Origin of the sequence: Actinokineospora sp. NBRC 105648, assembly GCF_030269645.1 — a bacterium.
Taxonomy (GTDB): Bacteria; Actinomycetota; Actinomycetes; order Mycobacteriales; family Pseudonocardiaceae; genus Actinokineospora.
The window spans coordinates 1-57,671 of sequence record NZ_BSTR01000019.1; the positions used below are offsets into that span (position 1 = coordinate 1).

Annotated in this window: 53 protein-coding genes (1 of these 53 running past the window's edge); 36 read left to right on the plus strand and 17 right to left on the minus strand. The window is 71.9% G+C overall.

The window, feature by feature from the left end:
• Positions 1-195: 195 nt before the first annotated feature.
• Genes QSK30_RS18095 through pnuC form a run of 3 tightly spaced genes read right to left on the minus strand, consistent with a single transcriptional unit; the run spans position 196 to position 3,178 of the window.
• Positions 196-1,413 (minus strand): YibE/F family protein, encoded by a 1,218-nt coding sequence (locus QSK30_RS18095; RefSeq protein ID WP_285504410.1) that lies wholly within the window; start codon positions 1,411-1,413, stop codon positions 196-198.
• 50 nt (positions 1,414-1,463) lie between these two features.
• Positions 1,464-2,549 (minus strand): AAA family ATPase, encoded by a 1,086-nt coding sequence (locus tag QSK30_RS18100; RefSeq protein WP_285504237.1) that lies wholly within the window; start codon positions 2,547-2,549, stop codon positions 1,464-1,466.
• Complete coding sequence (pnuC, locus tag QSK30_RS18105) at positions 2,546-3,178, minus strand: nicotinamide riboside transporter PnuC (RefSeq protein WP_285504239.1); 633 nt, start codon at positions 3,176-3,178, stop codon at positions 2,546-2,548. The genes QSK30_RS18100 and pnuC overlap by 4 nt, the downstream gene beginning before the upstream one ends.
• A 112-nt stretch (positions 3,179-3,290) precedes the next feature.
• Between pnuC and QSK30_RS18110 the strand changes: the two genes are divergently transcribed.
• Positions 3,291-5,207 (plus strand): intein-containing Rv2578c family radical SAM protein, encoded by a 1,917-nt coding sequence (locus QSK30_RS18110; RefSeq protein WP_285504241.1) that lies wholly within the window; start codon positions 3,291-3,293, stop codon positions 5,205-5,207.
• Positions 5,208-5,212: 5 nt separating this feature from the next.
• Here the strand turns inward: QSK30_RS18110 and QSK30_RS18115 are convergent, their stop codons facing one another.
• Both QSK30_RS18115 and QSK30_RS18120 read right to left on the minus strand, forming a co-directional pair.
• The gene (locus tag QSK30_RS18115; protein ID WP_285504433.1) at positions 5,213-5,503 is read right to left on the minus strand and encodes a hypothetical protein; all 291 of its coding nucleotides are present in this window, start codon (positions 5,501-5,503) and stop codon (positions 5,213-5,215) included.
• A 522-nt stretch (positions 5,504-6,025) separates the two neighbouring features.
• Positions 6,026-6,622 (minus strand): hypothetical protein, encoded by a 597-nt coding sequence (locus QSK30_RS18120; protein WP_285504243.1) that lies wholly within the window; start codon positions 6,620-6,622, stop codon positions 6,026-6,028.
• Between the two features lie 123 nt (positions 6,623-6,745).
• Between QSK30_RS18120 and QSK30_RS18125 the strand changes: the two genes are divergently transcribed.
• Positions 6,746-7,333 carry a TetR/AcrR family transcriptional regulator gene (locus QSK30_RS18125; protein ID WP_285504245.1) on the plus strand — a complete coding sequence of 196 codons (588 nt, stop codon included), beginning with the start codon at positions 6,746-6,748 and terminating at the stop codon, positions 7,331-7,333.
• 57 nt (positions 7,334-7,390) lie between these two features.
• Here QSK30_RS18125 and QSK30_RS18130 read toward each other — a convergent pair whose 3' ends face one another.
• The 3 genes from QSK30_RS18130 to yaaA all read right to left on the minus strand — a co-directional run bounded on the left by QSK30_RS18130 (position 7,391) and on the right by yaaA (position 11,437).
• Positions 7,391-9,127: a DEAD/DEAH box helicase gene (locus QSK30_RS18130; RefSeq protein WP_502871850.1), complete on the minus strand. Its 1,737-nt coding sequence runs from the start codon at positions 9,125-9,127 to the stop codon at positions 7,391-7,393.
• A gap of 413 nt (positions 9,128-9,540) precedes the next feature.
• A complete protein-coding gene (locus QSK30_RS18135; protein ID WP_285504247.1) occupies positions 9,541-10,503 on the minus strand; it encodes a serine protein kinase RIO in 963 nt (320 codons plus the stop codon).
• A gap of 190 nt (positions 10,504-10,693) precedes the next feature.
• Positions 10,694-11,437: a peroxide stress protein YaaA gene (gene yaaA / locus QSK30_RS18140; protein WP_285504249.1), complete on the minus strand. Its 744-nt coding sequence runs from the start codon at positions 11,435-11,437 to the stop codon at positions 10,694-10,696.
• A gap of 61 nt (positions 11,438-11,498) precedes the next feature.
• On the opposite strand from yaaA, the gene QSK30_RS18145 reads away from it, so the two are divergent.
• A complete protein-coding gene (locus QSK30_RS18145) occupies positions 11,499-12,461 on the plus strand; it encodes a GNAT family N-acetyltransferase (RefSeq protein ID WP_285504251.1) in 963 nt (320 codons plus the stop codon).
• 21 nt (positions 12,462-12,482) lie between these two features.
• On the opposite strand, the gene QSK30_RS18150 is transcribed toward QSK30_RS18145, so the two are convergent.
• Positions 12,483-12,848 (minus strand): VOC family protein, encoded by a 366-nt coding sequence (locus QSK30_RS18150; protein WP_285504253.1) that lies wholly within the window; start codon positions 12,846-12,848, stop codon positions 12,483-12,485.
• A gap of 155 nt (positions 12,849-13,003) precedes the next feature.
• On the opposite strand from QSK30_RS18150, the gene mtnA reads away from it, so the two are divergent.
• On the plus strand, positions 13,004-13,972 hold the full coding sequence (gene mtnA, locus QSK30_RS18155; RefSeq protein ID WP_285504256.1) for an S-methyl-5-thioribose-1-phosphate isomerase: 969 nt from the start codon (positions 13,004-13,006) through the stop codon (positions 13,970-13,972).
• A 75-nt stretch (positions 13,973-14,047) separates the two neighbouring features.
• A complete protein-coding gene (locus QSK30_RS18160; protein ID WP_285504258.1) occupies positions 14,048-15,793 on the plus strand; it encodes a proline--tRNA ligase in 1,746 nt (581 codons plus the stop codon).
• A 696-nt stretch (positions 15,794-16,489) separates the two neighbouring features.
• On the opposite strand, the gene QSK30_RS18165 is transcribed toward QSK30_RS18160, so the two are convergent.
• From QSK30_RS18165 to QSK30_RS18180, 4 genes are read right to left on the minus strand one after another with little or no spacing between them, the layout of a single operon-like run.
• Positions 16,490-17,452 carry a DUF8017 domain-containing protein gene (locus tag QSK30_RS18165; RefSeq protein WP_285504259.1) on the minus strand — a complete coding sequence of 321 codons (963 nt, stop codon included), beginning with the start codon at positions 17,450-17,452 and terminating at the stop codon, positions 16,490-16,492.
• Positions 17,449-18,213, minus strand: a complete 765-nt coding sequence (locus QSK30_RS18170) for an HAD family hydrolase (RefSeq protein WP_285504260.1) — start codon at positions 18,211-18,213, stop codon at positions 17,449-17,451. The genes QSK30_RS18165 and QSK30_RS18170 overlap by 4 nt, the downstream gene beginning before the upstream one ends.
• Before the next feature lie 41 nt (positions 18,214-18,254).
• Positions 18,255-19,016 carry a DUF8017 domain-containing protein gene (locus QSK30_RS18175; protein ID WP_285504261.1) on the minus strand — a complete coding sequence of 254 codons (762 nt, stop codon included), beginning with the start codon at positions 19,014-19,016 and terminating at the stop codon, positions 18,255-18,257.
• A gap of 19 nt (positions 19,017-19,035) precedes the next feature.
• Complete coding sequence (locus QSK30_RS18180; protein WP_285504262.1) at positions 19,036-19,746, minus strand: DUF8017 domain-containing protein; 711 nt, start codon at positions 19,744-19,746, stop codon at positions 19,036-19,038.
• Positions 19,747-19,882: 136 nt separating this feature from the next.
• Between QSK30_RS18180 and QSK30_RS18185 the strand changes: the two genes are divergently transcribed.
• The 3 genes from QSK30_RS18185 (at position 19,883) to QSK30_RS18195 (ending at position 24,253) form a co-directional block, all read left to right on the plus strand.
• Positions 19,883-20,869 carry a YhgE/Pip domain-containing protein gene (locus QSK30_RS18185; protein ID WP_285504264.1) on the plus strand — a complete coding sequence of 329 codons (987 nt, stop codon included), beginning with the start codon at positions 19,883-19,885 and terminating at the stop codon, positions 20,867-20,869.
• A gap of 104 nt (positions 20,870-20,973) precedes the next feature.
• Positions 20,974-21,888 carry an XRE family transcriptional regulator gene (locus QSK30_RS18190; RefSeq protein WP_285504265.1) on the plus strand — a complete coding sequence of 305 codons (915 nt, stop codon included), beginning with the start codon at positions 20,974-20,976 and terminating at the stop codon, positions 21,886-21,888.
• A 232-nt stretch (positions 21,889-22,120) separates the two neighbouring features.
• The gene (locus tag QSK30_RS18195; protein WP_285504267.1) at positions 22,121-24,253 is read left to right on the plus strand and encodes a hypothetical protein; all 2,133 of its coding nucleotides are present in this window, start codon (positions 22,121-22,123) and stop codon (positions 24,251-24,253) included.
• 48 nt (positions 24,254-24,301) lie between these two features.
• Here the strand turns inward: QSK30_RS18195 and QSK30_RS18200 are convergent, their stop codons facing one another.
• The gene (locus tag QSK30_RS18200) at positions 24,302-24,712 is read right to left on the minus strand and encodes a secondary thiamine-phosphate synthase enzyme YjbQ (RefSeq protein WP_285504413.1); all 411 of its coding nucleotides are present in this window, start codon (positions 24,710-24,712) and stop codon (positions 24,302-24,304) included.
• Positions 24,713-24,736: 24 nt separating this feature from the next.
• Between QSK30_RS18200 and QSK30_RS18205 the strand changes: the two genes are divergently transcribed.
• Complete coding sequence (locus tag QSK30_RS18205; RefSeq protein WP_285504269.1) at positions 24,737-25,753, plus strand: aminotransferase class V-fold PLP-dependent enzyme; 1,017 nt, start codon at positions 24,737-24,739, stop codon at positions 25,751-25,753.
• A gap of 39 nt (positions 25,754-25,792) precedes the next feature.
• Entirely contained in the window at positions 25,793-26,572 is a 780-nt protein-coding gene (locus QSK30_RS18210; protein WP_285504271.1) for a hypothetical protein, read from the plus strand.
• A 359-nt stretch (positions 26,573-26,931) separates the two neighbouring features.
• On the opposite strand, the gene QSK30_RS18215 is transcribed toward QSK30_RS18210, so the two are convergent.
• Positions 26,932-27,432, minus strand: coding sequence for a ferritin-like domain-containing protein (locus tag QSK30_RS18215; protein ID WP_285504273.1), 501 nt, complete (start codon positions 27,430-27,432; stop codon positions 26,932-26,934).
• Positions 27,429-27,908: a hypothetical protein gene (locus tag QSK30_RS18220; protein ID WP_285504274.1), complete on the minus strand. Its 480-nt coding sequence runs from the start codon at positions 27,906-27,908 to the stop codon at positions 27,429-27,431. Before QSK30_RS18220 ends, QSK30_RS18215 begins: the two co-directional genes overlap by 4 nt.
• A gap of 167 nt (positions 27,909-28,075) precedes the next feature.
• Between QSK30_RS18220 and rimP the strand changes: the two genes are divergently transcribed.
• The 15 genes from rimP (at position 28,076) to QSK30_RS18295 (ending at position 43,248) form a co-directional block, all read left to right on the plus strand.
• A complete protein-coding gene (rimP, locus tag QSK30_RS18225; RefSeq protein WP_285504275.1) occupies positions 28,076-28,609 on the plus strand; it encodes a ribosome maturation factor RimP in 534 nt (177 codons plus the stop codon).
• Positions 28,606-29,619, plus strand: coding sequence for a transcription termination factor NusA (gene nusA / locus QSK30_RS18230; protein WP_285504276.1), 1,014 nt, complete (start codon positions 28,606-28,608; stop codon positions 29,617-29,619). Before rimP ends, nusA begins: the two co-directional genes overlap by 4 nt.
• Before the next feature lie 22 nt (positions 29,620-29,641).
• On the plus strand, positions 29,642-30,022 hold the full coding sequence (locus QSK30_RS18235) for a YlxR family protein (RefSeq protein ID WP_285504278.1): 381 nt from the start codon (positions 29,642-29,644) through the stop codon (positions 30,020-30,022).
• A 75-nt stretch (positions 30,023-30,097) separates the two neighbouring features.
• Positions 30,098-33,181: a translation initiation factor IF-2 gene (gene infB, locus QSK30_RS18240; RefSeq protein ID WP_285504280.1), complete on the plus strand. Its 3,084-nt coding sequence runs from the start codon at positions 30,098-30,100 to the stop codon at positions 33,179-33,181.
• Positions 33,182-33,254: 73 nt separating this feature from the next.
• Positions 33,255-33,551: a DUF503 domain-containing protein gene (locus QSK30_RS18245; RefSeq protein ID WP_285504282.1), complete on the plus strand. Its 297-nt coding sequence runs from the start codon at positions 33,255-33,257 to the stop codon at positions 33,549-33,551.
• Positions 33,552-33,587: 36 nt separating this feature from the next.
• Entirely contained in the window at positions 33,588-34,040 is a 453-nt protein-coding gene (gene rbfA, locus QSK30_RS18250; protein ID WP_285504284.1) for a 30S ribosome-binding factor RbfA, read from the plus strand.
• Between the two features lie 65 nt (positions 34,041-34,105).
• Positions 34,106-34,822 carry a hypothetical protein gene (locus QSK30_RS18255; protein ID WP_285504286.1) on the plus strand — a complete coding sequence of 239 codons (717 nt, stop codon included), beginning with the start codon at positions 34,106-34,108 and terminating at the stop codon, positions 34,820-34,822.
• A gap of 91 nt (positions 34,823-34,913) precedes the next feature.
• Positions 34,914-35,780 carry an alpha/beta hydrolase gene (locus tag QSK30_RS18260; RefSeq protein ID WP_285504288.1) on the plus strand — a complete coding sequence of 289 codons (867 nt, stop codon included), beginning with the start codon at positions 34,914-34,916 and terminating at the stop codon, positions 35,778-35,780.
• A 153-nt stretch (positions 35,781-35,933) separates the two neighbouring features.
• Complete coding sequence (locus QSK30_RS18265) at positions 35,934-36,746, plus strand: alpha/beta hydrolase (protein ID WP_285504290.1); 813 nt, start codon at positions 35,934-35,936, stop codon at positions 36,744-36,746.
• Positions 36,747-36,825: 79 nt separating this feature from the next.
• Positions 36,826-37,800 carry a DHH family phosphoesterase gene (locus tag QSK30_RS18270; RefSeq protein WP_285504292.1) on the plus strand — a complete coding sequence of 325 codons (975 nt, stop codon included), beginning with the start codon at positions 36,826-36,828 and terminating at the stop codon, positions 37,798-37,800.
• A gap of 108 nt (positions 37,801-37,908) precedes the next feature.
• The gene (locus QSK30_RS18275; RefSeq protein ID WP_285504293.1) at positions 37,909-38,694 is read left to right on the plus strand and encodes a DeoR/GlpR family DNA-binding transcription regulator; all 786 of its coding nucleotides are present in this window, start codon (positions 37,909-37,911) and stop codon (positions 38,692-38,694) included.
• Positions 38,695-38,830: 136 nt separating this feature from the next.
• Complete coding sequence (locus tag QSK30_RS18280; protein ID WP_285504294.1) at positions 38,831-40,243, plus strand: ABC transporter substrate-binding protein; 1,413 nt, start codon at positions 38,831-38,833, stop codon at positions 40,241-40,243.
• Positions 40,243-41,196 carry a carbohydrate ABC transporter permease gene (locus QSK30_RS18285; RefSeq protein ID WP_285504295.1) on the plus strand — a complete coding sequence of 318 codons (954 nt, stop codon included), beginning with the start codon at positions 40,243-40,245 and terminating at the stop codon, positions 41,194-41,196. Before QSK30_RS18280 ends, QSK30_RS18285 begins: the two co-directional genes overlap by 1 nt.
• 8 nt (positions 41,197-41,204) lie before the next feature.
• Positions 41,205-42,134 carry a carbohydrate ABC transporter permease gene (locus tag QSK30_RS18290; protein WP_285504296.1) on the plus strand — a complete coding sequence of 310 codons (930 nt, stop codon included), beginning with the start codon at positions 41,205-41,207 and terminating at the stop codon, positions 42,132-42,134.
• Positions 42,135-42,156: 22 nt separating this feature from the next.
• A complete protein-coding gene (locus QSK30_RS18295; protein WP_285504297.1) occupies positions 42,157-43,248 on the plus strand; it encodes an ABC transporter ATP-binding protein in 1,092 nt (363 codons plus the stop codon).
• Positions 43,249-44,056: 808 nt separating this feature from the next.
• On the opposite strand, the gene QSK30_RS18300 is transcribed toward QSK30_RS18295, so the two are convergent.
• Complete coding sequence (locus QSK30_RS18300; protein ID WP_285504298.1) at positions 44,057-44,569, minus strand: CGNR zinc finger domain-containing protein; 513 nt, start codon at positions 44,567-44,569, stop codon at positions 44,057-44,059.
• A 62-nt stretch (positions 44,570-44,631) separates the two neighbouring features.
• Between QSK30_RS18300 and QSK30_RS18305 the strand changes: the two genes are divergently transcribed.
• The 11 genes from QSK30_RS18305 to QSK30_RS18355 all read left to right on the plus strand — a co-directional run.
• Positions 44,632-45,933, plus strand: a complete 1,302-nt coding sequence (locus tag QSK30_RS18305) for an MATE family efflux transporter (RefSeq protein WP_285504299.1) — start codon at positions 44,632-44,634, stop codon at positions 45,931-45,933.
• Between the two features lie 93 nt (positions 45,934-46,026).
• Entirely contained in the window at positions 46,027-47,355 is a 1,329-nt protein-coding gene (locus tag QSK30_RS18310) for an MFS transporter (protein WP_285504300.1), read from the plus strand.
• Entirely contained in the window at positions 47,316-48,254 is a 939-nt protein-coding gene (gene truB / locus QSK30_RS18315) for a tRNA pseudouridine(55) synthase TruB (RefSeq protein WP_502871848.1), read from the plus strand. The genes QSK30_RS18310 and truB overlap by 40 nt, the downstream gene beginning before the upstream one ends.
• A gap of 77 nt (positions 48,255-48,331) precedes the next feature.
• The gene (locus QSK30_RS18320; protein WP_285504302.1) at positions 48,332-50,284 is read left to right on the plus strand and encodes a SpoIIE family protein phosphatase; all 1,953 of its coding nucleotides are present in this window, start codon (positions 48,332-48,334) and stop codon (positions 50,282-50,284) included.
• A gap of 142 nt (positions 50,285-50,426) precedes the next feature.
• Complete coding sequence (locus QSK30_RS18325; protein ID WP_285504303.1) at positions 50,427-51,587, plus strand: ANTAR domain-containing protein; 1,161 nt, start codon at positions 50,427-50,429, stop codon at positions 51,585-51,587.
• Positions 51,588-51,671: 84 nt separating this feature from the next.
• Positions 51,672-52,613: a bifunctional riboflavin kinase/FAD synthetase gene (locus tag QSK30_RS18330; protein WP_285504304.1), complete on the plus strand. Its 942-nt coding sequence runs from the start codon at positions 51,672-51,674 to the stop codon at positions 52,611-52,613.
• Between the two features lie 78 nt (positions 52,614-52,691).
• On the plus strand, positions 52,692-53,162 hold the full coding sequence (locus QSK30_RS18335) for an XRE family transcriptional regulator (RefSeq protein ID WP_285504305.1): 471 nt from the start codon (positions 52,692-52,694) through the stop codon (positions 53,160-53,162).
• A complete protein-coding gene (locus QSK30_RS18340) occupies positions 53,159-53,659 on the plus strand; it encodes a 2'-5' RNA ligase family protein (protein WP_285504306.1) in 501 nt (166 codons plus the stop codon). Before QSK30_RS18335 ends, QSK30_RS18340 begins: the two co-directional genes overlap by 4 nt.
• 87 nt (positions 53,660-53,746) lie before the next feature.
• Positions 53,747-54,016 (plus strand): 30S ribosomal protein S15, encoded by a 270-nt coding sequence (rpsO, locus tag QSK30_RS18345; protein ID WP_285504307.1) that lies wholly within the window; start codon positions 53,747-53,749, stop codon positions 54,014-54,016.
• A gap of 240 nt (positions 54,017-54,256) precedes the next feature.
• Positions 54,257-56,512, plus strand: coding sequence for a polyribonucleotide nucleotidyltransferase (locus QSK30_RS18350; protein ID WP_285504308.1), 2,256 nt, complete (start codon positions 54,257-54,259; stop codon positions 56,510-56,512).
• Positions 56,509-57,671: the 5' portion of a M16 family metallopeptidase gene (locus QSK30_RS18355; protein WP_285504309.1), read on the plus strand. It continues 229 nt past the right edge of the window; 1,163 of the gene's 1,392 nt are visible here — the first part of the coding sequence; its start codon is at positions 56,509-56,511; its stop codon lies off the right edge, out of view. The genes QSK30_RS18350 and QSK30_RS18355 overlap by 4 nt, the downstream gene beginning before the upstream one ends.

Genomic DNA, 57,671 nt, shown 5'->3' on the forward strand with positions numbered 1-57,671 from the left:
CCCCTAGAGCACCGCGGTGGTGAAAAAAGGGCGGGTGAAGGGCATCCCCACCACACGGCAAGTTTAGCGGTGCTCTCCCCCCACACGAAGGCAGTCCACCCAATCGAGCACAAACGTAACGGGTCTTGCGTACCAGCGGGCTCGACATTTAGAGACTTCAAGATTTCAAGACTTAGAGATTGAGAAACGACGGATTTAAGGCCTTGCCGTGGGCTCTCGGACGGCCACCAATGCTGCCACTGCGGTAGTCACCGGTACAGCCGCGACCAGCCCGATGCTGCCCACCAACGTCCGCACGATCTCCTGCGCGATGGTCTGCGACTGCAAGATCGTTCCCAAGCCGACATCGGACAGCGACGAGTAGAGCAACACCGGCAGTGCCGCGCCCGCGTACGCCATGACCAGTGTGTTCACCGCTGAGGAGACGTGGTCGCGGCCGATGCGCAGGCCCGCTGCGTAGAGCTCCCGCCAACCCAGTGCCGGGTTGGCCGCGCGTAGTTCCCAGACCGCGCTGGTCTGGGTCACGGTGACGTCGTCGAGGACGCCCAGTGCGCCGATCACGATCCCGGCCAGCAGGAGGCCTCGGGTGTCCAGGCCGTGGCCGAGCGAGCCGAGCAATGTGGCTGTCTCGTCGTCCAGGCCGGTCAGGTTGGCGACGGCGCTGAACAGGGCACTGAGCAGGCCGATGAGGGTCAGGCTGACCATGGTGCCCAGCACGGCCGTGGACGTGCGCGCGGAGAGGCCGTGGGTCAGGTAGAGCACCACGAACATGATCACGCCGGCGCCCGCGACGGCTACCAGCAGCGGGTTCTCCCCGGCGAGGATCGCGGGGAGCACGAACAGGAGCAGTACGGCGAAGCTCAGGCCGAGCGCGACGATTGCCTTGAGGCCCTGCCAGCGGCCCAGGACCAGTACGGCCACGGCGAACAGCGCGGCCAGTACCGCCAAGGGGACGCCGCGTTGGAAGTCCACCAGTTGGTAGGAGCCGCCACTGAGCGGGTCGCCGCCGTTGTAGGCGAGTACTACGTCGTCCCCGACGGCGAAGCGCGGTGTGCTCGGCTCGATCGGTACGGCGGTGCGTACGTCGCTGCCGGAGGCGGCGCCGTCGGTCATCTGCACGGCGACGGTCAGGCACTGGTCCTTGGCCGCGTCGCCGGTACCGCAGGGGCCTACCTGGGCCATCGTGATCGTGCCGCGAACCGCCTGCTGGCCGGCGCTCAGCCCGGTCGGGGCGTCACCTGTCGGGTAGAGCAAGACCATGCCCACGACTGCCGCCAGTGCGAATGGCGCCAAGAGGGCGGTGAGCAGCTTGCGCACGCGCGGGGAGGCGGGCGTGGCCGGACTGTGCCCGTGGCCATGCCCGTGACCGGTAGGTTCGACGGGCTTGCGCGTCTCCTCGGTTATCCGGGGGATCGGCTGCGTTTCCCAGTCTTGCACCGGCCCATCTTGTCAAGGCTGTCTGGTCACAGTGGATCCGCGTAGTGGAAGTGCGCGCGCAGCACATCGTCGACCGCGCGGACGGCGCGGCGTAGACGGTGTTCGTGGTTGCCGGCCAGCAGGACCCAGGGCACGCCGCGTTCGCGCAGCCCCCGCGCGAACCGGGCGGTCATCCATGGTCGCAGGTGTTCGCCGTCGCGCCAGCCGTCCTGGTGGAAGTCCACGCCGACGTGGTCGGTGAGCAGGTAGAGCGCGGGGGAGCGGGGGACGGGCACGTCCGAGCCCTCCCGCCCCAGGTAGCGCTCACACCAGACGGTGGCCGCCCACGGGTCGTTGTCGCACACCACCACCGGGGTCTCGCCTGCTGCCGCGTCCTCCAGCTCGGCCTGCCGGACGGCGACGTCGACAAAGTCACCGACTGTCCACACCAGACCTTCCGGGCGGGGTGGGGGGTGACCGGTAGCCTCCGCCAGCGCGTGCGCGGCGGTCAGTTTCGCCTCGGTGTGCAGCCTGCCGTACTCCGGGACCCAAGAGGCTCCGTAGTGGCGCGCGAGTGCCTCCGACAGGGTGGTCGTACCGGTGGATTCCGCTCCCACCACTACGATTCGGGCGGCAAGGCCCCGTCTGGTGGCGCGTGCGAGGTAGTGCCAATTCGCGTAAGGGTCCGTCCTTACTGCCGTGCCAGAGACAGGAAACCGCTCGCGGTCTGGGTCTACCGCGACGTGTTTGGCACCGAGGCGAGCGGCTAGCTCAGCTCCGTAGTCCTCACTGGCGAAGACAGCGTCGACGACCGCTGCGCGTGGATCGCCGTCTTGGATCGCGCGGCGGGCTAGGACCGACCGTGCGACGCCCATGTGCAGTTCCCACACAGCGTCGTCGTGGTAGTCCATCGGGTGATCGTCGAGGTCGCCCAAGATGGCGACGCCGGGGTCGTCCCGATGCTCATCGTGCATCCAGGCGACCCGGTCGGTGATGGTCAAGGACTCCACGGAGGAGCCGAGAACCGCGACGGTGGTGCGCTCGGACGCCGCTGCGGCTGTGCGGATCAGGTGGTGGTGGCCCGCGTGCGGCGGGTAGAACTTGCCCAGCACCAAGGCGTGTCGGAACCTCACGCGGGCACCGGGACCGGTCGCTCGACGTCGGCGAGCCAGCTCCGCAGGCCGATCACGCACAGCACGAGGAAGACGACGTAGAGGATCGCGGTGAGCCAGAGGTCCTTGTACGCGTAGAGCGGCACGTAGACCACGTCGGCGGCGATCCAGAGCCACCAGCTCTCCACCTTCTTGCGCGCCTGGCCCCAGGTGGCGAGCAGCGACAGGACAGTGGTGGCCGCGTCGGGCAGGGGGACGCTGGAGTCGGTGACGTGGGCTAAGACCGCGGTGAGCGCGGCGGTCGCGCCGATCCCGACCGCCAAGAGGGTCCACCACTGCGCCCGTGTCGTGCGGGTGACGGCGAGCCTGCCGTGGTGTTCGCCGCCGCGCAGCCAAGCCCACCAGCCGTAGAGGGCCAGCGCCAGGTAGACGACCTGCAGCCACGCGTCGGCGTAGATGCCCGCGGTGATGAAGAGGGCGAAGAACGCCATGTTGTTGAGGACGCCGATCAGCCAGTTCCAGGCGTTCTGCCGGGCGACCAGCCACACGCACAGCGCCCCGGTGACGAACCCGACGACCTCCATGCGCGAGGTCGGCGCGCCGAACGCCGTGAACGCCGTCGCCCGCAGCGCGGCTAAGAGTTGGTCCACCGGGTGCTCCGTCTCGCCCAAGCCGATACCCCGCGCAGCCTAAGAGACGCCCACATCGCTCGGTCGAGTGGAACCGGTTGCGCCACCATCGAACATGTGTTCGACTATCCCCGTGCGATGGGACAGCCAGCGGGTGCGGAACGACCAGGCGGGCGAGCAGGCACTGCCTGGCTTGCCCGGCCTGGTGCGCAGTGTGCGGACGCCGGAGTTCGCCGGGGTGGTCTTCCACGAGGTCGTGGCCAAGTCGGTGCTCAACCGGGTGCCCGGTGGGTCACCCATGCCGTTCGGCTGGACGGTGAACCCCTACCGCGGCTGCACGCACGCGTGCAGCTACTGCCTGCACGGCGACACCCCGGTCCTGATGGCCGACGGCACCACCAAACCGCTGGCCGAGCTCAAGGTCGGCGACCGGGTGTACGGCACCGAGCGGCGCGGCAACTACCGGCACTACGTCCCCACCGAGGTGCTCGACCACTGGTCCACGGTCAAACCCGCCCACCGGGTCACCGTCGCCGACGGCACCCAGCTGATCGCCAGCGGCGACCACCGCTTCCTCACCGAGCGCGGCTGGAAGCACGTCACCGGTGAGGTCTCCGGCCCGGACCGCCGCCCGCACCTGACCGCGGGCAACAAGCTGATGGGCACCGGCCGCTTCGCCGCCCCGCCCAAGGACACCGCCGACTACCGCCGCGGCTACCTGTGCGGTGTGGCCCGCGGCGACGGTGGCGGCGCCCCCGGCTCGCGCGCGTCGGCCAGGGTCGCCGAGTACGTCACCGGCGACCTGCCGCTCGCCCTCCCCGTCGAGTGGCCCCGCACCCCCACCGACGAGTGGCGCAAGGGCCTGCTGGCGGGCGTCTTCGACGCCGACGGCACCTTCTCCCACCGCATCCTGCGCCTGCCCGGCCTCGGCCCGCGCGCGCTGGCCGCGGTCGTGGAGGCGTTGACGGCCTTCGGTTTCCAGCACGCCGTCGAGGCCCGCCGCGCCCCCGACGGCAAGGTCTGCGTCCGCGTCGACGGCGGCCTGCCCGAACACCTGCGCCTGTTCCACACCGTCGACCCGGCCGCCACCGACAAGCGCGCCATCGACGGCGCCGCCATCAAGTCCGGCGCCCGCCTCGGTGTGGTCGCGGTCGAGCCGCTCGGCCTGGACCTGCCCCTGTTCGACATCACCACCGGCACCGGCGACTTCATCGCCAACGGCGTGGTGAGCCACAACTGCTTCGCCCGCAACTCGCACACCTACCTCGACCTCGACGCAGGCCACGACTTCGACACCCAGATCGTGGTCAAGGTCAACGCGGCGCAGGTCCTCTCCCGGCAGCTGGCGGCACCGCGGTGGAACCGCGAGCACGTTGCCATGGGCACGAACACCGACCCGTACCAGCGCGCGGAGGGGCGCTACCGGCTGATGCCGGGGATCATCCGCGCGCTGGCGTCCTCGGGCACGCCGTTCTCGATCCTGACCAAGGGCACGATCCTGTCCCGCGACCTCCCAGACCTCGTGTCGGCCGCGGCGGATGTCCCGGTGGGGTTGGGCGTGTCGATCGCGTTGCTGGATCGAGCGGTGCAGCAAAGCCTCGAACCGGGAACGCCCAGCCCGCAAGCGCGGTTGGAACTGGTCCGACGGATCACTGACGCCGGACTCCCATGTGGAGTGTTCATCGCACCCGTCTTACCCGGGATCTCCGACTCGGTGGAGCAACTCGATCAGTTGCTCGGCGAGGTCGCCGCCGCCGGGGCAACCGGGGTCACGGTGCTGCCACTGCACCTGCGGCCCGGCGCGCGTGAGTGGTTCGCCCAGTGGCTTGCCCGCGAACACCCGACGCTGGTGCCGTTGTACCGGCGGATCTACGGCCGGTCGACCACGGCCGACGTGAACTACCGACGGGCGCTGGCCTCACGGATCGCGCCGCTGGTCCGGCGCCATGGGTTGGCCGCGGGTGGTTCCGAGCCGCGCTGGCCCGCGGGCAGCCTGCCGGCAGGGATACCGGAGGCCCGGGTATCCCAGGAACAGCTGACGTTGCTGTGAGCGTTTCACCCGACCTGCGCACTGCGGCCTACCGGTGATCTGAGCTTGTTCGGGGTGGCGGTGGTGGGTGCCGTTGCGGAGCATCGCGTAGGGACATCGCAGCGGCGGCAGGCCAGGCAGATGAGCGCGGCGTGTGGTGTCGTGCTCTCGGCTCGTTTGCCGTGCTCGGCGACCTGTTTGTGTTGCTGCAGAACAGTTTGCAGACTGTCGGCCAGCCTCGGGAGTACCACGTCGACGGCCGCTGAGTTTGGGACGATCACCGTCTGGCCGAGGAACGCCCCGAGATCGCTGTTCATCCACTGATCCGTTCGTTCGCAGTGACGTGGTCACCGGTTGGGCATCGATGGCCGGCATCCACGCCGCAATGGGACCTACCAAGCCCAGGGCGGCGCTGACGGCGGAGCCGATGGTGGTTGGGAACTGGTCCCGACCACCACCGCCACCTGGTTGATCAGGATGCCGCTCGTGGTTCGAGCCCGCCCGCGCGGAGGACACCTCGCTGACCGGGAGCCCGCGAGCTCTCCAGTCGAGGTTGGTGCCCGCGCGGGTCGCTTGGATCGCGGCGGGAACTCCTCGGTTGCTCCGGCTGTAGCGCCTCAGCTGGATCGGGAGTGCGGAGTCCGGAGCGCAGCACCACGAGCATGCCATTCACGGTGACCATTCCGCCGAACGCCGTCTCCGGGCACCACGTCGGGGGGATGGTGGCGGCGCTGGTCATCGAGGCCACCACCCGGTGCTCGGCGGGTCGCCTGGGCCGATATCAGTGAAGCCGAGTGCTTGGTGGCGCCCAAGATCGCCGCTGGCGGCTTTGTCCCGGCTCAGTCCACCTTGGACTTGAGGGACCGCTGCACGGCAGAGGGCGTAGCACCCTTGCGGAGAAGTTCCACGCCTAGCCACAAGACCGCCACCGCGCCGATGGCGACCGCTAGCGGCAGCACCCAGGTCGGGAGGATCACCCGTAGGGCCACGCAAGTGAAGCCGACCACGTAGAGGACAACTGGGAGCCGGGGGAGTCTGCCCGCGCTGAGCATGAGCGTCCCGAAGGCCAAGATTCCCACCAGGAACAGGATCGACGACACCTTCAGCGCCGCACCGGTGAAGCCCGCTTGGAGAACCGCCACCTGGGCCGTCGGTAGCTCCGGGTAAACGAGATTCAGGATGTATTCCACGCCCAGGACCGCGGTCAGACCGGTCAAGCCGGCGACGAAGGCCGGGACCAGCAGTCTGGGTGGGTGGTCGGCGTGGCGGGCGTAGAGGCCGAGGATCAGGAGTAGGCCGAACACCTGGCCCAACGGTGCCACCGCGTGGCCGAGGTGGGTGTCGGGGAGGATGCCCGCGCGCCTGCCCGCGTTGAGGAGCAGGACCAGGGCGCACAGCGGTCCAGCCCAGCCGCCGAGGCGGATCAGTGGGGTCATGGGTAGCCTCCTAGCTGCGATAACGACTGTTATAGCGTCTGTTATCGGGCTGTCCGGGGGCAAGGGGGCGGGGATGGGGTAAGACTTCGGTAACCGCTGGGGGAGCCGCTGATCGGGGAGGGCATGGGCGACGAGCGCCGGATCCAGTTCATCGAGGCCGCGGCGCGCGTGTTGCGCGACCGGGGGCCCGCCGAGCTGACCGTCCGCCGGGTCGCCGAGGCGGCGGGGGAGTCCACGATGGGCGTCTACACCGGATTCGGGAGCCGGGCAGGCGTGCTGGACGCGTTGTACCTGCACGGGTTCGAGCTCCTGCACGCCCGGCTGGACGGGCTGCCCCGGGCGGCCACGCCGATCGACGCGGTCGTGGCGGTCGCGTTGGGCTACCGGGACTTCGCGCTGGCCGAGCCGCACCTGTACGGCTTCCTGTTCGAGCGGCCGCTGCCGGACTTCGAGCCCGCCGTCGCCAGTCGGGCGGCCGCCCTGGAGTCCACCTTCGGCTACCTGCTCCGCCCGATCGGCGAGCTCACGCCCAACCCCGAGCGACCCGCTTACCAGGCCTGGGCGGCCATGCACGGGCTGGTCAGCATCGAACTGACCCATCAGGCCCGCGATCCGCTGCCCGGCTGGTTCCTCGAGACCCCGGACCAGTGGCGGGAGATCTACCTCGACGGCGTCCGCGCGAGCCTCACCGGGCTGGGTCTGCTCCGCTGAACGGAAAAGGCCACTCCCGCCAGGCGGGAGTGGCCTTTCGCTTCCTAGGGCCGAGGATCAGCCGTTGTTCTGCCTGCGGTCGCCGTCGCGCCAGCCGCGGGGGGCGTCCGCACGGCGGGCGGCGCGGTTGGCGCCACCGGTCGTCGGGCGGCCTGCGCGGTTGCCGCCGTCGAACGAGCGCTCGGCACGTGGTGCGGCGTCGCGGTCGTACGAGCGGGCGGGCTGGTCGCGCACCGGGCGGTCGCGGTCGTAGGACCGGGCCGGGCGCGCGGGCTGGTCGCCGTTGTAGGAGCGGGCGGGCCGCTCGAACGTGCGGGTGGACTCCCGGCTCTCGCCGGTGCGACCGCCCTCGCGGTTCTGGAAGTCACGACCCTGCAGGTCGCGCCCACGCGGCGCGTCCTCGCGGCTGCGGCGCGGGTGGCCGCCGTCGCGGGCGGGCCTGCCCTCGGTGCGGCGGCGGAACTCGCCACCACCGCCGCGGCGGGCGGTGTGGCCACCGGCGCCGCGGGACGGGCGGACCGGCGGGGCCTTCTCGATGAACGGCTCACCACTGGGCACGCGGGCACCGGTGATCCGGATCAGGTCGGCGTCGCCGGGGCGCACCTTGGTGTGCTCGGGCTTGACGCCCGCCTTGTCGGTGAGCCGGACCACGGTGCGCCGCTGGTCGTGGGTGACCACGGTGACCACGGTGCCCGCCTCACCGGCGCGCGCCGTGCGGCCCGCGCGGTGCAGGTAGTCCTTGGGGTCGGCGGGCGGGTCGACGTGCACGACCAGGCTGACACCGTCGACGTGGATGCCGCGGGCGGCGACGTCGGTGGCGACCAGCACGGGCATGTCGCCCTCGCGGAACTGGCTGAGCACCCGGTTGCGGGCGCCCTGGGTCTTGCCGCCGTGCAGTGCTCCGGCGCGCACCCCGACCGAGCGCAGCTTGTCGGCCAGGCGGTCGACGTGGTGCTTGGTTCGCACGAACATGATCGTGCGGCCGTCGCGGGCGGCCATCTCGGTGATGACGTCGGCCTTGTCCTGCTTGGACACCAGCAGCATGTGGTGGGCCATGGTCGACACGCTGGCGGTGGCGATGTCCACCGAGTGCGTGACCGGGTCGTGCAGGTAGCGCTTGACCAGCTGGTCGACGTCGCCGTCCAGGGTGGCCGAGAACAGCAGCACCTGGCCCTCGCGGTCGGTCAGGTCGAGGATCTCGCGCACCTGCGGCAGGAAGCCCATGTCGGCCATCTGGTCGGCCTCGTCGATGGCGCTGAAGCGCACCTCGCTGAGGATGCAGGTGCCCTGCCGGACGTGGTCGGAGAGCCGACCCGGGGTGGCGATCAGCAGGTCGACACCGCGCTTGAGCGCCTCGGCCTGGCGGGGGAAGGACATGCCGCCGACGGCGGTGCGGCACCACAGGCCCAGTGACCGGGCCAGCGGGGTGAGCGCGTCGCTCACCTGCAGGGCCAGCTCGCGGGTGGGCACCAGGATCAGCGCGCGGGGGCGCAGCGGGCGGGCCTCGCCGCCGTCGAGGCGGGCGAGCAGCGCCAGGCCGAAGGCCAGCGTCTTGCCGGACCCGGTCTGCGCGCGGCCGAGCACGTCGCGGCCGGCGAGCGCGTCGGGCAGCGTGGCGGACTGGATCGGGAACGGCTCGTCGATGCCCGCCTCGGACAGCGCGCGCAGCAGCGGCTTGGGCAGGCCCAGGTCGGCGAAGCTGACGCCGGTGCCGTCGTTGTCGTAGCGGCCCTTGCCGCTCTGGCGGTGCCGGGGCTTGCGGTCGTCGTCGCCGGTGGCGTCGTCGGCGGCCACCTCGGTGACGGCGGTGCCGCCGAGGGTGGGGACATCGAGGGTGGAGACATCGGAAACCACGGCGACATCACCGGCGATCGCGGTGATGTCAAGATCGTTCGTGGGCAGGGCAGAGTTCTGCACGGGGTCCTCTCCGGACGTTGGCACGTCTCGGGAGGCTCCGCCCTCTTCACAGGAGGTCGGCAGGCTTTCGCACGGACGAGCCCGGCGCGTGTAGTACGCCGTCGGGTGTGTTTGGCACCGCAGGCCTATCCGGAGCCATAGGGCCGACGCCGGGCGGGGAGCGGACGCAGGCGCCGCTCACGATGCCCCCTAACCCTACCCGACGATCGGTCAAGACCTCGCATCGCGGGACGAGGATCACGTTCCGGCCCTGGTGGGGCGAGGTTTTCGCCCCACCAGGAACCGGCTTCTCAGTCCATGCCCGCGACGTCGACCAGGTGCGCGGTGAGCGCGTCCGGGTCGGCCAAGTCCGCGGGCAGCCCGCGCGAGCGGAACCACCCGGAGATGTTCGCCACATCCCGTGCCAGGAACTCCCGGCCGCCCGGGTTGGCGATCAGGTCGACCACCTGGGGCAGGTCGATCAGCACCAGGTGCCCCTCGTGCAGCAGGATGTTGTAGGCGGACAGGTCGCCGTGGGTGAGGCCCTGACCGGCGAACAGCTCCAGGGCCGCGACCAGCTGCTCCCACAGCTCACGCAGCTCCTCGGGCCCCGGACGGGCCTGGGCGAGCCGGGGCGCGCCCTGGCGGTCGCCGTCGCAGAGGAACTCCAGCAGCAGCTCCGTGCCGTCGCGCTGGACCGGGTAGGGCACCGGGGCGCCCACCGACCACAGCCGCGACAGCGCCGCGAACTCGGCGACCGCCCACTGCTCGGCGATCAGGTTGCGGCCGAAGGACGTGCGGTTCTGCATGGCCCGCATCTCCCGGGACCGGCGCATCCGCCTGCCCTCGAGGTAGCCCGCGTCGCGGTGGAACAACCGGTGCTCACCGCTGCGGTAGCGCTTGGCGGCGAGCAGGCAGCTGTCGCCACCGGGAACGGCGCGCTCCAGGACGAACACGTCGGCTTCCTTGCCGGTCTTGAGCACGCCCAGCTCGTAGTCGGCGGCGGCCAGGTCGGTCACCAGCCAGTCGGGTCGGGGGTGCGGGCCCTGCTCGCAGTCGCCCCAGGTGGACCAGCGCTCGGCACCGTCGGGCAGTTCCTGCGCGGCGGTGTAGGCGTCGTCGCGGACGCGGGCCAGCCGCATCCGCTCGGCCTCGGTGAGCCTGCCGGAGCGCTGCGGCTGCGGGTCGTCGTCAAAGGAACGACGGCGCATCCGACCGGCGCTGGGCTGGTCGTCGGAGAGTTCGGTGAAACGGGAAAGATCGTGCTCGCGCACTGGGTGGGTCTCCTCGTGTGGAAGGGTGCCCCACCGCGAACGTCAGCCGAGTGGGGCGGGCGGACGGGTCGGTGCCACGTCCACAGCGACAGTCGTCACCACCACGGCACCTCCCTCGGGTCCACCGGCTCTTCCACCGGTACTCGCGCAGAGCTTGCACCACGGCCGCGACCGCGGGCAAGCGAATTAATCAGGGCTCGACGACCAGGTCCAACGAGCGCTTGCCGGTGGGCTCCAGCCGCATCCCGTTGGTCCGGGCGACCGACACCAGCGTGCGCACGGAACCGGGCTCGCGCGGGGCGGTGGCCAGCGCGGCGGCGAGCCTTCCCTTGTACGCCTTGTTGAAGTGGCTCACCGTCTTGCGCCGACCGCCACCGTCCTCGGTGACCACCCGCACGGTGACCGCGTCGGGTACCGCGGCCAGGTTCGCGTAGGCGCCCGAGCGCAGGTCGACCACCAAGTCGTCCACAGTGGACAGAGTCTTCTCCAGCGCGCCCCGCCACACCCCGCGCAGGCCGCCGAGCGCGGGCAGCACCGAGTCGCCGGAGAGCCGGTAGGCCGGGATCGGGTCGCCCGCGCGGACCACGCCGAACAGCGCCGAGGCCACGGCCAGCCGTTGGTCGGCCCGCCTGCGCTGGGCCCTGGTGAAGCCGCGGACGTCGAGGGCGTCGTAGAGCACCCCCGTGTAGCGCTCGATCGCGGGCCGGGTCGGGGCGGTGAACAGCTCGGCGTTGCGCTCGACCTCGTCGACCTGCCGGTCGGACAGGTCCAACGCGGTCAGGCTGGCGGCCAGGTCGCCGGCCAACTCGACCAAGGCCCCGGTGACGCGCTCGCGCACCGGGTTCAGCTCCGGGAAGGACAGGGCGGCGAGGTCGAGCGGGGCGCCGCCGCCGCCCTCGCTCTTGGTCTCCGACGGCGGAAGCAGCACGAGCACCAGCGCAGCGTAGAGAAAACCGGTCGAACCCGCCGCCGCGGGTGACCTACCTTCTGCGGGCATGACCCTCACCTGGCGCCCCCTGGACCTGGCCGACGCCGACGCCTGGGTGCGGCTCAAGGCCGCCGCCGAGGCGGTCGACCAGGCCAACGAGCACTTCGGCCCGGCCGACTACGTCGACCTGGTCGGGCCGATGGACCGCCCCGCGCAGACCCTCGGCGTCTTCGACGGCGCCGACCTGGCGGCTTACGGCGTGATCTACGCGCGCCGCGCCATCACCGACCTCGACCTGCTGCGCCTGCTCGGCGGCGTGGCCCCGACCCACCGCCGCCGGGGTCTTGGCCGCGAGCTGCTCACCCGGCTCGCCGCGCTGGCGCTGGACCTGCACGCGACCCGGGCGCCCGGGTCGCCGGTGCAGCTGCTGGTCCCGGTGCACGAGAACAACGCGGGCCACGCCGCCCTGGCGACCAGCGAGGGCTACACCCCGATCCGGTGGTTCTTCGACATGCGCGCCGACCTCGCCGTGCTGCCCGCCCAGGCCGCCGTGCCCGAGGGCTATCTCTTGGAGCACTACACCCCGGACTTCGACGACCTCTGGCGCGACCTGCGCAACGACACCTTCGCCGAGCACTGGGGCTCGGGCCCGGTGGACGCGGAGTTCTGGCGCGCGCACTACGTCGGCAGCGAGCCGTTCGTCGCCGAGCACAGCGCCCACCTGCGCGACCTGGCCACCGGTGAGCTCGCCTCGTTCGTGCTGTCGCAGCACTACGCCGCCGACGCCGTCGCGCGCGGGCACCGCGAGCTGTGGATCGCCGATGTCGGCACCCGCGCGGCCCACCGCGGCCGGGGCCTGGCGGGCGCGCTGCTCTCGCACGTGATGCACGCCGCCCGCGCCGAGGGCTACGCCACGGCGGGGCTCAGCGTCGACGCCGACAACGAGACCGGCGCGCTGGGCGTGTACGAGCGCGCAGGCTTCCGGGTGACCGACAAGTGGGCCCAGCACAGCCGGGTGATCGGCGCCTGAGCCACCTCAGCCGTTGCCACCTCAGCCGTTGGGCGACCCGACGCAGAACTCGTTGCCCTCGGGGTCGGCGAGGACAGTCCAGGTGAGACCCGGCACGACGTGCTCGCCGAGCACCGAGGCGCCCAGCTCCACCAACCGGGCGACCTCGGCGGGCCGGTCCTCGGTGTTGAAGTCCAGGTGCGCCCGGTTCTTGCCCTGCCGCGGCTCCGCGACCCGTTGCAGGCCGATGTACGGCGCCGCGCCCTGGGGCTTGTCGGGCGGGGCCAGGAAGAGGAACTCGCCCTCGAAGTCGGTGACGACCGCGTAGCCCAGGGCCGCGGTCCAGAACTCCGCGAGGGTGCGCGGGTCGGCGCAGTCGATGGTCACGCCGCCAATGCCAAGTGTCATGGCGCGCAAGCTAGACCAGACCACCGACAACCGCCGTCCGGGTGATCCCCGGCTCCGACATTCCCGGGCCGCTGACGATCCTGGGCGCGGACGACCCCGGGCCGGTACATCCCCGGACACCCCCGGCCCGGGGCGATCCGGGCCACCATGGACCGGTGCGCACAATCGACTGGCGGGGCGACCACGTCGTCATCGTCGACCAGACCCGGCTGCCCCACGACCTCGTCCACCGCGCGCTGCACACGGTCGACGACCTGGTGCACGCGATCAAGACCCTGGCCGTGCGCGGCGCCCCCGCGCTCGGTGTGGCGGGCGCGCTGGGCGTGGCCCTCGCCGCACTGTCCACAGGCGACACCCGCGAGCAGGCGGCCAGGGTGCGCGCGGCCCGGCCCACCGCGGTCAACCTCGCCTGGGGTGTCGACCGCGTGCTGGCCAAGCTGGCCGACGGCACGGAAGCCGTCGTCGCCGAGGCCGTCACGGTCTTGGAGGATGACATCCGGCTCAACCGGGCCCTGGCCCACCGCGGCGCCGACTGGCTGCAAGCGCGCATCGGCAAGCCGATCACCGCGCACACGCACTGCAACGCGGGCGCCCTCGCTTGTGTCGAATGGGGGACCGCGCTCGGGGTACTGCGCGCGCTGAACGAACGCGGCGCGCTGGCCCACGTCTACGCCGACGAGACCCGCCCGCTGCTGCAGGGCGCCCGGATCACCGCCTGGGAACTGGCCGGGATGGGCGTGCCGCACACCCTGGTCGTCGACTCCGCCGGACCGTCGGTGATCGCGAACGGCCTGGTCGACGTGGTGGTGGTCGGCGCGGACCGGATCGCGGCCAACGGCGACGTGGTCAACAAGGTCGGCACCTACCCGCTCGCCCTGGCCGCCGCCCGGCACGGCATACCGTTCCTGGTGGCCGCCCCGGAGTCCACCGTGGACCTTTCCACCCCATCGGGGGACGCGATCCCGATCGAGTTGCGCGCCGCGGACGAGATCACCTCGTTCAACGGCACCCGCACCGCCCCACCCGGGACGGCGGCGCTGAACTACGCCTTCGACGTCACCCCCGCCGACCTCGTCACCGCCGTCGTCACCGAGGCCAGGGTGGTCGAGCGCGGCGCGCCATAACCCGAATGCGCTGGCCAGCGGCAGGTCACTACCCTCTACCGGGCACCACTCGTGCAGACCCGAGGAGCCATTGCCGTGATCACCAGGATGTCGTCGCTGTTCCTGCGCACCCTGCGCGAGGACCCGGCGGACGCCGAGGTGCCCAGCCACAAGCTGCTGGTGCGCGCCGGGTACGTCCGCCGCGTAGCCCCGGGCGGCTACTCCTGGCTGCCGCTGGGGCTGCGGGTGCTGCGCAAGGTCGAGCGCGTCGTCCGCGAGGAGATGGACGCGATGGGCGCGCAGGAGATCCAGTTCCCCGCGCTGCTGCCCCGCGAGCCCTACGAGGCGACCAACCGCTGGACCGAGTACGGCCCGAACCTGTTCCGCCTCAAGGACCGCAAGGGCGCCGACTACCTGCTCGGCCCCACCCACGAGGAGCTCTTCGCGCTCACCGTCAAGGGTGAGTACAACTCGTACAAGGACTACCCGGTCACGCTCTACCAGATCCAGACCAAGTACCGCGACGAGGCGCGCCCCCGCGCGGGCATCCTGCGCGGCCGCGAGTTCCTGATGAAGGACTCGTACTCGTTCGACCTCACCGACGAGGGCCTCTCGGCCAGCTACCAAGCCCACCGCGACACCTACATCCGGATCTTCGACCGGCTGGGCCTGGACTACGTGATCGTCGCCGCCACCTCCGGCGCGATGGGCGGCTCGGCCTCCGAGGAGTTCCTCGCCGAGGCCGTGACCGGCGAGGACACCTTCGTGCGCAGCACCGGCTCGGACTACGCGGCCAACGTCGAGGCCGTGGTCACCCCCGCGCCCCCCGCCCGTCCCCTGGACGGCCTGCCCGAGGCGCGGAAGCACCACACGCCCGACACCCCGACCATCGACTCGCTCGTGACGCTGCTCAACAAGCTCGACCTGGGCCGCGAGTTCACCGCCGCCGACACGCTCAAGAACGTGCTGCTCAAGACCCGCCAGCCCGCCGCCAAGGAGTGGGAGCTGCTCGCCATCGGCCTCCCCGGCGACCGCGAGGTCGACCTCAAGCGCCTCGAGGCGTCCCTCGAACCCGCGGAGGTCGCCATCCTCGAGGAAGCCGACTTCGCCAAGAACCCGTTCCTGGTCAAGGGCTACATCGGCCCGCGCGCGCTGCTCGACAACGGCGTCCGCTACCTGGTCGACCCCCGCGTGGTCACCGGCACGTCGTGGGTGACCGGCGCCGACGAGCGCGACCACCACGTGGTCGACCTGGTCGCGGGCCGCGACTTCACCCCCGACGGCACCATCGAGGCCGCCGAGGTCCGCGAGGGCGACCCCGCGCCGGACGGCAAGGGCACCCTGGTGGCCGCCCGCGGCATCGAGATCGGCCACATCTTCCAACTCGGCCGCAAGTACGCCGACGCCTTCGCCCTGGACGCCCTGGGCCCGGACTCCAAGCCGATCCGCATCACCATGGGCTCCTACGGCGTCGGCGTCTCGCGACTGGTCGCGGTGATCGCCGAGCAGAGCCACGACGAGCTCGGCCTGATCTGGCCCCGCCAGGTCGCCCCGGCTGACGTGCACGTGGTGATCGCGGGCAAGGAGGACACCCTCCGGGCAGCGGGCGAGAAGCTGGCCGAAGACCTCTCCGCGGCCGGGCTCGACATCATCCTCGACGACCGCACGGCTTCGCCGGGCGTGAAGTTCAAGGACGCAGAGCTCGTCGGCGTCCCGACGATCGTGGTGGTCGGCCGGGGCCTGGCCAATGGAGTGGTCGAGGTCAAGGACCGCAGGACTGGTGAGCGCGAAGAGGTCAAGGTCGACGAGGTCGTCGAGCACTTGCGCGCACTGACAAGCTAGCCAGGGAATTCCCCAAAGCCATAGAAGGAAAAGGAAGGCTCCCTCCGAAGAAGGAGGTGGCCTTCCTTTTTCCCTTTCCTTACCCTCCCCTTATTTCTCCCTTCTCCCTTCCTCTCCTCTCTCAATCCTTAAATGCCGATCCCGCTGGTACGCAAGACCCGTTACGTTTGTGCTCGATTGGGTGGACTGCCTTCGTGTGGGGGAGGAGTACCGCTAAACTTGCCGTGTGGTGGGGATGCCCTTCACCCGCCCTTTTTTCACCACCGCGGTGCTCTAGGGGCCCCGCGCGAAGGCAGTCCAGCCAATCGAGCCTCCGCTTTACTTGGGCAGGTCATGAGGTGTGCCGCCCTGGGGCCACGGGCTGCTCATCGCTTGGGTTGCCCGAGGAAAAGATGGGGGCTCGATCTAGTGAACTCGCTTCGTGCGGGGCCCCTAGAGCACCGCGGTGGAGAGAAAAGGGCAGGTAAGGGCATCCCCACCCACGGCAAGTTTAGCGGCGCTCTCCCCCCACACGAAGCGAGTCCACTAGATCGAGCATCCGTAACGGGACCTTCGTTCCAGCGGGGTCGGCCTCACCGCTGCGGTTAGCTGGGGGACGGGATTCATTTGCGTGCCAGCGAGGTGGGGAATCCTGCTGCGCTTGGAAATCGGGGCCGTTCGGAAGGTTCGAACGGCCCCGAGTCGTGTCCGCAGTGGTCAGCCGGTGTAGGGCCGGACGCTGGCGATCACCTTGTCCGAGATCTCGGCGGGCAGTGCGTCCGAGACCCCTTGATCCATGTACATCATGAACAGAGCCGTGCTGGACCCGTTCTTGAAGGCCACCGCGGTGAACAGGATGGTGGGTGATCCGCAGTCTCCGGGCTCGGTGACGGTCATGGTCGCGGTAGCGATGACGGCCGCGAGTTTCCCGCCCGCGACCTTTGTCGGTGCGGCGGGGCTGAGGGCCACCGGTGCCTTCGACCCGTCCTTGTTCAGCGCTGCGGCGTCGGCGAAGATCTTCACCCCGTTTGCCGCGGCCTGCTCCGGCGTCGCGCCCCCGGCCGTGACGAAGCCGGCGTGTCCTCGGTAGGAGCCGCGTGAGTTGGGGCAGGCCTCTGGCTTGTACGTGGTCACCCCGTGCATCACCGCCGACGGCTTACCGGCGTTGTCCTCGAAGCCGACGATCGTCCCGGGCGTCTCGATCTCCCAGTCCTTCGGGACGTCGTAGGCGACCTGCTCCTTGTACGACAGCACGCCCTGCCAGCCTGCCGTCACCGGCGGCACCGTGATGTCCTCGACGTCGGTCGGGGTGCTGGAGGTGGACGGCGGTCGACTCGACGTGGTCGGCCTGCGCGCGGTCGTGCGGGTGCTGGTCGTCGTGGTCGGCGCTTCCTCGGTGCTGCTCGGGCCTGCGATCGGGGTCGAGTCGTCGCGGTTGACCAGGAGGACCGTCGCGGTCACGCCGATCGCGACGACCACGAGTGCGACCAGCGCGACGATCAGCGGCGTCCGGTTGCGCGGCGGCGGCTGGGGCGGGCCGTACATGCCGAAGCCCTGGTACCCGCCCGGGGGCGGCTGCTGCTGTCCCGGCGGCTGGTAGGCGACCGGTTGCCCGGTCAGCGGGTCCACTTGGTACTGCGGCGAGGGCTCCTGCCAGTACGGACCTCCTGGGTTGCTCATGCGCGAGACGGTAGTTGGTCCCCTCCGCCGCGCACGTCGGAACCCGTGCATCCGAGCAGCGCGGCCAGTACGGCGGCGGTGTCGGACAGGTCGGTGAGGACCAGGTGCGCGCCGGAGTCGGCCAGCTCGGCGGCGCTGTGCCGCCCGGTCGCCACGCCGACGGCGACCGCGCCGTGGTGCAGGGCCGCGGTGACGTCGTGCGGGGTGTCGCCGATGACCACGACCGAACCCGGGGCGAACCGCGCGCCGTACTTCGCCTCGGCCGCGCGGATGGCGGCCGACACCAGCTCGTGCCGGTCGGTGGAGAGCGAGCCGTAGCCGCCGACCGAGAGGTCGAGGTAGTGCTCGAGGCCGAACGGCGCCAGCTTGTAGTCGGCCAGCTGCGGCAGGTTCCCGGTGACCAGGGACTGCACCACGTCGGCCCGCTCGTCGAGCGCCCGCAGGATCGCCGCGGCCCCCGGCAGCGCGCGGCCCAGCTCGGGCAGCTCCGGGCGGGCGGCGGCGGCGATCGCGACCAGCTCGGCGAACATCCGCTCGACGTGGTCCTCGGTCCACTCGACCCCGTGCGCCTCGAGCACCTCGACCGCGATCGACCGCTCGGTGCGCCCCGGGAAGGCGGGCACGTGCGCCAGCTCGACACCGAGCACCGCGAGCGCCACCTGGTCGTACCACAGCTTGCCCAGGCCGCTGTAGTCGACGAGGGTCAGGTCGATGTCCCAGAGCACGAGCGTGGACGGCGGGGGCGGGGTTCGTTCGGTCACCCGGCCATGGTGGCACGGCGCGCCGACGTTCCCGGTCGGTCTCAGCCCGCGGGCCGGGCGCTGGCCGCGATCGCGGCCAGGTCGTCCTGGTCGGGCGGCGGCGGGGTGTCCGGGCCGCCGGCCATGTCGCCGTTGACCAGCAGCAGGCGCAGCTCGCCGTCGATGTCGAGCAGCACCACGATGATCTTGCCCTGGGCCGCCAGGCAGGTGTCGCCGGTGGTGGTGACGGTGGCCTCCACCTGGGTGCCGACCGCGCGCTTGCCGCCGGTCTCGCGGCTGATCCGCTTGGGTGTGCCGACGACCACGTCGACGCCGCTGCCGCTGCCGTAGAACTCGGTGCCGAACGCCCTGGCCAGATCGGTGGCCCGCTGGTTGATCTCGCCGCGCGGCACGGTGCCGCTGCCCACCACGCCGCGGCTGTAGACCTTGTCGCCGCAGCGGTACTCGGTCAGGCCCGCGAGGTGGTCGATGCTGACGTCGGGGACGCTCTTGAGCTTGACCGGGTCGGTGCCGTCGACCCAGGCGTCGGGCACCTCGTACTGGATCTTGGCCGGGTCGTTGGCGATCGTCCGCCCGGCGGGGGCGCGCGAGGTGGTCGTAGTCGTAGTCGTGGTTGTCAGCCCGGTCGTGGTCGTGGGCTGCCCCTCGGGCGTGCCGCCCCGGTTGAGCAGCAAGATCGTGACCACGGCGGCGACGATGAGCACCAGCGCCACCACCGCGATGACGACAACCCGGCCCCCGCCGCGCTTGGGCGGCGGCTGGTACACGCCGAAACCCTGGTACTCCCCGCCCGGGTAGGTCACCGGCCGGACAGTACCGGTCTCAGCCCAGCGGCCGGACGCTGTCGGTCATGGTGCGCAGGTCCTCGCCGGAGGCCAGCGGCGCCCGGTCGGTGCCGCGCGGCTCGGTGTCGGCGCCCAGCACGACCACCGCGGTGCCGGTCGGGGTGGCCAGCGCGACGACGGTGACCGTGCCCCGGGTGCTGGCGCAGCGGTCGGCCACGTCGTCGGCGGTGGCCTCGGCGTCGGCCCGGACCACCGCGCCGCGCAGCCCGTCGCGCACCACCGGCGTGGGCCGGGACAGGGTTACCCGCGCGGTCTGGCTGCCGTCGCTGTACTGGTCGGCGGCGATCGCCGCGGCCAGTTCGGCGGCCGCGGTGGCGGGCTCGCCCTCGGCCGTGCCGCTGCCGCTGAAGGCCCGGCCGTACTCCGCGCCCTGGCACAGGTAGGTGCCGAAGTCGGCGAGGTGGCCCAGTTCGACGCCGTTGGAGGACTCCAGCGTCTCCTCCTCCGGGGCCAGCGCCCAGCCCGGCGGCACCTCGTAGCGCAGGCCCGCCGCGGTGTCGTCGACCACCTGCCAGCCGGGGGTGCGGGGCGTGCCGGGGGAGGCCGAGCGGGTCTTGGTGGGCGCCACCGCGGTCGCGGGCGGGGTCCCGGCGTCGTCCGAGCCGGTGACCAGCAGCGCGACGGCGGTCAGCAGCCCGGTCACGGCCACGAGCGAGATCGCGGTGACGGCGGCTCGCGGGGTGCGCACCCGGGGCACGGTAGACCAACGCCGGTGCCGGGGCGCCGACCCCCGGCGAGGGCAATTCAACACCTGTTGACTTCGCCGGGGCAGCGGTCTAGCTTAATTCAACAGTCGATGAATCCTGCTGAACGGAAGTGCCCCGATGCCCGGTCCCCAGCGGCCCGCCGCCCTCGTCCTGGCCCTCTCGGTCCTCGGCGCGGTGGTCGCCGCCGTCCTCGGCCTGCTGACCTTCGGCACGCAGGCCAGCGCCCGTCCCGACGGCGTCCCGCTCGCCGTCTCCGCCCCCGACGCGATGCGCCCGGTCGTCGACCGGATCGCCGCGCACGGGGAGGGTGCCGTCGCCTGGCGCGTCGAGACCCCGGCCGCCGCCCGCCAGGCGCTCGCCGACAAGGACGTCTACGGCGTCCTCGAACTCACCCCCGCGGGTGCGACGGTCGTGCTGTCCGGCGCGATCAACCCGCAGGGAACCCAAGTGGCGCAACAAGTCCTGACCGCGGCGGCCGCGGCTGGGGGCGGCCGGGTCGACACCGTCACGCTCAACCCGGTCTCGACCGCGGGCCGCACCGCACCGCTGGCGGCGAGCGCGCTGCTGTGGATCGCGGGCCTCGTCGGCGGGGCGGGCCTGGTGGTGCTCGGCGCCCGCCTCGGGCTCCGGGCCGACCGCCGCCACCGCCTGGCCGCGGTCGCCGGGGTCAGCGTGACCGGTGTCGCCGTGGTGGCCGGGCTGTTCGCGCTGTGGGACTCGACCCTGCCGCTGACCGCCTCGGTGCTCGGGTACCTGCTGTTGATCGCGGTGGCCTTCAGTTCCCTGCAGGCCGCCCTCCTGCGGCTGCTCGGCGTGCGCGCGATGGCCCTGCTCGGCCCGCTCTACCTGATGGCACCCGCGGTGGCGGGCCAGGTGCCGGAGATGCTGGACCCGGTCTACCGCGCGGTGCTGTGGTCGTGGACGCCGTTCCGGTTCGCCACCGAGGGATTGCGCAGCCTGCTCCAGGGCACGTCCTCGGCCCCGGACGTCACCACGGGGGTGATCGTCCTCGGCTCGATCGCGCTGGCAGGCGTGGCCGTGCTGGTCGTACCGGCCCGCACCGCGGCCCCGACCGAGGCGGCCGAACCAATACTCGTCGGATGATCCACTGCCTAGACCCTGGACAGACGCGGCCGCGCTGCTGATAGTTGTATCCCTCGCGACCGCTGCGCACCGGCGGTCCGCCGATACGCAACGGGAGCACGCCCATGCCCGCGCCGACCGACAAGGGCACCACCCGCGACCTGGCGCGGATCTTGCGCACCGGGTCGTTCGCGGAGGCGCTCGACGCGGCGATCACGGTCCGCGGTCTGACCCTGGACCGGTTGCGCTACCACCTCGCCGGTCGGGGGATCGACGTCAGCGTGGCGACGCTGAGCTACTGGCGGCGGGACCGGCGGCGCCCGGAGCGGGCCGAGTCGCTGCGCGCGGTCGAGGCCCTGGAGGTGCTGCTCGGGCTGCCGCGCTCGTCGCTGATCACCCTGCTGGGCCCGCCCCGCCCGCGCGGGCGCTGGATGAACCGGACGGACGCCATCGACCCCCTCGCCGGTGCGGGCGCGGACCTGCTCACCCGCTTCGAGGACCCCGACGAGGGGCGCTACGGGCTGATCTCGGCGCACGACGTCTTCACGGTGCGCGCGGACCGCGCCGAGCGCGGGGTCCGCTCCCGGGTGGTGCTGCGCGCCGAGCAGGGGCGGGTCACCCGCTTCCTGGCCAAGTACCGCTCCGACGACCCGGAGTTCCCGCCGGAGCTGATCGACGTCCGGTTCTGCCGGACCGGCCGGGTGCTCTCCGACGACCGGACCGGGCTGATCGTCGCCGAGCTGCTGCTCGACCGGCCGCTGCGGACCGGGGAGCACGCGGTGGTCGAGTACGAGATCTCGGGCAGGCCCGGCCCGCCGGTCGAGTTCTACTACCGGCAGTTCACCGAGCCGATCGCCGAGTACAGCCAGCAGGTCCAGTTCGAGGGGACGCCGCCGGTGGAGTGCCACGGCTTCCGGCGCGACGACCTCGAGCAGCCCGAGCAGGCCACCGACCCGCTGCCGGTCGGGCCGTCGCGGGCGAGCTGCCTGGTCGGGGTGAACCTCAGCCCGGGCGTGGTGGGCACCCGTTGGCGCTGGTGAGGCACCCGGCGGGCGCCGCCAGTTCTTAACAGAGTCCACATCGTGGAACATTCTGTTCACCGTCTTACCGGCTTGCATTAGCCCCTTCTGGGTTTTACGACGAATTATTCTTGACAGACTTTAGCTGTCCGTAATCGGGCCTTCGCTGTTTCATTGCCTCCCCGCCTATTGGGGGTCATTCTTTCGGGCGTCACCCTGTCGTGACTTCGGTTATGTCCGAAAGGCGCCCTGCATGAGAGCCCTGATCCCTCTGTCCGTCTCCGCCGCGGTCGTCGCGGCGGCGGCGGTCGTCCTCGTCCAAGGTCCGGCCACCGCGGCGAACAGCTCCACCTGTTCGCTGCGGCAGCCGGTGTCCGAGAAGTCCGAGACGCCCACGAGCTGCGTGGCCGCGGACGTGTCCCTCGACCGGCTGCCCGCGGTGGGCGAGTCGGCCACCGTCACCGTCACCATCCGGTCCCAGGTCGACCTCGACCAGGCGAACCTGGCCGTCCGGCTGCCCGACACGCTCAAGCTCGCCACCGGCGACAGCGGCCTGTCCCAGCCGCGCGTCGTCGGCCTGTCCCAGCTCGCCGAGCAGCGGTTCGCCCTCTCGACCAAGGGCCGCACGCTGAAGTTCGGCGTCACGGCGCTCGCCGCCGGTCCCGCGCACATCGAGGCCGACGTGACCAGCGCCGACCAGCCCGCCACCGACCGGTCCGCGCACGGCTTCGCCACGCTCACCGTCGGCGGCAAGGCGGGGACTTCCCGCGCGGGCGTCACCGGCACTGACTCGGCCGTCGTGACCCGTTCGGCGCCCCCCGCAGCGCTGGCCACCACCGCCGCGGCGGGCCAGATCTGCGCCAAGGGCGCGTTCCAGTACGCCGATGCCAAGGGTGCCTGGAAGCCGGGCCGCACAGTCACCGCCAAGGTCGTGGGCAAGACCACGTCCGCGGCGACCGCGCAGTACTACGCCACCGGCCTGACCGGCTCCGACGGCGCCTACTCGGTCTGCTTCACCTCGCCGGTCACCACGATGTACCAGGTGTGGGTGGAGTTCTCCACCGACTCCGCGCTCTGGCGGGTCACCAACAACGCGGGCACCTCGGTCTACACCGCGACCACCGCGGCCAAGACCAACGTCGCGGGCGGCACTGACGCCGCGTTCGGCACCACCGCGCCGACCAGCGCGAACATGCGCGGCTGGCACGCCTACGACACGGTGAACAAGCTGTGGGGCATCCACGGCACCAGCCCGTGCTGGACCACCCGCGAGACCTCGAACTGCCAGCGCAAGCTCACCATCCACTGGCAGCCGGGCAGCACCGACGGCACCTACTTCCAGAACGGTGTGCCGGTCGCCCAGCGCTACGTCGCGCTCGCCGACGCCGACCCGGACTCCGAGCACCTGGTGCTGCACGAGTCCGGCCACGCCCTGATGGACATGCTCTACGCGGGCTGGTGGCCGACCAGCGACTGCCCGAGCCCGCACTACCTGCACGCCCGCACCGGCAGCAGCTGCGCCTGGACCGAGGGCTTCGCCAACGCCATCGCCGGCTACACCATGGGCGACGGGATGTTCTACTGGGCCGACGGCTCCGGCATGGACCTGATGACCACCAAGTGGTTCAACTCGGCCCAGCCCGCCGGGCGCACCAACGTGGAGAACGGCGACCAGGTCGAGTGCCGGGTCGCGGGCGCCACGATCGACCTGTGGCGCAAGGTCGACGGCGGGCCGACCCGCACGTTCGCCAGCATGATCGCCAACTCGTCCAGCTCGTACAAGGAGTGGTTCACCGTCGACCGCGCCTCGGCCGGGCTCGACGTCTCCTCGGCCACCCGTGACCTGGTGTACACCCACACGATCGACTACCGCACCAGCACGACCACCCCGCCCACCACGACCGTGCCGCCCACGACCACCCCGCCCGGGTCCTCGATCGTGGCCAACGGCGGGTTCGAGAGCGGCACGACCGGCTGGACGGTCACCGGCGGCTCGGTGGGCCAGTTCACCTACTACCCGGCCCAGGCGGGCAGCTGGTACGCCTGGCTCGGCGGCAATGGGCAGGCCAACACCGACACGGTCAGCCAGTCGGTGACCATCCCGGCGACGGCGGGCACCGCGACCCTGTCGTACTACCTGCGGGTGGGCACGGCCGAGACCGAGAGCACCGCCTACGACACGCTCAAGGTCCAGGTCGTCAGTGGCAGCACGGCCACGACGCTCAAGACCTACAGCAACGTCGACGCCAACACCGGCTACGTCAAGCGCACGCTCGACGTGAGCGGCTACCGCGGCAAGACGGTGACGCTGAAGTTCCTCAGCGTGGAGGACGCCAGCCTGCAGACCGACTTCCTGGTCGACACGGTGGCGATCACCACCTCGTGATCCCCGAGGGCGGCCGAGCACCGTGCCCGGTGCTCGGCCGCCCTCGGTTCAGCCGCTCAGGTAGCTCAACCGGACGCGCCGCACCGGGTTGTCGACGTTGGTGTCCACCAGGCACACCGACTGCCAGGTGCCCAGCGCCATCCGGCCGTCGAGCACCGGCACGCTCGCGTGCGGCGGCAGCAGCGCGGGCAGCACGTGGTCGCGGCCGTGGCCGGGTGAACCGTGCCGGTGCCGCCACCGCGCGTCCGCCGGGAGCAGCTCCCGCAGGGCGGTGAGCAGGTCGTCGTCGCTGCCCGCCCCGGTCTCGATCACCGCGATCCCGGCCGTGGCGTGCGGCACCCACAGGTGCAGCAGCCCGTCGGTGGCGTCGGCCTCGGTCAGGAACCGCTCGCACCGACCGGTCAGGTCGACCACGACCTCCCGGTCGCCCGTCTCGATCTCGATCTCCTCGCTGTGCACGTCCACCACCGTAGGGTCGGGGGTGTGCGCACCGCCTTCGGAAAGCAGTTCGAGGTTCCCGCCGGGTACTTGAACACCGCGAGCATCGGCATCCCGCCCGACTCCGCCGCCGACGCCCTCGCGGCCGCGGTCGAGCGCTGGCGCGGCGGGCTGGACAGCCCGCCCGACTTCGACGAACCCGTCGCCACCAGCCGTGCGGCGTGGGCCCGGCTGGTCGGCGTCGAGCCGTCCCGGGTGGCCATCGGCGCCTCGGTGTCCCAGCTGGTCGCCCAGGTCGCGGTCGGGATCCCGGACGGCACCCGGGTGCTCACCGTGCGCGGCGAGTTCACCAGCGCGACCTTCCCGTTCGCCGCGCAGGCCGACCGGGGGGTGACCGTCACCGAGGTCGAGCCCGCCGAGCTGGCCGACCGCGCCGCCGGGTACGACCTGGTCGTGGTCAGCGCCGTGCAGTCCGCCGACGGTGCCGTCGCCGACCTCGACGCGCTGCGCCGGTCCGGCACCCGCACCCTGCTCGACACCACCCAGGCCGCGGGCTGGCTCCCGCTCGACGTGGGCTGGGCCGACTGGGTGGTCGGCGCGGGGTACAAGTGGCTGCTCAGCCCACGCGGCGCCGCCTGGCTCGCGATCCGCCCGGAGGCCGAGGAATGGACCCGCCCGGTCGCGGCCAACTGGTACGCGGGCGACGAACCGTGGGACACCGTGTACGGCCTCCCACTGCGCCTGGCCCCCGACGCCCGCCGCTACGACCTGTCCCCGGTGTGGTTCGCCCACGTCGGGACGGCGGCCGTGCTGCCGTGGCTCGCGGACCTAGACCTGTCGCTCGTCCACAAGCACACGACCGGCCTCGCCGACGACCTCCTGACCCGTCTCGGACAGGAGCCGCGCGGCACGGCCATCATCTCCCTCGACGTCCCAGACGCCGCGGAACGCCTCCGCGCCGCGGGCGTCCGCTGCGCCATCCGAGCGGGCAGGCCCAGGCTGGCGTTCCACCTGTACAACACCGCCGAGGACGTCGACCGGGTGATCGCGGCATTCGGGTGATTCCCCGGTCCGTGGTCGGGCCGACTACCGTTGTGCACCATGTCGGCGCCACGTCATCCGGGACAGCAGCCCCACCCCGACCACTCCGGCCGCCCGGTGGGCCGGTCCGGGGAGACCGAGTGGATCCCGCGCGTCCAGGCCGGGCACCGTCCGGATGAGCCGTTCCGGTTCCAGGAGGAACCGCCCGAGCCGCCCAAGAACACCGCGCTGGCCTGGGCGCTGCGCGGGGCCGGGCTGGTCGCCGTGGCCGTGGTCTCCGGCCTGATCTTCTGGTACGTCACCGACGAGGACCCGGTCACCCCGACCCAGGCGGCGGGCAGCAGCTCGGCCCGGCCGATCCCCGACGGCCGGTTCCAGTTCACCGCGTACTCGGGCATGCCCCAGCCCAAGCGGGACGTCGACTGCGCCAAGAACTCGCACGGCAAGGTGAAGCAGTTCTTCGCCGACAAGCCGTGCGCCAGCCTCACCCGCGCGCTCTACACCTCGCAGATCGACGGCAAGACCGTCTACACGGCCGTCTCGGTGGTCCGGATGCCCACCGCCGAGGACGCGACCGCGCTGATGAAGATCACCGACGACGACAACACCGGCAACGTGGACGAACCGGTGTACGCGGGCCTGGTCAAGATCGACGGCTTGGTCCCCAACAAGGGCCTCGGCGGCGGTGGTTACCAGTCCGCGCTGCTCGACCGCGACCTGATCGTGGTCGAGTCCGACTGGGCGCCCGCCGCCAAGCGCACCGAGGCCGAGGTGCGCCAGCTCAAGGACATCAGCGACGACGCGCTCCGGCTCGCCGCGCAGATCAGTCCCGGCGCCTAAGCGCGCACCAGGCAGCGCCTAGGGCCTGTCCTCAAAGTGGGGCCGAGCCGGGTGATCATGCCATCGGCCGGGGCTACTCCAGTCGCGCCATCCGCTCTCACCTGCACCGACGGCACATCCCGGCAACCATTCCCCGAACGCCGCGACCAACGAGCCAATCGGCTGCGCCGAGGCCGGACCGGTGGTCACCCACCGGCCCCCGACCACACCGCCTGCACACGCCGCACCATCGTCGACGCCGCTACAACCGCCTCACGCAATCCCGCGCCATCGCCACACGACTCGACAAGACCACTGTCTCCCACCAAGGCCTGATCGACCTGGCCACACCGCTCGCCCGGCTTTGAGGACAAGGCCGCCTAGGGCTGCCCGGGCATGGACGGCGTGAGCGGCGCCAAGCCCGCGAGTTTGCGCCAGCGGACCGCGCGCACCGCCGTCTCGGTCAGGGCCTCCGCCGCGATCTTGCGCACATCCGCGTCGTCGGTCCGCTCCAGCACCGCCCGCCACGCGACCGTGCCGTCCTGCTCGGCGCCCACCAGCAGTTCCAGCGCCGACGCCTGGTTCGTCACCGGTTTGGGTGGCAGGTAGGCGGGTTCCGCGGCCTGCGGGACCGCGCCCGCCGAGCCCAGCAGTCGCTCGGTGGCGTCGCGGCGGGCCCGGTGGGCGGTCGTGCCGGCCAGGATCGGGGCGTCGAACGACGCCGGCAAGAAGGCGCTGACCAGGCCGTACACCCACACCGCGGCGTGCTCGGCGCCCAGCGCGGCCTGCACCGCGGCGAGCGTGTCCTGGGGCAGCGGCGCGCGCGAGGGCGCGATGCTGGAGGGCTGGGCCTGCTCCGTGGCCGAGACGGGCTGGGTCACGCCAGCACCTCCCGCAGGCTCGCGCACCCGGCCGCCACCGAGCCGACCATGCCCGCCCGGTACCGGGGAACCGTCGCCACCACGCCGGACGCCTCCTTCTCGGCCGCGGTCAAGCCGTCGACCAGTGCCTTCTTCGCCGCCGCGGGGTCCGCGGGGGCGGTGGGCGGCGCGGTCGCCGAGGTCGTCGGCGCCGCCGATCCCGACGAGCTGACCGGTGGTCGCTCGCGGTCGACCTCCTTCTGCAGCACCACCGCGTGCTCGGTCCGGGCCTTGGCCACCTCGGTGGCGGGCGCGGCCAGCGCGGGCACCGCCGTGCCGACGGCCGTGGCCAGCGCCGCGTCCGCGCGGGCCCGCGCGGCCAGTGCCGCCAGCGGGTCGGGCGGGGGAGGGGCCTTCGGTGCCGGTGTGCACGCGGCGGCGGTGACCACGGCGGCGGACACCAGCAGCGCGCGGCGGGTCAGCGGGGGAGTGCTCACGGCCGGTCATCCTGCCAGGCGGCGCGTTCGGCCATCCGGTGCCGCCGGATGATCGCCTGCGGCGGCTGGGCCCGCGGCGGCGAGATACGCTAGGTGACCCCGGTCGCCGGCGAGTACCGCCGACCGGCAGACAACCGCACCATCGACCAGAACAGGGAGCGGCCAAGGTGGCCAACCAGGGACAACGCGACACCGTCACGGCGGCATTGGAGCCGCTCGTGGCCGAGGCGATCGCGGAGACCGGGTTCGAGCTGGAGCAGCTCGACGTCGCCCAAGCGGGGCGCAAGCGGTTGGTGCGGGTGGTGGTGGACGGTGACGACGGCGTGAGCCTCGACCAGGTCGCGCTGGTCAGCCGGGCGGTGGCGGGGGTGCTCGACGAGCACGACGCCGTCCTCGGCGGGCCCTACACCCTCGAGGTGACCTCCCCGGGCGTCGACCGCCCGCTCACCCGCCCCCGCCAGTGGCACCGGGCCCGGCTGCGGCTGGTCAAGGTTCGCCCGATCGAGGGACCCGAGTTCCTCGGCCGGGTCGGCGACGTCGACGACGGCGGGGTGGAGATGCTCGTCGCGGGCGCGCTGCGGCGCGTCTCCTACGCCGAGGTCTCGCACGCCGTGGTCGAGGTCGAGTTCAAGCAACCGCCGGAGGCGGAGTTGGCGATGCTCGAAGGTCGGGCGTCTGGTACTGAGGAGGACGCGCGATGAACGTGGACATCGCGGCGCTGCGCGCCATCGAGCGCGACAAGGACATCCCGTTCGAGACGGTCATCGACGCGATCGAGACCGCGCTGCTGACGGCGTACAAGCACACCGAGGGCCACCAGCCGCACGCCCGGATCGACATCGACAAGCGCACCGGCCTGGTGCGCGTGCTCGCCTTCACCACCGGGGCCGACGGCCAGGTCGAGGACGAGTGGGACGACACCCCGGAGGGATTCGGCCGGATCGCGGCGACCACCGCCCGGCAGGTCATCCTGCAGCGGCTGCGCGACGCCGAGCACGAGCGCACCTTCGGCGAGTTCGCCGCCAAGGAGGGCGAGATCATCGCCGGGGTGGTGCAGCGCGACACCCGCGCCAACTCCCGCGGCATGGTGGTCGTGCAGGTCGGCGACACCGAGGGCGTGCTCCCGGCGGTCGAGCAGGTGCCCGGGGAGAACTACGAGCACGGCACCCGGATCAAGTGCTACGTGGTCGGGGTGGCCCGGGGAACACGCGGGCCGCAGATCACGTTGTCCCGCACGCACCCCAACCTCGTGCGCAGGCTGTTCGCGCTGGAGGTCCCGGAGATCAACGACGGCACCGTCGAGATCCCGGCGGTGGCGCGCGAGGCCGGGCACCGCTCCAAGATCGCGGTCCGGTCCACCGTCGCCGGGGTCAACGCCAAGGGCGCCTGCATCGGCCCGATGGGCGCCCGGGTGCGCAACGTGATGAGCGAGCTGGCCGGTGAGAAGATCGACATCATCGACTACGCCGACGACCCGGCGACGTTCGTGGGCAACGCGCTCTCGCCGGCGAAGGTGGTCTCGGTCACCGTCGTGGACGAGCGGGCCAAGACCGCGCGCGTCGTGGTGCCGGACTTCCAGCTGTCGCTGGCCATCGGCAAGGAGGGCCAGAACGCCCGGCTCGCCGCCCGGCTGACCGGCTGGAGGATCGACATCCGCAGCGACGCGGCGGCCCCCGCGCCGGCCGCACCGGTATCCGGTTCGGCGCAGTGAGCCGGACAAGATAGACTTTCCCATGGTTCGTCATCAAGAACCGGTTTCCGCTCGTCCCGGTGGCCGACCCGATGGGCACGGCCCAGTCAGGACGTGCGTCGGTTGCCGGGTCCGGGCGGCGGACACCGAACTGCTGCGAGTTGTCTTCGCGGACGGGGACGCGATCCCCGACCCGCGACGTCGGATGCCGGGGCGGGGTGCTTGGTTGCACCCCAGCCCCGCGTGTCTGGCCAAGGCCGAGAAGCGGCGGGCGTTCCCCCGGGCCTTCCGGGTCCAGGGAGCGGTCGGCGTGGACCGCCTTCGATCGGTGGTCGAACTGGCCGCCGGCGATGTCGGAACGGAGTACCCCCGTTCCGTGGTGGAAGAGAAGGAAGCAGGTCGACCCGTCATGAGTCAGCCGTGAAGCTGAAGACATGAACGCGCGACGATAGGACGAGGTCGACGGGACTGCCGCCGGCCTCATCAGACGAGGAGAGCAGTGGCAGGCAAGGCCCGTGTGCACGAGCTCGCGAAGGAGCTCGGAGTCACCAGCAAGGATGTACTCGCCAAGTTGAAGGACTTGGGTGAGTTCGTGAAGTCGGCGTCCTCCACCGTCGAGGCGCCCGTCGCTCGCAGGCTGCGCGACGCCTACCCCGGCAAGGGTGAGGCCAAGCCCGGTCCGCGACCCGGCCCCAAGCCGACGCCGCGCCCGCCCGCGCCCCGGACGGAGCCCTCGGCTCCCGCCCCGGTCGCGAGCAGTGCCCCCGCCCCGCAGGCGGCGGCACCCGCGCAGCCCCCGGCCCAGACCCAGACCCCCAGCGCGCCCGCGGCCAAGCCCGGCTTCATCCCCGGACCCGGCCCGCGCCCCGCGCCCAAGCCCGCCCCGCGCCCCGAACCGGTGCGCGAGCAGCAGGCACCCGCGGCAGCGGCCGCGGCCGCCCCGACCCCGGCACCCGCCCCCGCGGCGGCGCCCAAGCCCGCCCAGAAGCCGGAGCGGCCCGCCGCCCAGCAGGGTGGTCAGGGTGGCGGCCAGGGCGGCTCGGTGGTCCCGCCGCGCACGCAGTCCCCCAAGCCCGGTCCGCGCGCGCCGCGGCCCGGCAATAACCCCTTCGGTGTCGGCGGCGGTGCTCCGGCGCCGCGGCCCGGCGGCGGTGCCCGGCCCGGTGGCCAGGGTGGCCCGGCCGGTGACCGCGCGCCCGGTGGCGGCGACCGACCGTCCCGACCCGGCTCGGACCGCCCGCAGGGCGCTCCGCGCGGCGACCGCGCCCCCGGCGGACCCCGTCCGTCCGGTGGCCCGACGCCCGGCAACATGCCGCCCCGGCCCAACCCCGGCATGATGCCGCCCCGACCCGCCCGGCCCGCCAGTGGCGGTCGCGGTGGTCCCGGTGGCGGTCCCGGCGGTCCCCGTGGCGGCCCTGGCGGCGGCCCCGGCGGTCCCCGTGGCGGCCCCGGTGCTGGTGGCGGCGGCGGTGGCTTCCGCGGCGGCCCCGGTGGTGGCAGCGGTGGCGGTGGCGGCTTCCGCCCCGGCGGCGGTGGTGGCGGCGGCGGTGGCTTCCGCCCCGGTGGCGGCGGTGGCGGCGGTGGCGGTGCCCCGGCGGGTGGCGGCTTCCGGCCCGGTGGCGGCGGTGGTCGTCCCGGTGGCGGCGCCGGTCGCGGCGGTGCCGCGGGTGCCTTCGGCCGTCCCGGTGGTCCTTCGCGGCGTGGGCGCAAGTCCAAGCGGCAGAAGCGCCAGGAGTACATGGACAACATGCAGGCGCCCAGCGTCGGCGGCGTCCGCCTGCCCAAGGGCAACGGCGAGACGATCCGGCTGGCCCGCGGTGCCTCGCTGACCGACTTCGCCGACAAGATCAACGCCAACCCGGCCTCGCTGGTGCAGGTGTTGTTCCACCTCGGTGAGATGGTCACGGCCACCCAGTCGGTCTCCGACGAGGTGCTCGAGCTGCTCGGCTCGGAGATGAACTACACCGTCCAGGTGGTCTCCCCCGAGGAGGAGGACCGCGAGCTGCTGGACTCCTTCAAGATCAGCTACGGCGAGGACTCCGGCGACGAGGAGGACCTGCAGGCGCGCCCGCCGGTCGTCACCGTCATGGGTCACGTCGACCACGGCAAGACCCGCCTGCTCGACACCATCCGCAAGACGACGGTGCACGAGGGCGAGGCCGGTGGCATCACCCAGCACATCGGTGCCTACCAGGTCGCCACGGCGCTCGAGGGCAACGAGCGGCTGATCACCTTCATCGACACCCCCGGTCACGAGGCGTTCACCGCCATGCGTGCCCGCGGCGCGCAGGCCACCGACATCGCGGTGATCGTGGTCGCCGCCGACGACGGTGTCATGCCGCAGACGGTGGAGGCGATCAACCACGCCCAGGCGGCGCAGGTGCCGATCGTGGTCGCGGTCAACAAGATCGACAAGGAGGGTGCCAACCCTCAGAAGATCCGCCAGCAGCTCACCGAGTACGGGCTGGTCGCCGAGGAGTACGGCGGCGACACCATGTTCGTCGACATCTCGGCCAAGCAGGGCACCAACATCGAGAGCCTGCTCGAGGCGATCCTGCTGACCGCGGACGCCGCGCTCGACCTGCGGGCCAACCCGGACATGGAGGCCCAGGGCGTGGCCATCGAGGCGCACCTGGACCGCGGTCGCGGTCCGGTCGCCACGGTGCTCGTGCAGCGCGGCACCCTGCGGGTCGGCGACTCGATCGTGGCGGGCGACGCCTACGGCCGCGTGCGCCGGATGGTGGACGAGTTCAACGAGGACATCACCGAGGCGACCCCGTCGCGTCCGGTGCAGGTCATCGGGTTCACCTCGGTGCCCGGCGCGGGCGACACCTTCCTCGTGGTCGAGGAGGACCGCACCGCGCGGCAGATCGCCGAGCGGCGCTCGGCCAGGAACCGGGCCGCGCAGAACGCGCAGAAGCGCAAGCGCATCAGCCTGGAGGACCTGGACGCCGCGCTGAAGGAGACCAGCCAGCTCAACCTGATCATCAAGGGCGACAACTCGGGTACCGTCGAGGCCCTCGAGGACGCGCTCACGAAGATCGACGTGGGCGACGAGGTCGAGCTGCGGGTGATCCACCGCGGCGTCGGTTCGATCACCGAGGGCGACATCAACCTGGCGATCGCGGACAACATCATCGTGATCGGCTTCAACGTCCGCGCGGAGGGCAAGGCCACCGAGCTGGCCAACCGCGAGGGCATCGATGTCCGCTACTACTCGGTGATCTACCAGGCGATCGACGAGATCGAGGCGGCCCTCAAGGGCATGCTCAAGCCGATCTACGAGGAGGTGGAGCTCGGCCGCGCCGAGATCCGCGACGTGTTCAAGTCCTCCAAGGTCGGTACGATCGCGGGCTGCATGGTGCTCTCCGGTGAGATCCGCCGCAACTCCAAGGCGCGGCTGATCCGCAACGGCGTGGTCGTGCAGGAGTCGCTGCCGGTCAGCTCGCTGCGCCGGTTCAAGGACGACGCGGTCGAGGTCCGGGAGGGCTTCGAGTGCGGTCTGACGCTCGGCTCGTACAGCGATCTCCAGGTCGACGACATCATCGAGACCTACGAGATGCGCGAGAAGCCGCGTAGCTAGTGGTTCGAAGACCCCGGGGGGCGCGCTCGCCGCGCCCCCCGGGGTTCCCTACTCACCCCCACGGTGATGCCTGGTGTACGTCGGTGCCCTGGAACTGGACCTCCTGCTCGGGGACGTCCACTCGCTCAAGCAGAAGCGCTCGGCGGTCCGGCCCGTGGTGGCCGAGCTGCGCAAGCGGTTCGAGGTGTCGGCCGCCGAGGCGGGCCACCTCGACCTGCACCGCCGCGCCCTGATCGGCGTGGCCGCGGTCGCCGCCGACGCCGAGCACGTCCGCGACGTCCTGGCCGCCTGCGAGCGGTTGGTGGCCGGTCGCCCCGAGCTGGAGCTGCTCTCCGCCCGGCACCGGCTCCTCGGCCCCGACGACGACTGAGCCGCACCCCGACTCGACGAAGAAAGAAGGAGCGCCGTGGCTGACGCACCCCGCGCGCGCAAGCTCGCGAAGCGCATCTCCCAGATCGTGGCGTCCGCGCTGGAGCACGAGGTCAAGGACCCGCGCCTGGCCCGGGTGACGATCACCGACGCCAAGGTCACCGCCGACCTGCACGAGGCGACTGTCTACTACACCGTGCTGGGCGACAAGCTCGACAGCGAACCCGACCACGCGGGCGTCACCGCCGCCCTGGAGCGGGCCACCGGCGTGCTGCGGACCAAGGTCGGCCAGGGCACCGGGGTGCGGTTCACCCCCACCCTGACCTTCGTGGCCGACACCGTGCCGGACGACGCCCGCCGGATCGACGACCTGCTCGCCCGGGCCCGCGCGGCCGACGCCGAGGTCGCCGCGCGCGCCTCGGGCGCGGTCTACGCGGGCGAGCCCGACCCGTACCGCGCCCCGCGCGAGGACGACGAGGACGACGACTGACCGACCGGCCCTGACCCGCGCGGCGGACCGCCGCGTTCCCACCGTCGTGAAGGGACCGCGCCACCGTGGTGCCGGACGTCCTGGTGAACCTGCTGGCCTCGGTGCTGGCCGGGGCGGCGATCGTCTACGCCCGGTACCTGCGGCTGCGGTGGGACCCGGACAACCGGGTCGACCAGGACGAGTGGCAGCGGGTGGCCACGCGGGCCGGTGTGTCCAGCCTGCTGGTCCTGGGCATGACCTACGTCGTCGCGCTGGCTCTCTCCGGGTTGTTCGGGGCCGTCGAGTCCTACCTGTCGCGGGTGGCCGAGTCCGCGCAGCGGAGCCCGAACGCCCCTGAGGCCCAGTGGGTCGCGCTGGGCGCGTTCCGCGACATCGCCCGAGGGTGGGACTGGGCCTGGAGCTGGCCCTACGTCGTCGGGCTGCTGGGCGCGTGCTACCTCGGCTACTTCGCGTTCTTGGTCGTCACCGAGTGGGACGACACGTACCCCGTTGACCGCCGCGCCTTCCTCGTGCGGGGTATAGCCGCGGGTTCGGCAGGCGTCGCTGTGGGCGCGACGGCGGGCTATTTCGCACACCGCGGTCTCGACGCCGTCTCCCGGGCGGCCTTCGCCGGTGCCGAGGCCGAGGTGCGGGCGGGGCGGACGAACTTCTACCCGGCCGACTCGTTGATCCAGCTGCCGTGGCCGGTCCAGCAGTCGGCGGGCACGGTGGCGCTCGTCGTCGGGTTCGGGTTCTACCTGGTCGTGGCCTACCGCGCGTTCGGTGCCCAGCGGACCGGCTGACCTGGCGGCCTCCTAGCATTGTCGGGGTTCTCGGGGGAGGATGCGCCTACCGGAGGACCGTCGGGGACCTTCGAGGGAGACCGGAGAGCGGATGTCCGGCCGCATGTCGCGCCGCCAGGTGTTGGCCGCCGCCGCGGGTGGGGTGGCCACCGTCGCGGGGCTGGGGGCGTTCGGGGCGTGGGCGCTGCGCCACGACGAGACGCCGGACAGCGACCTGCGCACGCCCATCCCGGTGGCGCCGGACACGCCGGTGTCCTCGGCGCCCGCGCCCAAGCTGGTCGAGGTGCGCACGCTGCGGTCGAAGGCGCGCGGCAAGCAGGTCGAGGTGATCGCGTTCCGCCCGGACGGGCTGGCGCCGGGGACGTTGCCGGTGTGCCTGGCGCTGCACGGGCGCGGGGCGGGCGCGCGGATGTTCACCGAGCTGGGTGTCGGCGCGCAGCTTACCGCGGCCGCCGCGTTCGCCGTGGTCGCGGTCGACGGCGGCGACTCGTACTGGCTGCCCACGACCCGCGGCGACGACCCGGCGGCGATGCTCGACGAGGACCTGCCCGGCTGGCTCACCGGGCTCGGGCTCAACCCGAGCCCGTTCGCGGTGCTCGGGATCTCGATGGGGGCCTACGGCGCGCTGAACTACGTGCGCGACCACCACCCGCAGGTGCGGGCGGCCGCGGTGGTCAGCCCGGCGCTGTTCACCAACTGGAACGAGGCCAGGACCCGCTCGGTGTTCACCGGGCGGCCGCAGTGGGAGCAGACCGAGCCGCTGCGGCACGTCGACGAGCTCGCGGGCACCAAGCTCGGTGTGTGGTGCGGCACGTCCGACCCGTTCCTGCTCTCGGCGAACCAGCTGATCGACACGGCCCGGCCCGAGGTGGCGCGCACGGCCGAGGGCGGGCACGACGCGGGCTACTGGGCTCGGGTCATGCCCGAAGCGTTGTCATTCATAGGCTCGCACATCTGACCCGGTTGGTGTAGACCTATTGTCCCGCACTGTCCGTGGGTGGGGTCGGTCGGAGAGCTCGAACGTCGAAGGTTTTCCGCGTCGGGGACCCTGTCTGTCGCTTTCGGACGGTGCCGGGCACCACCCGATCATCCCACCCCCGGGAGTTCTACAGTGGACCACCAGTGGACCCGGCGCGGATTCCTGCTGGCGAGCGCGGCAGCGCTCGCGGGCTGCGGCACCGACGATTCACCGCGCGCGGCGACCACCGCGGTCACGACGCCGCCGGTCGAGGCCACCTCCGTCAGCAACCTGGTCTGGCGATCGTCGATCGGCGACATCAAGATGATCGTGATGCGCCCGCGCGACGTCACCGGCCCGCTGCCGGTGTGCCTGGCCCTGCACGGCGAGGGCGCCGACAGCAGCCAGTTCGTCGACATCGGCCTGCCGCCGCTGCTCACCGCGACGGTGCGGGCGGGCACCCGCCCGTTCGCCGTGGTCGCGGTCGACGGCGGCGGCACCAGCTGGCTCGGGCCGCCGCAGAAGATGCTGGCCGAGGAGCTGCCGGACTGGCTGGTGCGCACCGAGCTGGCGCCCACGCCGTTCGGCGCGCTCGGCATCTCCGCGGGCGCCGCGGGCGCCTTCGAGTACGCCAAGGTGCCCGGCCTGGCCACCCTGGCCGCGCTGAGCCCGGCGGTGTTCACCAGCTGGAAGGACGCCGAGAAGTTCGGCGGCTTCACCGACCAGCGGCAGTGGGAGAAGGCCGAGCCGCTGCGCAACCTGAGCGCGGTCGCCGGCCTGCCGGTGTCGATCTGGTGCGGCACCGACGACCCGCTGCTGCCCGCCGCCCGCACACTGGCCGAGCGGCTGCGCGCCGACCCGGCCACCTTCGGCAACGGCGACCACGGACCGCTGTACTGGCGGGGGATCCTGCCCGACGTGCTGCGGCACATCGGCGGCACCCTCGGCAAGGTCTCCCCGGGCTGAGCCGGGTCGGTCGACCCGGTGAGGTGCGCCGCACCGGGTCGACTGGACAGCCGCCGCCGGGTCCGTGGACGCTGGGCGGATGGGCACCGATCTGGCCGTGGCGGCCGAACTCCTGCGTTCCGCGACCGATGTCACCCTGTTCGCGCACGTCAGCCCGGACGCGGACGCGCTGGGCAGCGCGCTCGCGCTGGGACTCGCGCTGCGCGAGCGGGGCGCCGAGGTCCGGGTGTCCTTCGGCTTCCCCGCCGAGGTCCCGCGCAACCTGCGCGGGCTCGACCCGGTCGGCCTCGTGGTGCCCGTCGACCAGGTGCCGCAGGCGCCGCCGCTGCTGGTGGTGCTCGACTGCGCGAGCGAGCAGCGGTTGGGCGTGCTGGCCGACCGGGTGCCCGCGACGATCGCCGCCGGCGGGCGGGTGCTGGTGGTCGACCACCACGTGCGCAACACCCGGTTCGGCACCGACCACCTGCTCGACGAGTCCGCCGAGGCCACCGCGGTGCTGGTGCTCGAGCTGCTCGACGAGCTGGGCGCGCCGCTCGACGAGCCGATCGCCAGGTGCCTCTACGCGGGCCTGGTCAGCGACACCGGCTCGTTTCGCCGCGCCACCCCGCAGACCCACCAGGTGGCCGGGCGGTTGATCGCCGCGGGCGTCGACCCCAGCGCGCTGGCCCGCGAGCTGATGGACGCGCACCCGTTCGCCTGGCTCGGACTGGTCTCCGCCGCGCTGTCCCGCGCGCGGCTGGTGCCGCACGCCGCGGGTGGCCGCGGTCTGGTCCTGACCGCGGTCGCACTGTCCGATTTGGACGGTCTGGGTAGTGAGGACGCGGACAGCGTGGTCGACCTGGTGCGCACCGTCGCCGAGGCCGAGGTGGCCGCGGTGGCCAAGGAGCTGACCCCGGGCCACTGGTCGGTGTCGCTGCGCGCGGTCGGGGTGTTCGACGTGCGCGAGGTCGCAGCCCGGCTGGGCGGCGGCGGCCACCGGCTGGCCGCCGGGTTCCCCGCGACGGGCTCGGCCGAGGACGTGCTGGGGTTGATCGAGCGGGCCTTCGCCCAGTGACACGCCACGCGCGCACAGCAGTAAGAACTTGCTCATTTGATCTGTCTGAGCCGCATAATCACGCAGTCGACTGCACGTTGTGTGCGTTGTCGAGGCGTGGAGGTGGGCATGAACAGGTACGAACGGCTCAGCACCCTGCTGGAGCTGCTCGGCCGCCGGGGCCGGGTAGACGTCGACGACCTGGCCCGCGAGCTGGGGTTCTCCTCGGCCACGATCCGCCGCGACCTCGACCACCTCGCCGAGCAGCAGCTGCTCACCCGCACCAGGGGCGGCGCCGCGGCGAACTCGGTCAGCTACGACCTGCCGCTGCGCTACAAGACCGCCAGGTACGCCCCGGAGAAGGAGCGGATCGCCAAGGCCGCGGCCGCGCTGGTCGAGCGCGGCGCGGTCGTCGGGCTCAACGGCGGCACGACCACGACCGAGGTCGCCCGGGCGCTCGCGGGCCGCGCGGACCTGCACGCCCGGGGCGAGCAGGCGGCGCTCACCGTGGTCACCAACGCGCTCAACATAGCCGGTGAGCTGGCCGTCCGGCCGCGGGTCAAGATCGTGGTGACCGGGGGAGTGACCCGCCCGCAGTCCTTCGAGCTCACCGGGCCGCTGGCCACCCGGGTGCTGATGGAGATCACGCTGGACGTGCTCTTCCTGGGTGTGGACGCGTTCGACCCGGTGCGCGGCGCCTACGCCCACCACGAGGGGGAGGCGGGCACCAACCGGCTGATGGTGTCCAGGGCGCGCCGGGTCGTGGTGGTGGCCGACGCGTCCAAGCTCGGTCGCGGGGCCTTCGCCGAGATCTGTCGGCCCGGTGCGGTAGACCTGCTGCTGACCGACAAACGCGTATCGGATTCGCAGCTTCGCGACCTGGAGGGGCAGGGCGTGCGGGTTCTGGTGGTATAAACCAATCGTTACACAGCTGTGGGTGAATCTTGCAGACCGAACTGTTGACAGATGCTCGAAGTAACGCCAAACTGCGCACAAATACGCAGCCGGTGTGGCCCAGGTCGCACCACGGCAACTCGATCAGGTGGTGACCATGCGATCGACCAGACTGGCGGCTCTCGCGCTGACCGCGACCTCCGCGCTCGTGCTCGCGGGCTGTGGCAGCAGCGGCGGTTCCGGTTCCGGGGGTGGCGGCGGGGCGCTCGCGCTGCCCAAGGCCGACGACTTCCTCAGCGCGCCGTGTCCCGACGTGGGCACCAAGCCCCAGGGCGACAAGGAGTTCACCTACTGGTCGATGTGGACCGCCGACGAGCCGCAGGGCAAGGTCCTGAGCAAGGCGATCAGGTGCTTCACCGACAAGACCGGCGTCAAGGTCAACGTGCAGTGGCTGGGCCGCAAGCTGCTCACCCAGAACGTCGCGCCCGCGCTGAACACCGACACCGTGCCCGACCTGTTCGACCAGGACATCAGCCAGGTCAAGGCGGCCGTGGTGGCGCCGGGCGGCACCCAGTCCGTCGAGGACGTGCTCGACTACAAGATCGGCGAGGGCGAGAAGAAGGTCCGCGACGTCATCCCCGCGACCTACTACGACATCCCGCAGAACAAGGGCGCCGACGGCAAGATCTTCGAGATCCCGTACGAGCTGCTGGGCAACGCGTGGTGGTACAACAAGGACCTGGTCAAGGACTTCAAGGCCCCGGCCACGATGAACGACCTGTTCGCCCTGTTCGACAAGGCGAAGGCGGGCGGCCTGGCCGCGGTCAGCCAGGACGGCGACATCAACTTCTACAACGCCTACTTCTACACCCAGATCGCCTCGCGCTACCTGGGCCCGGGCGGGCTGGAGAAGGTGGCCACGGACAAGTCCGGCGCGGCCTGGACCGCCGACCCCAACCTGGCCAAGGCCGCCGAGACGGTGGAGAAGCTGGCCAAGGGCAGCTACCTGGTCGACGGCTGGGACGCGGCGAAGTTCCCGCAGATCCAGCAGCGCTGGGCCGACGGTGAGGCCGCCTACCTGTTCGTCGGCAGCTGGGCGCCGAGCGAGACCCGCGAGTACCTGACCAAGCAGGGCGGGGACAAGGGCCTCAACTACGGCTCGTTCCAGTTCCCGCAGCCCGAGGGCGCCACGCACAAGGTCGTCGAGCAGCTGCCGATCGGCTTCGCGGTCACCGCGAAGGCCAAGCACCCCGAGGCCGCCAAGGCGTTCATCGCCTACGTGATCAACAAGGACATCCTGGCCGGGATCCCGGCGGTGGCCGACAACCTGACTCCGCGCGCCGAGCTGGCCGTGCCCGACGACCTCAAAGACGTCAAGGCCGCGCTGGAGGACCCGCAGGCCGAGCACGCGATCTTCATGGACGGCCTGGACGCGCTGGCCGCGGGCAAGTGGGTGGACAACGTGTTCTACCCGCTGAACAACGACCTGCTCAAGGGCAAGATCAGCGCCCAGCAGTTCGTCGAGGGCCTGGCCGCCAAGCAGGCCGAGTTCTGGAAGACGACCAGCTGATGACCTCGACGGTCACGGCGCCGGAGGCGGACGAGCAGCACTCGTCCGCCTCCGGCGCGCACCTGGTCCGCAAGAAGCGGTTGTTCTTCCCGTTCTTCTTGCCCGCCGTGACGCTCTACGTGCTCTTCCTCGTGGTGCCCACCATCGCGACGGTGGTGCTGGGCTTCACCTCGTGGGCGGGCGCGGGCGACACGCCGCGGTTCATCGGGATCGGCAACTACGCCGAGCTGATGGGCTCGGACTCCTTCCGGTACGCCTTCCTCAACACGCTGCTCTACATCGTCGTGGGCGGTGTCGGCACGTTCCTGCTGGCGTTCCTGTTCACCATGGTGCTGCGCGACATGCGCGGCGGGAAGATCGTCCGGGCGGTGCTGTTCTTCCCGAACATCGTCGCCCCGGTCGCGCTGGGCATGTTCTTCGGCATCATCCTGATCTTCCGGCCGAACCGGCAGGGCCTGGTCAACCACCTGCTGGAGTCCGTCGGCGTCGACGCGGTGAAGTTCCTGGCCCCGGAGAACGTCACCTGGGTGGTGACGGCCTGCCTGATCTGGGCCAGCTCCGGGTTCTACATCACCATCCTGATGGCCGCGGTCGACCGGATCCCGCCCTACCTCTACGAGGACGCCGACATCGCCGGGGCCACGCCCTGGCAGAAGTTCCGCAACGTCACCCTCCCGCTGACCTGGGACGTCATCGGCGTGGCCGGGGTGCTGTGGACGATCAGCGCGATCAAGATCTTCGAGCTGGTGTTCGTGCTGGCGGGCCCGGGCACGTACTCGCCGCAGATCCGGGCGTGGACGCTGGGCATCTACGTCTTCGACCGGTCCTTCGGCACCGCGGGCTCGCCGCAGTACGGCATGGCCTGCGCCGCGGCCGTGGTGATGATCCTGCTGGTGTCCGTCCTCGTCGTGCTGCTGCGCCGCCTGATGCGCCGCGACACCATCCAGTTCTAGGAGTCGCAGTGTCCTCCACAGTGGAGTCCAAGCCCGCGGTCGCGGTGCGGCCCGTGCGCACCCCGCCGCGCAAGCCCAAGCCCGCGCCCGGGTCGCGCGGGTTCAGCCCGCTGCGACTGCTCGGCATGATCTTCGTCTGGCTGTTCACCGCGGTCAACGTGCTGGTGCTGTACTGGCTGGTGTCGGCGTCGTTCAAGACGCCGATCGAGATCTTCAGCAAGCCGTTCGCGCTGCCGCTGCAGTGGTTCGAGCGCGGCGACCCGTTCCGCAACTTCGCCTACGCCTGGAACAACGCGGGCTTCGGCCACGCGTTCGTGGTGACCGTGGTTCTGGTCGCGGTGTCCTCTGTGGTCATCGTGCTGGTGTCGGCGCCCGCGGCCTACGCGCTCTCCCGGCTGGGGGTGCGCGGGTCCAACGGCCTGACCAACTTCGTCGCGATCGGCATGGGGATCCCGTTCCAGACCGTGGTGATCCCGCTGTTCATCGGGATGGGCAAGCTGGGCCTGACCAACAACCTGTTCGGCATGTTCCTGATCTACGTGGCGCTCTCGATCCCGTTCACGGTGTTCCTGCTGACCGGGTTCTTCAAGTCGCTGCCCGACGAGCTGGAGGAGGCCGCCGCGATCGACGGCGCCTCCCCGTTCCGCACCTTCTTCGCGATCATGCTGCCGCTCACCAGGGGCGGCCTGATCACCGCGCTGATCCTCAACGCGATCGGCCTGTGGAACGAGACCCTGCTGGCGATCGTGTTCCTCAACGAGAACGCCAACTTCACCCTGGCCCGCGCCCTGTTCTCCTTCTACGGCGCCGCGAGCTACCAGTCCGAGTACGGCGGCCTGATCGCGGGCGTGGCCATCGTGGTGCTGCCCATGCTCGTGCTCTATGTGTTGCTGGCCCGCCGGATCATCACCGGCCTGACCCTCGGCGCGGGCAAGTAGCCTCCCGGAAAGGGATTCTGACATGGCAACGGTCACCTTCGACGGGACCACCCGCTACTACGCGGGCAACCCGGTACCGGCGGTGGACGGCCTCGACCTGGAGGTCGCCGACGGCGAGTTCCTGGTGCTGGTCGGCCCATCCGGCTGCGGCAAGTCGACCACCCTGCGCATGCTCGCCGGCCTGGAGGGCATCGACGACGGCGCCATCCGCATCGGCGACCGGGACGTGACGAACCTGCCGCCCAAGGACCGCGACATCGCGATGGTCTTCCAGAACTACGCGCTCTACCCGCACATGACGGTGGCCGACAACATCGGCTTCCACCTCAAGATCGCCAAGATGCCGAAGGCCGAACGCCTCGAACGCGTCCGCGAGGCGGCGGAGCTGCTGGACCTGACCCCGTACCTGGACCGCAAACCCGCCAAGCTCTCCGGCGGCCAACGCCAGCGCGTGGCCATGGGCCGGGCCATCGTGCGCAGGCCACAGGTGTTCTGCATGGACGAACCACTGTCCAACCTGGACGCCAAACTCCGGGTCCAGACCCGAACCCAGATCGCCTCCCTGCAACGCAGGCTGGGCGTCACGACGATTTACGTGACCCACGACCAGGTCGAGGCCATGACCATGGGCGACCGGGTTGCGGTCCTCAAGGACGGCCTGCTGCAGCAGTGCGACACCCCGATCGGCCTGTTCGGCAAGCCCGCCAACCTGTTCGTCGCGGGCTTCATCGGCTCACCCGCCATGAACCTCATCCCCGCCACGGTGGAGGGCGACTCAGCTCGGGTAGGCGGCAGGCCGGTCCAGCTCACCCGTGACCAGGTGTCGGCACTGACCAGCCCATCCGTAGTCGTCGGCGTCCGCCCGGAGGGCTGGCGAATCCTGTCCCCGGCAGAGGGCATCGAGGCCACAGTGGAGGTCGTCGAGGAACTCGGCAGCGACCAGTACCTCTACTGCTCCTCACCGGTGGAACAGATCGGCGCTGACGCGAACCAGTTCACGGTACGAGCACCCGGAATGTCGCCCTGGCAACGAGGCGACAAGCTCGGCCTGGCACCGGAAACAGGCGCGGTACACCTGTTCGACGCCGAAACCGGAGCCCGACTGCCCGACTGAACACAAAGGACCCGGTGCCCCGGAGTGCAGCCCACGCCTCCGGGGCACCGCCATGTCAGGAGGCTGGGGAGGGGTGGAGGCAATCGCCCATCCTCATCCCGATCTCCACCGCCAAACCGCAGCGGAAAGACCGACCCTGCTGGCACCCAAGCGAATCCCGTCCCCCAGCAAACCGCAGCGGTTAGGCCGACTCCGCTGGTACCCAAGTGAATCCCGCCTCCGCTGGTACCGCAGCGGTGAGGCCGACCCCGCTGGTACGCAAGTCCCGTTACGGTTGCTCGATCTAGTGGACTTGCTTCGTGTGGGGGGAGAGTGCCGCTAAACTTGCCGTGGGTGGGGATGCCCTTACCTGCCCTTTTCTCTCCACCGCGGTGCTCTAGGGGCCCCACACGAAGTGAGTTCACTAGATCGAGCCCTGCTTGTAAATCGGGCAACCCCAACGATGAGCCGCCAACAAGGTCGACCGTAGGTCGGTGTGCGGCACACCCCACGAGCTGCCCAAGTAAAGCGGAGGCTCGATTGGCTGGACTGCCTTCGCGCGGGGCCCCTAGGCGACCGCGTGGGGAAAAAGCGTGGGGAGAAGGGCATCCCCACCACTGAGGCAAGTTTAGCGGTCGCCTCCCCCCACACGAAGGCAGTCCACCCAATCGAGCACAAACGTAACGGGTCTTGCGTACCAGCGGGCTCGGCTTTTGGAGAGTGAAAGCAAGAGCTGAAAGAAGCAGGGCAAGGAAAGAGGAGTGGGAGGTGAGGGGGAGGGGGAGAAGGGGGAGGGGGTGAGTGGAGGGGGTGGAGATAGGAATAGAGATTAGTCCTTGCTGCGTGATCGGAATGCTGCCACGTGTACCCGGTTCGCGCAGCGAGGTGAGCAGAAGCGCTTGGCCCGGTTCGTAGAGCCGTCCAGGAAGTAGTTCCCGCAGTCCTCAGCCGCGCACTGCCCAAACCGGTTGAGTCCATAATGGACCACCGCCTGGGCCAACCCCCACGCCGACGCGGCAGCAGCCTCAGTCGCCGGTGGAGCATCGGCGTCCGCCACGTGGATGTGCCAGGTCCCCGTGTGCCCCGAAAGTCGCGGGCGTGGCGAGTGCGCGCTGAGCAGTGCGTTCACCGCCGCCAACACCCGGTCCGCGTCCCCGGCCACCGCTGCCGCCAGTACCTCGCGCACTGACGATGCGACTTCCCGCAGGACGGTCAGGTCGGCCGAGGTCACCCGTCCTGCCCACCAGGGCTCGTCGTGCAAGGCGGCCGCCAGGTCGGGGACGTCTTCCAGGTCGGCGTTCGCCAAGCGGAGGGCGACGTCCAGGTAATCAGCGTTGTCCAAGGCTGGTCCTTACCGCTACTGTCAGGGGCGCAAGCGTATCCAGCACCTTACCGGGAGGACGTGTGGACGGGGCACCGCTCAAGCAGATCTTGCGGCTGGCCGTGCCCGCGTTGCCCGTGTTGGCCGCTGAGCCGCTCTACCTGCTCGTTGACACCGCTGTCGTCGGGCACCTCGGGGCCACCGAGTTGGGCGCGCTGGGGATCGGCGCGATCGTGCTGGCTCAGGTGTCGACCCAGTTGACCTTCCTCTCCTACGGCACCACGTCGCGCGCCGCGCGGTTGCACGGGTCGGGGCGGCGCGATCAAGCGGTGGCCGAGGGGGTGCAGGCCACCTGGTTGGCGCTCACGGCCGGTGTCCTGCTCGTCGTCCTCGGGCAGCTCCTCGCCGGTCCCGTCGCCCGTGTTCTCGCTGGTCCGGGCCCCCTCGCCGACGCGGCCACCAGTTGGCTGCGGACCGCGCTGTTCGGGGTTCCGCTCATCCTGGTCACCCTCGCGGGCAACGGCTGGATGCGTGGCGTGCAGGACACCCGTAGACCGTTGCGCTACGTGCTCGCCGGCAATGGTGTCTCGGCCGTCCTCTGTCCGCTGCTGGTCTACGGCGCGGGCTGGGGGCTAGAGGGTTCGGCGGTCGCGAACGTTGTCGGGCAGGTCGTCGGGGCTGTGCTGTTCCTCAATGCCCTGCGGGTCGAGCGGGTGTCGTTGGCGCTGGACCTCGCGGTCGTGCGCGCCCAGCTTGTCCTCGGTCGCGACCTCGTGCTGCGCAGCCTGGCGTTCCAAGCCTGCTTCGTCTCCGCCTCCACCGTCGCCGCTCGCACGTCGGTCGCCGCGGTCGGGGCGCACCAGGTGGTGCTGCAGCTGTGGATGTTCCTCGCCCTGCTGCTGGACTCGCTGGCCATCGCCGCCCAGTCGATGGTCGGGGCCGCGCTCGGGGCCGACGACGATCACCGCGCCCGGGCGCTGGCCGGGCGGTTCGCCCGCTACGGGCTGGTGTTCGGGGTGGTCCTCGGGGTGCTGTTCGCCGGTCTGGCCGGGGTCCTGCCGCGCGTGTTCACCACCGACGCCGCCGTCCTCGCCGAGATCCCGCACGCCTGGTGGTTCTTCGTCGTGATGCAGCCGGTCGCCGGTGTCGTGTTCGCGTTGGACGGTGTGTTCCTCGGCGCCGGTGACGCGGCCTACCTGCGGACCGCGACCCTGCTGAGCGCGCTCGTCGGGTTCCTGCCGCTGATCTGGCTCTCGCTCGCCCTGGGCTGGGGGCTGGCCGGGATCTGGACCGGGCTGGTGCTGTTCATGCTGCTGCGGCTGGCCACCCTGCTGGCCCGGCTGCGGTCGGGCCGGTGGGCCGTGGTCGGCGCGGTCCGCGGTTGATCGTCCACATCGGACTGTGATGGAACGCACGCTTAGCACCGCTAACGATCTCGCCCCGGCACGCGCTCTAATGAGCTGACGAAGGGAGCGGCCGTGCCAGCCACCAAGCGCGCCGCGCTGGTGATCTGGGCTACCGCCGTCGTGGTCTACCTGGTCGCGGTGTTCCACCGGACCACCCTCGGCGTCGCGGGTCTGCAGGCCGCCGACCGGTTCCAGATCAACGCCGCCGCGCTCGGCACGTTCACCGTGCTGCAGATCGGCGTGTACGCCTCGATGCAGATCCCCACCGGGCTCCTGGTCGACCGGTTCGGCCCGCGCCGGGTGCTCACCGTCGCCGCCGTCCTGATGGGACTCGGCCAGGTGCTCTTCGCCTTCGCCACCAGCTACCCGCTGGCCCTGGTTGCCCGCGGGGTGCTCGGTCTCGGCGACGCGATGACCTTCGTCAGCGTGTTGCGCCTGGTCGCCGCGCACTACCCGCCGCGCCGGTTCGCCGCGCTCGCTTCGGTCACCGCCTCCCTCGGCGCGGTCGGCAACCTGATCGCCACGCTGCCGCTCGGGCTGCTGCTCGCGCACGCGGGCTGGACCGCCACCTTCGCCGTCGCGGGCGCGGCCACCGCCGCCTACGCCCTCGTCGTGGCCCTGCGCGTGCGCGACACCCCCGACGGCGAGCCCGCGCACCGCTCGACCGCCACCGGACCCCGCGAGGTCGTCGACCAGGTCCGGCAGGCCTGGCGGGTGCCCGGCACCCGGCTCGGGTTCTGGGTGCACTTCTCCACGATGTTCGCCCCGGCGGTGCTCGGCCTGCTCTGGGGCTACCCGTACCTCGTGCAGGCGCAGGGCATGTCGCCCGCGGCGGCGAGCTCGGTGCTCAGTCTCATCGTGCTCGTGGCGATGGTCACCGGACCGGTCATCGGCGAGGTCACCGGCCGCAGGCCGACCAGCAGGCTGCCGCTCGTCGCGGGCTACCTCGGCACCGCGACCGTCATCTGGGCCGTGCTGCTCGGCTGGCCGGGCGGCGTCGTGCCCACGCCGCTGGTGGTGATCGCGTTCGGGGTGCTCTCGGTGGGCGGCCCGCTCTCCGGGGTGGCCTTCGCGCTCGCCCGCGACTACAACCCGATCCGCCGGGTGGGCACGGCCACCGGCGTGGTCAACGTCGGCGGGTTCACCGCGATCACGATCACCGCGCTGAGCATCGGCCTGCTGATCGGCGGCGACGCCGCGGCCGCCGACGCGACCGCGTTCCGGGTCGCGTTCCTCGCCGTGGCCGCGGTGCTGCTCTTCGGCGCGTGGCGCACGCTGGTCTGGTGGCGTCGCGCGCGGGCGGCGGTGTTCGCCGCGGACGCGCGCGGGGACGCCGTACCAGTCCGCATCCGGCGGCGGCCATGGGACATCCCGGCGGAGCAGGAAGCGGCCGCCTCCTAAGATTGCCGCTCGTGTCCCGCCCCACCGTCCCACCCGGCCTCATCGTCGTCGACAAGGCACCCGGCATGACCTCGCACGACGTGGTCGCCCGGGTCCGCAGGATCATCGGCACCCGCAAGGTCGGCCACGCCGGGACCCTCGACCCGATGGCCACCGGCGTGCTCGTGCTCGGCGTCGAGCGCGCCACCAAGCTGCTCGGCCACCTCGCCCTCGACCGCAAGGTCTACCTGGCCACGATCCGGCTCGGCGCCGCCACCACGACCGACGACGCCGAGGGCGAGGTCACCTCGAGCGCCGACCCGGCGGGCGTCACCGACGAGGCGATCGCCGCCGGGATCGCCGTGCTCACCGGGGCGATCGAGCAGGTCCCCAGCTCGGTCAGCGCGGTGAAGGTCGACGGCAAGCGCGCCTACGCGCGGGTCCGCGCGGGGGAGGAGGTCGTGCTCAAGCCCCGCCCGGTCACGGTGTTCCGCTTCGACCTGCTCGCCACCACCCGCACCGACGGCGCCATCGACCTCGACGTGATGGTCGACTGCTCCTCGGGCACCTACGTCCGCGCCCTCGCCCGCGACCTGGGCGACTCCCTCGGCGTCGGCGGCCACCTCGCCGCACTGCGCCGCACCACGGTCGGCCCGTTCGACCTGCGCGTCGCGCGCACGCTGGAGCAGCTGGAAGCGGCCCCCGGGCTGTCGCTGGACATGGAGGCCGCGGTCGCCGCCGCCTTCCCGCGCCGCGATCTGGACCGGGTCGAGACCACCGCGCTCGTGCACGGCAAGCGGCTCCCGGCGGCCGGGATCACCGGCACCTACGGGATCTTCGACCCGGCGGGCAAGGCGGTCGCCCTCGGTGTGGACGAGGGCACCTCGGCCAAGGCCCTGGTCGTCCTGAACGTCCCCTGAGCACCGCTCACCCGGCGGGTTCCCGACCCCGGCCCTAGTGTCGCGAGCACGGGTTGGGCATTCGCGTGGAGGATCCGGTGCCGGAGCACGACGATGAGACCGGCACCGCCGAGGCGGTGGTCGCCGCCTTCGAGGCGACGCCCGTCGCCCTGCTCGGACTCGTCGGCCCGACGCACACGGTGGTGGCCGTCAACGCGGCCATGCGCGCCATGCTCGGCCGTGACGGCTTGGTCGGCCACCCGCTGCGCGAGGTCGTGCCGGACGCCGACGGCCAGCAGCTCTTCGAGGTCATCGACGAGGTCTACGCGACCGGCCGCCCCTCGACCTCGGTGGAGTGGCGCGTCCAGCTCGACCGCGACGGCGAGCGGCACGAGCTCTACGTCGACGCCGTGGTCATCCCGCGGCACGACGCCGAGGGCCGGGTCACCGGGGTGCTCGGCTACGCCATGGACGCCACCGAACGCGTGCACGCCCGCCAGGCCGCGCAGCGGCGCGCCGACGACGCCGAGCGCCGCTACGCCCAGGCCCGGGACGTGATCTCCTCGCTGCAACGCGAACTGCTGCCCACCGCGCTGCCGGTGCTGCCCGGGGTCCAGGTCGCCGCGAGCTACCTGCTCGCCGACACCGACACCGCCGCGGGCGGCGACTGGTTCGACGCCATCGCGCTGCCCGGCGACCGGGTCGCCCTGGTCGTGGGCGACGTGGTCGGCCACGGCGTGGCGGCCTCGGCGGTGATGGGCCAGCTGCGCGCGGTGCTGCACGACCGGATCGCCGGCGGCGAGGCCCTCGGCTCGGCCTTCGCCGCGCTCGACCGGATGGCGGGCAGGCTGCCCGGGGCGCGCGCGGCCACGGTGTGCGCGGCGGTCCTGGACCCGGCCACCGGCCACCTCTCCTACTGCACCGCGGGCCACCCGCCGCCGCTGCTCGTCTCCGTCGACGGCGCCACCCGCTACCTGCCGACCACCGGCTCCGGGCCACTCGGGTCCGGGACGGGCTTCACGCTGGCCGAGGACCGGCTCGCCGAGGGGGAGCTGGTCGTGCTCTACAGCGACGGGATCATCGAGCGCCCCGGCCGCGACCACGCCCGCGGCGCCGCCGAGCTGGCCCGGGTCGTCGGCGACGTCAGCGCCGACCGGGCGATGCGCGTCCCGGGTGCCTCCCGGGTCGAACAGGTCTGCACCCAGACCCTCGAGCTGCTGGTCCGCGCGACCGGTCACACCGACGACATCACCCTGCTGGCCGCGCGCCGGGTCCGCCCGCCCGCCGCGCTGAGCCTGGACCTGCCCGCCGAGGCGACCTCGGTCGGCGTGGTCCGCGCGGCGGTGGCGGCCTGGCTGGCCGACCTCGACGTCGACCGGCAGGACGTGCTCGCCCTGCAGCACGGGCTGGCCGAGCTGGTCACCAACGTCGTCGACCACGCCTACCCCGCGGTCCCCGGCGCGGTGCGGGTCGCGGTCACCCTGGCGGGCGCGGGCCGGGTCGAGGCCGCCGTGTCCGACGACGGCCGCTGGCGCGCGCCGACCAGCACTCCCGGGCGCGGGCTGGGCCTGGTGATGGCCAGCTCGTTCGCCGACCACCTGCGCATCGAGCACGACGACCACGGCACCACCGCCACCGTCTCGCGGGGCTTCTCGCACCCGGCCCGCCTGCTGACCGCCGCGGAGATCACCCCGGGCCTGCCCACCGCGCGGCACCGCGACCCCAGCCTGCTGCTCGTGCTCGACCAGCCGTCCGCCCGCGGTCTGCGCGCGGGCCTGGACGGCCCGGTCGACGCGAGCACGGCCCGCCAGCTCGACGACGACCTGCGCCACCGCACCCGCGGCGGGGCGGTGTCGGTGACCCTCGACCTGTCCGGCGTCACCCACCTGGCCAGCGCCGGGGTGGCCGCGTTGATCGAGGCCAGGGACCGCGCCGAGGAGAACGACACCGAGCTGGTGCTGTTCGCGCCCACCGGCGGCCCGGCCCAGCAGGTGCTGTCACTGGTCGCGCTCGGGCACGTCACCCGGGACCCGGACACCCCCGGCGGCTGACGCGCGCGGACCGTGTCGGTGCGGCCGGCTATGCTCGGCGGACCCTTGGTGAGTTGGGTCCAGCAGCGCGGCACGCCTCGCCCCTCCGGTCACGAAGGGCGGTCTGATGCCTACTGTCGCGCGCACAATTCACCTCAGAGTGGTGGACGACGGCGTCTTCGCGGTCACCGGCGACCTCCCGGCCGCCGTCGCCGCGCGCTTCCGCACCGAGCTGTTCGACTTGGTCGAGGCCTGGTCCGGGGACGTGATCGTCGACCTGGCCGCGGTGAGCGCGCTGGCCGCGGCCAACATCCGGGTCCTGCTCGACGTCGCCGACCGGCTCGCGGGCACCGGCAGGCGGCTGCGCCTGGCCGGGGGCGTGGAGGCCCAGCGGGTGCTGCGGGCGGCACGGGTCACCGACACCCTGGAGACCTTCGCCACCGTCGCGGGCGCGCTCGGCGCCCAGGCCGCCGCGTCCCGCCGGGTGGCGGCCGCCGCGGAGGGCGATGAGCTGCGCAGGCTCCGCGAGGAGGTCCGCGACCTGCGCGCCAAGCTGCGCAGCCGACCGCTGATCGCCCGCGCGCTGGGCATGCTGCAGGAGCGCTACCGCCTCGCCGACGAGGACGTCGCGCTGCGGCTGCTGAAGGAGGCCGCCCAGCGGTACAACCTGAAACTGCACGTGTTCGCCGACGCGCTGCTCTCCGCGCGGCCACCGGTCCGCCCCGCGACCGAGCCCGCCAACCGCCCGCCGGCCGACTGGTTCCCCGGCCGCATCCGCCCGCCCGCGCCCGGCACGCCCGCGCTGGGGCCGCGGCACTACCAGCGGCACGGCGTCGCGGTGTTCCTCGACGCCGTGCTGGACGCGGCCCTGGCCTGCGTGGGCGCCACCGCCGGTGACATCCGGCTGGTGGACCCGGCCGCCGGTGGCCTGCGGCTGGAGCGCCACCGCGGCCTGGGGCCCGAGTTCGTGTCGTTCTTCGCCGACGCCGACGGCCTGATCACCCCGTGCGCCACGGCGATGAGCCGGGGCACCCGGGTGGTCGTCGCCGACGTCGCCCTGGACTCGATCTTCGCGGGCACCGAGGCGCGGCGGGTGTTCCTCGACGCGGGCGCCCTGGCGGTGCAGAGCACACCCGTGCTCACCCCGTCCGGGCGCTGCCTGGGGGTCGTCTCCACGCACCAGCCGGTGGCCGGTCGGGTGCCCACCCCGGCGCAGGAGGCCGAGCTCGACCTGATCGCCGCCGACGCCGGCGAGTGGCTGCGCTGGCACCAGCGCACCACCATCCTCGACGCCCTGGAGCACCTGCACCGCCGGGCCAGGTGAGGCCCGCGGCCGGCGGTTCTGGATCACACGTGTCGGCCCCCACCCAGGCGGTCCGCCCGGCGCCCACCCACTAGGGTGGCGCTCGTGCAGCGTTGGCGCGGTCTCGCGGACCTACCCGGTGGCTGGGGTCGCTGTGTGGCGACCATCGGCGTGTTCGACGGGGTCCACCGCGGACACCAGGAGCTCATCGCCCGGGCCGTCACGCTGGCCCGGCAGAAGGACCTGCCGAGCGTGGTGCTCACCTTCGACCCGCACCCCTCCGAGGTCGTGCGCCCGGGCAGCCACCCCGCGCAGCTGACCACGTTGCGCCGCAAGGCGGAGCTGGTCGAGCAGCTCGGTGTGGACGTGTTCTGCGTGCTGCCGTTCACCCCGGAGCTGTCCAAGGTGGCCCCGGACGAGTTCGTCCACGAGATCCTGGTCGAGCGGTTGCACGTCGCGGCCGTGGTGGTGGGGGAGAACTTCACCTTCGGCGCCCGCGCGGCGGGCACCGTGGACCTGTTGACCACGCTGGGCCAGCGGTTCGGCTTCAGCACCGAGGGCGCCAAGCTGGTCACCGCGGAGCCCGGCGAGATCACCTTCTCCTCGACCTACATCCGCGCCTGCATCGACGCGGGCGACGTCCGCGCCGCGGCGACCGCGCTGGGGCGGCCGCACCGGCTGGAGGGCATCGTCGTGCGCGGCGACGGCCGCGGCCACGAGCTCGGCTTCCCCACCGCGAACCTGTCCACCCCGCGCTTCGCGGCGGTGCCCGCCGACGGTGTCTACGCCTGCGAGTTCACCTTGCTCAACGGGCACAACCGGCCCGCGCTCACCGCCGCGACCTCGGTCGGCACCAACCCCACGTTCTCCGGCCGCGAGCGACGGGTCGAGGCGTTCGTGCTCGACGTGGACGAGGACTTCTACGGCCAGCGGGTCGCGGTGGACTTCGTCGAGCGGCTGCGCTCGATGGAGAAGTTCGCCTCCAGCGGCGCCCTGGTCGAGCAGATGCACCTCGACGTCGCCCGCACCCGGGAGCTGCTGGGCTGAGTGCGTGGTTCTCCCACGAACCGGACACCGGCCTGGCAAGATACCGACCGAGGTCGGGGAGCAGGGGAGAGGTATCCGGTGGAGGACCACAAGATCGTCCAGCGCAACATCGCGCTGCAGCGCGAGTGGTACGGCGAGCCGCTGGGGGACCGGGTCCGCAGGCTCGTGGTCGCCTTCGACGTGTCCCAGGCCAACCTCGCCGACGTGCTGGGGATCAGCGCGCCGATGCTGAGCCAGGTGATGAGCGGCCGCCGCGCCAAGATCGGCAACCCGGCGGTGCTGGCCCGGCTGATCATGCTGGAGCGCAAGATCCTCACCCCGGAGGTCGCCTCCGGCAGGCGCGAGGCGCTGCAGCGCGCCCTCGACGACGTCCGCGAGTCCAGGCCCGCGGTGACCAGGGACAACCTGCCGGTGGACGTGGGTCGCAGCGCCATCCTCGCGCTGCGCAGGCTCGCCTCCGGCGAGGACCTCACCGAGGCCGCGGGCATGCTCGACGACCGCTTCCCCGAGCTCGCCGACCTGCTCCGCCGGGCGGGCAAGCGCACGTGACCCGGCTGTTCGCCGCGTTCACCCTGCCGGGTGAGGTCGCCGACCACCTGGAGCGGCACCTCCCGCCGACGGACCTGCGGCCGACGCCTCGCACGCGGTGGCACATCACCCTCGCCTACTACGGCGAGGACGACCCCGACCTGCGCCTGGAGCGGCTCTCCCGGCTCGCGGGCCACCCGGCGCCGCGGCTGCGGCTGCACGGGTCGGGCACCTTCGAGCGGGTCTGCCTGCTGGTCGTCACCACCCCTGACCGGGTGATCCTCGACGACCTCGCCGAGGCCGCCGAGTACCGGCTGGGCGGCTACCCGCAGTACCGCCCGCACGTCACCGTCGCCCGGGGTGACGACCCCGGGAAAATGGCCGCCGACTTGCGGGACTACCGGGGTCCGGAGTGGACACCGGAGGAGATCGCGCTGCTGCGCGGCGACCCCGGCCCGACCGCGCCGGTGTACTCGCCGGTGGGCCGTGTCCGGCTGGCGGGACAGCCAGGGTGCTAGCCTTGGTGTTTGGGTCCGGCTGCGGTCCGTGGCGGCTGGTACCGACGACATCCCCACACGGCACAGGTACAACCGAGGAGTAGACGAGTGGCTCTGTCCACCGACCAGAAGAAGACGATCCTCACCGAGTACGGCGTGCACGACTCGGACACCGGATCCCCCGAGGCCCAGATCGCGCTGCTCACCAAGCGCATCAAGGACCTCACCGAGCACCTGAAGCTGCACAAGCACGACCACCACTCGCGTCGTGGCCTGCTGCTGCTGGTCGGCCGCCGCAGGCGGCTGCTGAACTACCTGACCAAGGTGGACATCGAACGCTACCGGTCGCTGATCCAGCGGCTCGGCCTGCGCCGATAGCTCGACCCCGGGGGGAGTGGCCTTGGCCGCTCCCCCCGGGTCTGTAATCGAAAAACGACAGCAAGCAAAGACGACAGGGCCACACCGCGCCGCGCCCACGGGACCAGTTCGCCGGTCCTCGGTAGTGGTCCCCGAAGAGCCATGAGGGCTCCGGGGACTTCGATCGAAGACCGGCCTCGTCCGAACCGCGACCCCGTGCCCGGGTAGCGCGCAGGCCCGAAGACGAGGAGTTTCACCTACATGACAGACATCGCTGTGCACGAGTCGACCGCCGTGATCGACAACGGCAAGTACGGCACGCGCACCATCCGCTTCGAGACCGGGCGGCTCGCCCGGCAGGCCGCCGGAAGCGTCGTGGCCTACCTCGACGAGGACACCATGCTGCTCTCGGCGACCACCGCCTCCAAGCAGCCCAAGGAGCACTTCGACTTCTTCCCGCTGACGGTGGACGTCGAGGAGCGCATGTACGCCGTGGGTCGCATCCCCGGCGCGTTCTTCCGCCGCGAGGGTCGCCCCTCCACCGACGCGGTGCTCACCTGCCGGCTGATCGACCGCCCGCTGCGCCCGTCCTTCGTGGACGGTCTGCGCAACGAGATCCAGGTCGTCATCACCGTGCAGAGCCTGAACCCGCAGGACCTCTACGACGTGCTCGCGATCAACGCCGCGTCGGCCTCCACCCAGCTCTCCGGCCTGCCCTTCTCCGGCCCGATCGGCGGCGTCCGGGTCGCGCTGATCGAGGGCCAGTGGGTGGCCTTCCCGACCCACGAGCAGCTCGCGAAGGCCGTGTTCGACATGGTCGTCGCCGGTCGCGTGGTCGGCTCCGACGTCGCGATCATGATGGTCGAGGCCGAGGCCACCGAGAACGTGATCGACCTGATCGCCGAGGGCGCCCAGGCGCCCACCGAGGACGTCGTCGCGGCGGGCCTCGAGGCCGCCAAGCCGTTCATCAAGGTCCTCTGCGACGCGCAGGCCGAGCTGGCGGGCAACGCCGCCAAGCCGACCCGCGACTTCCCGACCTTCCCGGCCTACCAGCCGGACGCGTTCGAGGCCGTCGAGCGGGCCGTCACCGAGGAGTTGGCCAAGGCCCTGACCATCGGCGACAAGCAGGAGCGCGAGACCCGCCTGGACGAGATCAAGGCCGAGACCCTGGTCAAGGTCGGCGCGGTCGAGGGCGGTGCCTTCGACGGTCGCGAGAAGGAGATCGGCGCGGCGTTCCGCTCGCTGAACAAGAAGCTGGTCCGCCAGCGCATCCTGCGCGACAAGGTGCGCATCGACGGCCGCGGCCTGACCGACATCCGGTCGCTCTCGGCCGAGGTCGCGCTCATCCCGCGGGCGCACGGCTCGGCGCTGTTCGAGCGCGGCGAGACCCAGATCCTGGGTGTCACCACGCTGAACATGCTGCGCCTGGAGCAGCAGATCGACTCGCTCTCGCCCGAGACGCACAAGCGCTACATGCACCACTACAACTTCCCGCCGTTCTCCACCGGCGAGACCGGCCGCGTCGGCTCGCCGAAGCGGCGCGAGATCGGCCACGGCGCGCTCGCCGAGCGCGCGCTGGTGCCGGTGCTGCCCAAGCGCGACGAGTTCCCCTACGCGATCCGCCAGGTCTCCGAGGCGCTGGGCTCCAACGGCTCCACCTCGATGGGCTCGGTCTGCGCGTCGACCATGTCGCTGCTCAACGCCGGTGTGCCGCTCAAGGCGCCGGTCTCGGGCATCGCCATGGGCCTGGTGTCCGATGAGGTCGACGGCAAGACCGAGTACGTCGCGCTGACCGACATCCTCGGTGCCGAGGACGCGTTCGGCGACATGGACTTCAAGGTCGCGGGCACCGCGGAGTTCGTCACCGCGCTGCAGCTGGACACCAAGCTCGACGGCATCCCCTCCGACGTGCTCGCCTCGGCCCTGGGCCAGGCGCGCGACGCGCGGCACACCATCCTCGAGGTGATGGCCGAGGCCATCGACGCCCCCGACGAGATGAGCCCGTACTCGCCGCGCGTCACCAGCGTCAAGATCCCGGTGGACAAGATCGGCGAGGTCATCGGCCCGAAGGGCAAGATGATCAACTCGATCACCGAGCAGACCGGTGCCGACATCTCGATCGAGGACGACGGCACGATCTACGTCGGTGCCGCGGACGGCCCGTCCGCCGAGGCCGCCATCGGCCTGATCAACGCCATCGCGAACCCGCAGCTGCCCAAGGTCGGCGAGCGCTTCCTGGGCACGGTCGTGAAGACCGCCGCCTTCGGCGCGTTCGTGTCCCTGCTGCCGGGCAAGGACGGCCTGGTGCACATCTCCAAGCTGGGCAACGGCAAGCGGATCAACAAGGTGGAGGACGTCGTCGCGGTGGGCGACAAGCTCCGCGTCGAGATCGCCGACATCGACCAGCGCGGCAAGATCAGCCTGGTCCTGGTCAACGAGGAGGACGCCGCCGCGCCCGCCGGGTCCGCGGACGCGCCGGTCGAGGCAGCCGAGGTCGAGGCGGCTCCCGCCCAGTGACCTCCCGCTCCACGGCGACGGCCGCGGGCACCTCGGGTGCCCGCGGCCGTTCCGCGCCCCGCGTCCACGGCCACCTGCAGAAGCCGGGCAGCACGGTCACCCTGGACGCCGAAGTCAAGCGCACGCTGCTGCCCGGCGGCCTGCGGGTGATCACCGAGCACGTCCCCGGGGTGCGGTCGGCCTCGGTGGGCATCTGGGTCGCGGTCGGCTCGCGCGACGAGGCCGCCTCGGTCGCCGGTGCCGCGCACTACCTGGAACACCTGCTGTTCAAGGGGACCGCGAAGCGCACCGCGGCGCAGATCGCCGAGGAGATCGACGCCGTCGGCGGCGAGCTCAACGCGTTCACCGCCAAGGAGCACACCTGCTACTACGCGCACGTCCTCGACGAGGACCTGCCGCTGGCGCTGGACCTGGTGTCCGACGTGGTCTTCGACGCGCTCTGCGAAGAGTCCGATGTGGAGACCGAGCGCGGGGTGGTGCTCGAGGAGATCGCCATGCGCGACGACGACCCCGAGGACCTGCTGCACGACGCGTTCTGCAGCGCGCTGCTGGCCGACCACCCGCTGGGCAGGCCGGTCCTGGGGTCGGAGCAGTCGATCACCGCGATGACCCGCACCGCGCTCAACGGCTTCTACCGGCGTCGCTACACGATGCCGCGGATGGTGCTGGCGGTGGCGGGCAACATCGCCCACCGCGACGTGCTCTCGTTGGTGCGCAAGGGTTTGCGTGACCGGCTCACCGGTGACCGGGCGCCGGTGGCGCCGCGCACCGGGCGTGCGCGGGTCGGCACCTCGCCGCGCCTGGTGCTGCACACTGACGACACCGAGCAGGCGCACATGATGCTCGGCGTGCGCGCGCTCGACCGGCACGACAACCGCCGGTTCACCCTGAGCGTGCTCAACGCGGCGCTGGGCGGCGGGATGAGCTCCCGGCTGTTCCAGGAGGTCCGGGAGAAGCGCGGGCTGGCCTACCAGGTGTACTCCTCGGTGGCCGCGTACGCGGACACCGGTCACCTGTCGATCTACACCGGCTGCCAGCCGGACCGGCTCGGTGAGGTGGCGGGTGTGGTGCGCGAGGTGCTGCGCGAGGTCGCCCGTGAGGGCTTCACCGACACCGAGGTCGCCCGCGCCAAGGGAAGCCTGCGCGGCGGGCTCGTGCT

Bases quoted from the DNA above. Each gene is read 5' to 3' on its own strand.
- QSK30_RS18150 (WP_285504253.1), bottom strand. From the start codon at position 12,848: ATGACACTTGGCATTGGCGGCGTGACCATCGACTGCGCCGACCCGCGC.
- nusA (WP_285504276.1), top strand. From the start codon at position 28,606: ATGAACGTGGACATCGCGGCGCTGCGCGCCATCGAGCGCGACAAGGAC.
- QSK30_RS18145 (WP_285504251.1), top strand. From the start codon at position 11,499: ATGACCCTCACCTGGCGCCCCCTGGACCTGGCCGACGCCGACGCCTGG.
- QSK30_RS18275 (WP_285504293.1), top strand. From the start codon at position 37,909: ATGAACAGGTACGAACGGCTCAGCACCCTGCTGGAGCTGCTCGGCCGC.
- QSK30_RS18120 (WP_285504243.1), bottom strand. From the start codon at position 6,622: ATGACCCCACTGATCCGCCTCGGCGGCTGGGCTGGACCGCTGTGCGCC.
- QSK30_RS18125 (WP_285504245.1), top strand. From the start codon at position 6,746: ATGGGCGACGAGCGCCGGATCCAGTTCATCGAGGCCGCGGCGCGCGTG.
- QSK30_RS18270 (WP_285504292.1), top strand. From the start codon at position 36,826: ATGGGCACCGATCTGGCCGTGGCGGCCGAACTCCTGCGTTCCGCGACC.
- QSK30_RS18350 (WP_285504308.1), top strand. From the start codon at position 54,257: ATGACAGACATCGCTGTGCACGAGTCGACCGCCGTGATCGACAACGGC.
- QSK30_RS18210 (WP_285504271.1), top strand. From the start codon at position 25,793: ATGTCGGCGCCACGTCATCCGGGACAGCAGCCCCACCCCGACCACTCC.
- QSK30_RS18165 (WP_285504259.1), bottom strand. From the start codon at position 17,452: ATGAGCAACCCAGGAGGTCCGTACTGGCAGGAGCCCTCGCCGCAGTAC.
- QSK30_RS18190 (WP_285504265.1), top strand. From the start codon at position 20,974: ATGCCCGCGCCGACCGACAAGGGCACCACCCGCGACCTGGCGCGGATC.
- QSK30_RS18285 (WP_285504295.1), top strand. From the start codon at position 40,243: ATGACCTCGACGGTCACGGCGCCGGAGGCGGACGAGCAGCACTCGTCC.
- QSK30_RS18195 (WP_285504267.1), top strand. From the start codon at position 22,121: ATGAGAGCCCTGATCCCTCTGTCCGTCTCCGCCGCGGTCGTCGCGGCG.
- QSK30_RS18280 (WP_285504294.1), top strand. From the start codon at position 38,831: ATGCGATCGACCAGACTGGCGGCTCTCGCGCTGACCGCGACCTCCGCG.
- QSK30_RS18295 (WP_285504297.1), top strand. From the start codon at position 42,157: ATGGCAACGGTCACCTTCGACGGGACCACCCGCTACTACGCGGGCAAC.
- truB (WP_502871848.1), top strand. From the start codon at position 47,316: ATGGGACATCCCGGCGGAGCAGGAAGCGGCCGCCTCCTAAGATTGCCG.
- QSK30_RS18235 (WP_285504278.1), top strand. From the start codon at position 29,642: ATGGTTCGTCATCAAGAACCGGTTTCCGCTCGTCCCGGTGGCCGACCC.
- QSK30_RS18260 (WP_285504288.1), top strand. From the start codon at position 34,914: ATGTCCGGCCGCATGTCGCGCCGCCAGGTGTTGGCCGCCGCCGCGGGT.
- QSK30_RS18185 (WP_285504264.1), top strand. From the start codon at position 19,883: ATGCCCGGTCCCCAGCGGCCCGCCGCCCTCGTCCTGGCCCTCTCGGTC.
- QSK30_RS18115 (WP_285504433.1), bottom strand. From the start codon at position 5,503: ATGAACAGCGATCTCGGGGCGTTCCTCGGCCAGACGGTGATCGTCCCA.